The following is a 57,671-nucleotide window of genomic DNA, read 5'->3' on the forward strand; positions in this document are numbered from 1 at the left end:
TCCCTCCTTCTCCGCCAGAGATTTATCTGGCCCATTGGTCAAGCGGTTAAGACACCGCCCTTTCACGGCGGTAACACGGGTTCGAATCCCGTATGGGTCATACGAATAAAAAAGTTGTTAGCAGATGCTAGCAGCTTTTTTATTTTTGGATAAAATTATGCAATCTTGTGGATAACTTTGATTTGTTGTTTAGATAAGTTGGAAAGTAGAGTAGTTTCATCTTTTGATTTAATATTGCCATTTTGTTTTGTTCTATTTCACAACTAAAAGTAAGATAAGTTAATCATACTGTAGACAAATGCTCCTTAAAAAGGAAGTTTACAGTTTTTTTATTTATTTTTCTTTCTTTTAAATGGGGATGTTGATTTCCACTCTAGGGGTTCGCTTTCCACGGGGTGAGCCACTTCGTCGCATCGCTCCTGCAGGATCTCGGATTGTCTCGCTAATCCAGTAGGAGTCTCATCCCTTCCGCTCTAATCCAGCCTATTTTCCATCCATTTTTTAAGGTACGGTTTTCATGATAAAGTGCCCAATTTCTCTACATTCAGCAAAAATTATGAACGCCGTTTCAAGAACTCGAACTTATTTGAACAGATATTCTACCGTATCTTAAAAACAGCTGCGGATAAGAACTTGATTAGCGCGGAACATGTTTTTGTTGATTCTACTCATATGAAAGCAAGTAATGAGAAAACTTAAGAAGTCTTTCTCTGAGTTGATTAAAGAAAATAAAAGTAAAATTTTAAATGACAAGACACTGCTTGAAAAAATTGAACGACGCATTGATGAAAAATAAATCAATGTTAATAAGTTTAATAGCACAAGATATTCACTAGATAGAGATTATAAAACAGGGAAATAGAAGAGAATTCTTCTATTTTTTATCCCGTAAATAAGAAAATAGAACAGCTAATCTTATATTATAAGATTAGCTGTTTCATTTTTATATAAATGACATTTTACTGACTGAAAAGCGTTTATTTTGATATCAGAAGGTTTTTTCTGTTTGCAAATATCCATGGCATATGGGCATCTAGTATGAAATACGCATCCTGATGGAGGATTTAAAGGAGACGGCAACTCTCCTTTAATTATAATTTTTTCTTTTTTTTGCTTAGGATTAAGTGTTGGTACAGCAGATAAGAGGGACTGTGTGTAAGGATGGAGAGGATTAGAAAATATGTCATCCGTGTTCCCTTGTTCGACTAAATGTCCTAAATACATGACACCTACTCGATCTGCGATATGTCTTACTACACTAAGGTCATGGGCAATGAATAAATAGGAAATATTAAACTCCTTTTGTAATTGTTTTAACAAATTAATGATTTGAGCTTGTATAGAAACATCTAATGCAGAGACCGGTTCATCACAAATGATAAGTTTTGGATTAAGGACAAGGGCTCTTGCTATACCAATTCTTTGTCTTTGTCCTCCGGAAAACTCATGGGGAAAACGGTCATAATGATCTTCGGTAAAACCAACCTTTTTTAGTAGTTGCAGGGCAATTTGTTTTCTTTCTTGATTGGTACCAATTTTATGTATTTTTAATGCTTCTTCAATGGAGAATCCAACTTTTTTTCTAGGGTCTAAGGAGGTATTTGGATCTTGAAAAATCATTTGAAGATCTTTTCTAACTTTTTTAAGAGATCTTTTATGATGTTGAAAAATATCCTCACCATTGAAATATGCTTCTCCACTTGTAGGTTCGATCAGTCGAAGGAGGGATCTGCCCGCCGTACTTTTTCCGCAACCTGATTCACCGACAAGACCAAAAGTTTCACCTTCATATATAGTAAAGGAAATATCTTGAACTGCTTTAATATAACCTTTCGTTTTTCCAAGTGCGGTTCTTATAGGATAATATTTTTTTAGATTTTGTACTTCTAGAATAGGCTTTTGAGTGTTAGTTAATGTGCTATCATTGATTGGCATAAACTGTCTTCCTCTCGCTTATTTTTTCATAATGCCAGCATCTAACTTTGTGGTTTGATTTTGCTTGTTCCAAAATAGGCATAGAAACATGACACTTTTCTGTTGCGTATTTGCATCGAGGTGCAAATCGGCAGCCTTTTGGTATTTGATAAAGAGAGGGAACAGATCCAGCGATGGTTGAAAGTTCTTGAGAGCGATCTCCATCTAGTTGTGGAACAGATTCCATTAATCCAAATGTATAGGGATGCAAAGGTTTAGAGAATAACGTATTTACGTCTGTTTCTTCTATTACTTGGCCCAAGTACATAACCGCAACTTTTGTGCATATATTTGCAACCACTCCAAAATCATGAGTAATTAAAATAATGCCCATATTTAATTCTTTTTGAAATTTCATCATCAAATCTAAAATTTGGGATTGTATCGTTACATCTAAAGCGGTGGTAGGTTCATCTGCTATTAATAATTTTGGCTGACACGCTAAAGCTATTGCAATCATTACTCTCTGCCGCATACCACCAGATATTTCATGAGGATATTCTTTGGCTCTTTGAACAGGAGAGGGGATACCAGTTAGTTCTAAGAGTTCTATTGCCTTCTTATAAGCCTCTTTTTTAGAAATTTTTTGGTGAATAATAATAGATTCAGCTATTTGCTTTCCAATCGGGATTACTGGATTAAGTGATGACATAGGGTCTTGAAATATCATGGAAATTTCATTTCCTCGTAACTTCTCTATCTCTTTGCTTGAATAATCCAATAAGTTTGCTCCATTAAATAATATTTTCCCGTCATAAGTAGAAATATTTTCATCAAGTAATTGAAGAATTGCTTCTGCAGTTACACTTTTCCCACAGCCAGACTCTCCAACGATTCCTAATACTTCTCCAGTATTTAATTCAAGAGAAACCCCATCGATTGCAGATAATTCTCCATTAAATGTAGAGAAATTGACCTTTAGATCTTCAATTTTTAATAAAGGTTGTTTTTCTATCATATTTTTTCTTCCTTTTTTTAGATTTTTTTGATTTTGGATCTAACTGATCTCTTAGCCCATCACCAAATAGATTTAGTCCAAGAACAATCAATATAATAAATATTCCTGGGTATACGGTCATCCACCAAGCATTAAAAATGGCTAATTTTCCATCATAAAGCATGTTCCCCAAACTTGGAAGGGGAGCAGGAATACCCGCGCCTAGAAAGCTTAATGAAGCTTCTGTTAAAATAGTTACAGCAAAAACAAATGTAACTTGTACTATTAATGGCGATAGTACATTAGGGGCAATATGTAAAAAAAGAATTCGAAAAGAATTAGCTCCCTGTGCCCGCAATGCTTCAATAAACACCTTTTCTTTTACAACGAGAGCTGCTGATCGAGTGATGCGAGCAATAGAAGGAATAAATACTAATACTAAAGCAATAATTACATTAATTGTTTTAGGTCCTAGAGCAGACATGAGAGCCATTGCCAGCAGGATGGATGGAAAAGCAAATAGTCCATCACATATTCGCATTAATATTTGATCCGAAAATTTATTGTATGCAGATAATAGACCAATTGCTAATCCGATCAAAGAAGAGAACAGAGTGACAATAAATCCGATTAATAAAGACATTCTAACCCCATACATGGTACGGCTAAAAATATCTCTTCCGAAATTATCCGTGCCAAACCAATGAGTAATAGAAGGAGATGACAATCTATTCGCTGGGTCAATCTCCAGTATTTTAAATGGTGAAAACAGAGGTGCAAATAGTCCAATTAAAAAGGTGATGGTAAGTAATATACTTCCACTGATTAATAATTTATTCGATAAAAACTGATGGAAAAAAGCTCCTTTTCTTTTTTTCTTTTTTTGTATAGAAAATTTTGTTTCTGTATGTAACTCCATTTTGGTCACTCCTTTTAAGAACGATAAGAATTGCGTATGCGTGGATCTATGACTGCATAGAGTAAATCTACCACCAAGTTTATTAGCACATAGGTAACCGTAATGATTAAAATAGATCCTTGAATTACGGCATAATCCCGTCTATCAATAGACGATACAATAAGCTGACCTAATCCAGGGATATTAAATAATGATTCTGTTACTGCAGCTCCAGTAACTAATCCAGCAAATGACTCGCCAATTACAGTCAATATAGGCAAAAAGGCAACTCTTAACGCGTGCTTAAGCATGATGGATTTTTCATTTACGCCTTTTGCTTTTGCTGTTTTTACGAAATTTTCAGATAAAGTTTCTAGTAAAGAAGATCTTGTCATTCTTGTAATAAGAGCAGCTTGTATAGTCCCTAAAGTGAGGGAAGGTAAAATTAAAAATTTTAAATGTTCCCATAAACCATGGCTTAACGGTTGGTATCCGGAGACTGGAAGAACCTGAAGTTTCACAGCAAAAAGTAAAATGAGAAGCGATCCAAGTAAGAAGCTAGGAATAGAAATTCCTAATAAACTAGCGCCCATAATGGCTTCATCTTTAATAGAGCCTTTATACTTGGCCGCTGTTATACCGAAAAGCAAAGCAATAACGACACCAAATAATTGGGCTAGTATAGCTAGAGAGACGGTAGGTCCAAGATTTTCCAAAAACGCGGTTAAAACGGGTTTCCCTAAAAAGTAGGAATCTCCAAAATCTCCATGAAAAATACCGGATAACCAAATGAAAAATTGTGCAATTATAGGCTTATCTAATCCCAATTTTTGATTTAATTCTTGTATTTGTTCAGGACTGGCTCCTTCACCTAAAATAAACATGGCAGGATTTCCTGGTGTTAAGTGTAGAATGAGGAAAACAACGATAGCCACAATCAGCAAAACGGGTATTAATGATAAAAGTCTTCTAACAATATAACCGGCCATAAAATAATCCCTTCTATAGAGAATTTTTTAATTTCATGAAAATCAGAAACCCCAAAAAACAATAAAAGAAGATGTAGTATATGTCATACCTTTATGCTTTTGGGGTGTCCTGACAAATAATTTATTTAGTGAGGCTGATATTATAAAATACTGGACCTAAGTTGAAGCCGTAGCCTTGTACTTTATTGGAGACCGCATTAATGCTTTTTTTATGGCCAATCAATGTAAACGGTAGTGTGTCCCATACATATTTTTGGGCGGCATCAATGGCAGGCTGTGCTTCTTCAATGGATGTTGCTGATTTAATCGCATCTAAGTATGGTTGAGCCTCTTTAACTGGTGCACCCCAAGTAGTCCAGAAACCTTGGAAAATGGTAGATCGAGCTGCCCAGCTTGTTGCATAAAGATCCCACGTAGCAGGATCAGTTAATTTTTCGCCAAATGTAGCCCAATCGTAGACTTCTAATTTCACCTTTACTCCAATGTCTTCAAGTTCCTGTTGTACTACTACAGCAGTATTATATTGATCTTCATAATCACGAGAGGTTAGTATCTTGATTTCTTCTCCCTTATAACCAGCTTCTTTAAGATATTCTTTTGCTTTGTCTTTGTCATGTTGATTGTACTCTTCCTTGCCAGCTTCACTGTAATAATTAGGATACTTTTTATTAACAATAGAAGAAGTTAGTTCATAGTAATCCGAATTACCATAGGAACTAGATAAGATATCCTCCGAATTAATAACAGCATTTACTGCTTTTCTAGCGTGAATATCCTTAAAAAATCCAGCCTGTGTATTATAAAATAATCCTAAAAATCCTCCGGGTGATAATTCATTTTTATTGGTTTGTGTACTTTCTATTTGTGCAGCATTATCGCTCGAAATACCTAAAGCAATATCAAATTGTCCAGTTGTCAGTCCTGAGATACGTGTTGATTCATCTGTAAGAAAGCTTATTTTTATCTCATCAAGATGAGGGTCTTTTTTAATTTTTCTATCTTTGGAAGAATAGTCAGCAAATTTCTCTAGAATGATATATTGATTTTGTTTCCATTCTTTTACTTTAAAAGGACCTGTACCTATATATTCTGTAGCGCCTGCGTCAGGTGCTTTTTCAATTATTTCTTTTGGATAAATAGCTGCAGCTGGAATTGGGTCAGCTAAAAGAGCTAATGTGTTAATATTTGCTGTTTTTAAATGAAGCTCCACACTGTATTTTCCGGTTTTAACCATTTTTGCATCCGTAAAGTTGGTTTTACCAAGAGAGGATAGTTTTATCCAACGATTAATGGAAGCAACAACATCATCTGCTGTTAATTCTTTTCCATTATGGAATTTAACTCCTTGATGCAATTGGAAGGTATACACTTTTTGATCATTGCTTATCTTAATTGTTTTTGCTAAGTCTGGAACTGGATTTCCTTTCTCATCAAGAGTTACAAGTGTTTCAAAGATGTTGCGTGCTACATCTTTTGTTGATGAATTTCCAGTAATTTGTGGATCAAGTGTAGTAGGTTCACTTTGAAAAGCAATGTTCAATGTGCCGCCATCCTGTACTTTTTCGTCTGAGCTTTCACTAGATGTAGTTGCATTATTGCTGGAGCATCCAGTAAGAAGAACGAATATTAGTGCAAAGATTACCAAATTCAGCTTCCTTTTTTTCACGTTAAAACCCCCGTATGTATAGTTTGTTTAATTCCTACTATTTAAGTGTGAATAGTAAGGATAGGTTCATTCTAGCATCGATAACTTTTTTTGTTAAATTAGTAAAACTGATACAAATTATTGAAAATACTAAACTTAAATTCTATTGTGTTTGAAATGAATTAAGAGTAATCTTATCGTTAAACTAGGGTATGGGGGTAGCAAAAATGGCAACTATAAATATAGATATTTTAGAGCAAATTCAAATAATTGAACATTATAAGCAAACATTAGCAATTTTATCATGGGATGCTAAAACAAAGGGACCAAAAAATGCAAGAAGCCAAAATGCAAAAATTCAAGGTACGCTGACAAAGGAGTTATATAGTAAACAAACAGATAAGAAATTTGCTAGAAATATAGAAAGGTCTTTAGAAAAAGATTTATCAGAGTTGGAAAGGAAGCAGTTGGAGTTTCACTTAAAAGAGTATAAAAGATTGTCCATTATTCCTGTAGAGGATGTTCATCAATTTTCTGTTATTAAGGCTGCGGCACATGGGAATTGGTCAGAAGCAAAAAAACAAAATAATTTTAAATTAGTGGAAAATGATTTGCAAATATTAATAGATACAAAAAAACGATTTGCTTCATTGAGTAATAGGAATCTCTCTGAATATGATCAATTATTAGATGAATATGAACCTGGTGTACTAACAGGAACATTAGATAATATGTTTGATCAAGTAAAGCAAGCTATTTTTCCATTACTAAATAGTATAAGAAATGCTTCTATTCAACCCGACTCTTCTTTTTTATCTGCACCATTTCTAATTGACAATCAAATTAAATTAGGAAAAAAGTTGTTAAATTCAATAGGATATCAGTTTGAATCTGGAGAGGTAAGTGAAACGATGCATCCTTTTAGTACGGGGATTCATACCCATGATGCTCGATTAGCTGTAAGGTTTGAAGAAAACAATATAAAATTATCGTCATTAATGTTCTTGCATGAAGGAGGGCATTCATTATATAACCAACAGATTAGTAAAAGGTTAGACACTACTGGATTAGGTGTGTATACATCGATGGGACTTCATGAATCTCAGTCCATTTTCTGGGAAAAAGTCATTGGCAAACATGAAGGTTTTTGGAAAAATCACTTTCATCTTTTGCGTGAATTTGGACCAAGTATATATAAAGATATTTCTTTTGATCAATTTTATTTTGCCTTAAATGAAGTAAAACCATCTTTCATTAGATATGAATCGGATGATGTTACATATCCACTACATATCATTATTCGCTATGAACTAGAAAAAGAATTATTCTCAGGGAATCTCAAAGTAACAGATCTCCCAGACGCCTGGAATGAAAAATATGATAATTATTTAGGGATTAGACCTAGGACGGATAGCGAAGGTGTTCTTCAAGATGGGCATTGGTATGGGGGAGCATTTGGGTATTTTCCGTCTTATTTAATAGGATTCATTTACGCAGCTCAAATTAGGCAAGTACTTATGAGAGAGTTTCGTAATTTTGATGATCTAATTAATGATGGGAAGCTATCTATCTTTTTAGAATGGCAAAAAGAGCATATACACCGCTTTGGAAAATTAAAAACATCGAAAGAAATTCTAGGAGATCTCGCTATAGAAAAAATCAATGAGGAACCATTAATTCAATATTTGACGGAAAAGTATAAAAAATTATACAAATTATAAAAATGCAGGATTTATGAAGATTAATTAATTTGTTCTAGTAATCTTCATATAAATAAATGGGGAGAGGGAGAAGAAACGTCACATAATCTTCTAGTGAACGATGAGAAAATAATTGGTTTATATTGGAAATCTAATCTGTTAAGAACCAGGGTTTCAAATGAAGAAATAAAAACAATAAAAAAATGGTTAAGTAGTGCCGAAATTAAGATTTTAGATCTTCCGCTTAAAACAGGACTTGTTGCTGAATTAATGGGAAAGAAACAGGCACTATAATAGCCATAAGAGCAGATATAGATGCACTTCAAAAACGTTCACTCTAAAATATTAGGTGTAATGCATGCTTGTGGACATGATTTTCATGCTACGGTTATTTTAGGTGCTGCTTTATTCCTAAAAAAGAAACAAATATATATAGAAGAATTAAATCAAGCGATTGGAGAAAATCGATTAGCGCATGAAAAAAGTCGTTAAAGAAAAGAGAAAAGGTGCAGGAAACAAAGGAAGTTCGTGTCAGTACCGCGGATCCTGAATGTGCATTTATATCTAGAGACAATAAACAGGAAATGTGTTGTTATCTCTATCATCGAACAACTGATATGAAGGTTAACATTATTACACCTGTCTAAATAATTACAATAAAAGAGTGTAGAAAAAGTCACTACTTTCTCTGCACTCTAAGAGGAAAGATAAAGTTCTTTTCCTCGGTTGTATTATTTTTTTATCCTTATATTCGTCCTCGTTTTATATCTTCTTCTAGCTTATCTTCACTTGTCATTAGCTTCTGTCCTGGATTATTTAAATCTATGTCCGATGAAATGCCCATATATGGTCCTCGAAACATGTCGCCAGTAGCCAATATTTTTTTATCAGGAGCTTCAAAAAAAGGTTTAATGTCTGATGGTTGCTGCTCTAATAGGTATTCTTCTTCACTTTTGCTCAAATAATTTCCCGCCTTTCGAATGATATCTTTATTAGTTTTTCTAAAGGAGGAAAAAGTATGTTAAAAAATCAACAAAGTATTTTAATTGTTTAAACATAAAAAATTTATAATATCATAAAATTAAAAAAACAAAAAGGAAATCGGTGCTAACGGATAGAATATTAGAAATAGTAAGATACTTATTGCAAAACCCCAGAGTAATCCGTTTTCATTTTAATTAGTGGGATTAGTTTTATTTGTAGAAATACAGGGAATTTAACTCTTGTACAACAATGTAAGAAAGTAGTTATCGGAATAATTGAATTAGAAAGTAGGATGCAAGTGGAAACAGTATATCCAACACAATTTCAGCTACATTTATTTCATGAAGGGAACCTATTTGAAAGCTATAAATTGCTAGGATCTCACGTTCATCGAAAAAAAGAAGAGGTTTACACAATATTCTGTGTGTGGGCGCCAAATGCACAAAGTATTGGGCTAGTGGGAGATTTTAATAATTGGGAAGCAGATAAATATCCACTAGAACGTATTAACAATGAAGGAATATGGTTTATTAAAATTGATAAAGACTTAACTGGGGCATTGTATAAGTATCAGATTACATCTTCTGAAGGAAATACATTTTTGAAATCAGACCCATATGCATTTTATTCGGAAGTAAGGCCCAATACGGCATCAATTGTCTACTCTTTAGATGGGTACAAGTGGAATGATGCAAGATGGAGACAAAAAAAGGCAAAAAAGAATAGTTTGAATGAGCCTCTTGCAATCTATGAAGTGCATCTTGGCTCGTGGAAATTGCATGAAGATGAAAGTCTTTATACTTACCGTGAATTGGCGGATGAACTGATTCCTTATTGCTTAGAGCAAGGATTTACTCATCTTGAAATATTGCCATTAGTGGAACATCCGTTAGATATTTCATGGGGGTATCAAGGTACAGGCTACTATTCAGCCACTAGTCGCTTTGGTGAACCAAAAGATCTTATGTATTTTATTGATCAGTGCCATCAAAATGGACTGGGAGTAATTCTTGATTGGGTACCAGGACATTTTTGCAAAGATGCTCATGGCTTGTATCAATTTGATGGTTCTAGCCAATTCGATTATGCTAACGCAAAGGATAGAGAAAACTTGGTTTGGGGAACTGCCAATTTTGACTTAGGTAAAATGGAAGTTCATAGTTTCTTAATTTCCAATGCTCTTTTTTGGATGGAATATTTTCACGTAGATGGTTTTAGAGTGGATGCAGTATCTAATATTATCTATTGGCCAAATTCCAATGAAAATAGTATGAATCCATATGGAATAGAATTTTTGCAAAAACTAAATAAAATGGTTGCTCAATATGATCCAACTATATTGATGTTTGCAGAAGATTCTACTGATTGGCCACAAGTTACAGCACCTGTACATTATGGTGGAATTGGCTTTCACTATAAATGGAATATGGGCTGGATGAATGATTTTCTTAAATATATGGAAACAGAGTCCCAATATAGAAAAGATATGCATGATAAAGTGTCATTTTCTTTGCACTATGCATTCTCTGAAAACTTTGTATTGCCGCTTTCCCATGATGAGGTTGTTCATGGAAAAAAATCGCTCCTTAATAAAATGCCAGGGGACTATTGGCAGAAATTCGCCCAATTTAGACTTTTAATCGGTTTTATGATGGCACATCCTGGCAAAAAGCTGCTGTTTATGGGAGCGGAATTTGCCCAATTCTCAGAGTGGAAAGACAAAGAGCAGCTCGATTGGCTTCTTTATGATTATGACATGCATAAAAAAGCTAATGATTTTATTAAAGCGATATTAAAAATATATAAACGCTCAAAACCTCTTTATGAATTGGATCATGTTTATGAAGGGTTTGAATGGATAGATGTAAATAATAGAGACCAATCTATTTTCTCTTTTATCCGTAAAGGAAAAAAACCAGAAGATTTTCTTATTGTGATATGCAACTTTACGTATCACACTTACGAGGATTATTTAATTGGTGTACCAAATGATGGCAGTTATCGAGAAATATTAAATAGCGATGCTGAGGAATTTGGAGGAGCTAATTATATAAATAAAAAAGTAATAAAAGCCCAAGAAGGTTCATTCCATGGAAGACCATTTTCCGTTCAATTAACGATACCAGCTTTTAGTATCACTATTTTAAGGCCAGTACAACATCGGAAGGAGAGAAAAGGAAATGGGAAAGAAGAGATGCGTGGCAATGCTATTGGCAGGAGGCAAGGGGAGTAGATTATACTCTTTAACCAAAAGTTTAGCTAAACCAGCTATTCCTTTTGGAGGAAAATACCGAATTATTGATTTCACTCTTAGCAACTGCACTAACTCTGGAATTGAAACAGTTGGTGTATTAACTCAATATCAACCACTTGTTTTAAATTCATATATTGGGATAGGAAGCGCTTGGGATCTTGATCGTGTAAATGGCGGGGTAACAGTGCTGCCGCCATATAGTGAATCATCGGAAGTAAAATGGTATAAAGGAACTGCAAGTGCTATTTATCAAAATATAAACTATTTATCTCAATATGATCCTGAATATGTGTTAATCCTTTCAGGCGATCATATTTACAAGATGAATTATGAGTCAATGCTAGAGTATCATATTGATAAGAAAGCAGACGCATCTATTTCAGTAATTGAAGTTCCATGGAATGAAGCAAGTAGATTTGGCATTATGAATACGAATAAAAATATGGATATTGTTGAATTTGAGGAAAAGCCAACAGATCCGAAAAATAATTTAGCATCAATGGGCATCTATATTTTTAAATGGAAAGTGCTAAAAAAATTATTGGAAGAAGATAATGTGAATAAAACTTCGTCTCATGATTTTGGCAAAGACATTATTCCGCTATTAATTGAACAAAATAAAAAGGTAGTGGCCTATCCCTTTAAAGGATATTGGAAAGATGTCGGTACTGTGCAAAGTTTATGGGAAGCAAATATGGATTTATTGGATGACAAAAGTGAATTAAACATTTCGGATTATGACTGGAGAATTTATACGGTAAATCCTAATCAGCCGCCACAATACATTTCAGACCAAGCAATAGTAAAAGAGTCAATGATCAATGAAGGCTGTATTATTAGCGGAAATATTGAAAAATCAATAGTGTTCCAAGGTGTAAATGTTGGAACTGGGACTGTAATACGTAGTTCTGTGATTATGCCAGATGCTAAGATTGGTGAAAATGCTTATATTGAAAAGGCAATAGTCCCTTCTAACATCCGTATACCAGATGGAATGGTCATTAAACCAAATAATAAAACCGATGAAGTAGTTTTAGTCACAGAAGAGATGGTTAATGAATTAATTTCCTAACAAACTAGAAGGAGGATACCATGATGATGAAATCAATGCTTGGAGTTATTGACGCAACTACGTATAAGGATGATTTAGAAGAATTAATTGCACACCGTCCACTGGCGGGATTACCCATAGCAGGAAGATATCGCCTAATTGATTTTGTATTATCTAATATGGTCAATTCAGGAATAGGAAGTGTAGCGATTTTTCCTAAATATCAATATCGGTCATTAATGGACCATTTAGGTTCAGGGAAAAATTGGGATTTAGATCGAAAAAGAGACGGTTTATTCTTCTTTCCGGCTTCTATAACAGATGGAACAAGTGAGGGCATTGGTTCATTTAATCAGTTTGCAGCAAATATCGATTATTTTTTAAGAAGCAAACAAGAATATGCTTTAGTGGCAAATTGTTATACCGTATTCAATATGGATTTTAATCCTGTTTTGGAGCGACACCTTCAGTCTGGCTGTGATATTACGGAGATAAGAAGTGGCGGAGAATCATTAGAAATATATTTGGTGAAAAAATCATTATTGGTTGATTTGATTCAAACACGTGATATAACTGGCTATACATGTATGAAAGATATTAGATTAGATATCCATCATAATTATAAAATATGTGATTACGAATATACCGGCTATGCCGAAAAAATAGATTCTATTTCCACTTATTTTCGTGTAAGCAAGGAGATACTAAAAATGAATATCTGGAGTCAGCTATTCTTAAAGGATCGTCCTGTTTTGACAAAAGTAAAGGATGAACCACCTACTCATTACACAAATACAAGTGAAGTGAAAAATTCCATGATAGCAAATGGAAGTGTCATTGAAGGAAAAGTAGAAAATAGCATTATTGCGAGAGCAGTGAAAATTGGCAAAGGCTCTACAATAAAAAATTGCATTATTATGCAAAAATGTACAATTGGCGACAATTGTGAGTTAGATTCGGTGATTTTAGATAAAGATGTGATGGTGGAGAGTGGAACTAGAATGAACGGTAATCTTAATTCTCCATTTGTTGTTAAAAAAGGAACTGTGCAGGGAGCGCTGATGAATTCGTGAAAATATTATTTGCTGTATCGGAATGTGTACCTTTTATAAAATCTGGGGGACTAGCAGATGTTGCTGGTTCCCTTCCTAAAGAATTAAAAAAGCAAGGAACAGAAGTTTCTGTGATTATGCCTAAATATAAAGATATCCCAGAAATATTCCTAGGGAAATTAAAAAAGAAGCTTGATTTTACGGTTCAAATTGGTTGGAGAAAACAATATTGTGGCATTGAAGTATTAAAAATGGATGGAATTACTTTTTATTTTGTGGATAATGAGTACTATTTTAATCGTTCAGGTTTATATGGTTATATAGATGATGGAGAGCGGTTTTCCTTCTTTAATCGTGCCGTGTTGGAAAGTTTAGCGCATCTTAATGAATATCCAGATATTATTCATTGTCATGATTGGCATACAGCGATGATTCCATTATTGCTAAAAGCTGATTATCAGTGGAAACAAGAATATAGTTCTATTAAAACGGTGTTTACAATACATAATCTACAGTTTCAAGGCATTATGCCAAAAGGAGTAATTGGCGATTTATTGTCATTAGACTATGACTATTTAACCGTGCAAAATATGGAGTTTGACGACAATATAAATTTTATGAAATCTGCCATTATGTCTAGTGATAAGATTACAACGGTCAGCCCGACATATAAAAATGAAATTCAAACAGAATATTATGGAGAAAAGCTTAATAACTTATTAGTAAGTAGGAATGAAGATTTATATGGAATCATCAATGGCATAGATGAATTAACCTATAATCCAAAAACAGATGATGAAATTATACAGAAATATTCCTATACTACAATAGAAAAAAAGTATAAGAACAAACAAGTTATTCAAAAAAAATTCGCATTAAAGGAAGATAAATCTATTCCTATCATTTGCATGATTACTAGACTGACAAAGCAAAAGGGATTAGAGTTGGTAAGGCATGTATTTCATGACTTGATGAAAGAAGATGTCCAGTTTATTGTTCTTGGAACAGGTGATCCTGAATTCGAACAATTTTTCCGTGATATGGAGCATCAATATCCAGAAAAATGCAGAGCATATATTGGATTTGACGAAAAGTTAGCACATCAGTTATACGCTGGTACAGATTTATTTTTGATGCCATCTAAATTTGAGCCATGTGGATTAGGTCAATTAATCGCTTTGAAATATGGAAACATACCAGTTGTTAGAGAAACTGGAGGACTAAACGATACTGTTTTTTCCTATGATGACAGAACAGGGTTAGGAAATGGATTTAGCTTTACCAATTTTAATGCACATGACATGTTGTATACCATTCGCAGAGCTTTATATTTTTATTCAAAAGAGAAAGATATTTGGCAGCATATTGTTAAAAGCGCAATGATTATGGACAATAGTTGGGCCCAGTCTGCTTTTAAATATAATCAGTTGTACGCAGAGTTAATCTCAAGGAGTGAAACGCATGTTTACGAATAAAGAAGCTTTTAAAACATATTTTCTGCAAAAGCTTGAGATGACATATGGAAAAACATTTGAAGATAGCACGAGCAGTGATCATTTTCAAATATTAGGACATATGATTAGAGAATATGTTAGTACAAATTGGATTAATACGAATGAGGCATATCGCAGGAATCAAGGAAAGCAAGTTTATTATTTATCCATTGAGTTTTTATTGGGAAGACTGCTCTATCATAATCTAATTAATCTAGGGATAGAAAAAGTTGTAACAGAAGGATTAAATGAATTAGGCATAAATTTGCGGGATATAGAGGAGATTGAACATGATGCAGGACTAGGAAATGGCGGATTAGGAAGGCTTGCAGCTTGTTTCTTGGATTCTCTAGCTACATTAAATCTTCCGGGACATGGGTTTGGAATTCGCTATAAACATGGCTTATTTGAACAGCGAATTGTAGATGGCTACCAGATTGAACTTCCAGAGCAATGGCTGAAACATGGTCAAGTATGGGAAGTAAGAAAAGAAGATTTGGCTGTTGATATTCAATTTTGGGGCAATATAGATATGTATGAGAAAGATGGAAAGTTACAGTTTCGGCATTTAAATGCCGAAACTGTAACAGCCGTTCCTCATGATGTGCCTGTTATTGGATATGATACAACTACGGTTAATACACTAAGATTATGGAATGCTGAACCAGCTTCGCTTTTAGCAAAAGACGTGAATGATATTATGCGATATAAAAGAGAAACAGAAAAGATATCTGAATTTTTATATCCAGATGATGCAAATGACGAAGGCAAAATACTTCGGTTAAAACAACAATATTTTCTTGTATCTTCCAGTTTGCAATCAATTATAAAAAATTACAAACAACAGTATAAAGATATAAGGAATTTTCACCAACATATAAGCATTCATATAAACGATACCCACCCAGTTTTAGCTATCCCAGAATTAATGAGAATTTTATTAGATAACGAAGAACTTTCTTGGGAAGAGGCATGGGAAATTACCAAAAATACGATTTCCTATACCAACCACACTACCTTGTCAGAAGCATTAGAAAAGTGGCCAATTTATCTTTTTCAGCCATTATTACCTCGCATCTATATGATTATTCAGGAAATAAATGAACGATTTTGCAATGAACTGTGGGATAAACATCCAGGGGATTTCCATAAAATAGAGAATATGGCCATCATAGCTCATGGAATGGTTAAGATGGCACACTTAGCATTAGTTGGAAGTTATAGTGTCAACGGAGTAGCAGAAATTCATACAGAAATATTGAAAAAAAGAGAAATGAGTGATTTTTATCAGGTTTTCCCTGAAAAATTTAATAATAAAACAAATGGGATAACACATAGACGATGGTTAATTAAAGCAAATCCTAAATTAACTCAATTGGTAACCGATACAATCGGCAGTGAATGGATATATCAACCCGACCAATTGAATAAATTGCTTCTTTTTCAACAAGACAATGGGTTTTTACAGCAGCTTGCATCCATTAAACAAGAAAATAAAATCCATCTTGCTGAAATTATAAAAGAAAGTAATGGGATTACGGTTGATCCAACGTCTATTTTTGATGTCCAAGTAAAACGCTTGCATGCATATAAACGACAGCTTTTAAATGTTCTGCATATTATGCATTTATATAATAGATTAAAAGAAAATCCTACTCTTGATATCACACCAAGAACGTTTATTTTTGGAGCAAAAGCTTCACCAGGGTATTATTATGCGAAAAAAATTATTAAGTTAATAAATGCAGTTGCAGATAAAGTGAACAATGATAAAACGATTCAAGATAAGATAAAAGTTGTATTTCTTGAGAATTATCGTGTTTCCTTAGCAGAGCATATTTTTCCAGCAGCTGATGTCAGTGAACAAATCTCTACAGCCTCTAAAGAAGCATCTGGAACAGGTAATATGAAGTTTATGATGAACGGTGCGTTAACTGTAGGCACGTTGGATGGAGCTAATATTGAAATGAGAGATTTGGTTGGAGATGACAATATTTTTATCTTTGGGATGAATGCAGATGAAGTTTTAGATCTTTATCAACATGGTGGATATAGGTCTACAGAATATTATCATCATGATAAGCGTATAAAAGAAGTTGTAGATCAATTAAAAAATGGGTTTTTCCATGATACAAATAATGAGTTTGATCCTATATTTGATTCATTACTTATTGAAAACGATCAATATTTTGTATTAAAAGACTTCCACTCCTATGAGAATATTCATCAAGTGGTTGACCAAACTTATAAAAATCAACAGAAATGGCTGCAAATGTGTACCGTTAATATTGCAAAATCTGGACATTTTTCTAGTGATCGAACCATTAAAGAATATGCAGATGAAATTTGGAAAATAAAGTCTAATTTCTGAAATAACCCCAAAACCTAGTATGCGCCTTTACTAGGTTTTGGGAATTTAGCTGATAGTATAAGCTGTTTTTCCCTTATAATCATAAGTAATAGTGAGAGGATTTAAAGGGAAAGGAGCTTGTTTACGCTCCTTTATTTTTCATCATCAACATAACCATCTGTCTTATGGTATGGTACATCGCCAAATGGTGCTTCAATATCTTCATCATCAAGTGTTTGTTCGTACTGTTCATGCTGTTTGCTTGGATAAACAGTTTGGTTTTTTCCTTCGATATCTGTAGCTACAAAGGATTCATAGTCTTCAGTAAAACCTTCGTCATCTCCATCACGGTCATAAAGGCTTCCATAATCTTCAAAATCTCCTCTTAAGTCAGAAGGGGTTTCGGATGTACCATATCTAGCCACTTCTTGAAAGCTATCGTCGTAATCCCTTACTCCGTCTGTATCATAATGGCGATAAACATTGCCATGTGCTGGCTCTAATATTTCTTCTTCTACAGGTCGATCTTGTGCAACAGATTGTTCCGGACTGTACTTTTTAAGCGTTAAAGCAGTGGGAACAGCCTCTAAACGCTCATAAGGTATATCTTGTCCTGAAACGCGGCAAACCCCATATGTTCCTTCTTCTATTGCCTGAAGAGCATCGTTAATTTTATTTAATTCGGATTGATCATGCTCTTCTAATGCATAATCTTTTTCCCGTTCATAAAGTTCTGTCGCCATATCCGCAGGATGATTATCATAACTCGAAAGTTCTCCTACTGATTCTCTTTGGTTATCATCATCTACGTAACGAGATTGTCTATTGGAAATTTCAGCTTTTCTATCTTCTAATTCTTTTTTGAGCGTATTTATTTGTTCTTGTGTTAACAAAAGTATCACATCCTTATCTAAAACTTAAATAGTAATTGTAGTATAAGCGATTATGGAAAAAATAAACCAAGCATCACTTTTTACTTAACTTTCCCCATATAGTTATGGATAAAACATAGATAAATGATGTCTTTTCTCTCTAACTACATGTTTTTTCATTAGAGAGAAGGCAGTCGGAAAGCAGCATCTTTAAAGTAGAAGGGTTTTATCTGGAATTAATAGGAAGTAAAATCGCCGCTCAAGGAATTAATGGAAGAAATTAGAAATTTAAGTCAGTAAAAACTTGCTCATAAAAGTTGGATTGTTTCATCTGACAATCGGTGGGTAAGGTGGAAAATCCCACTGATTGAAGTTTCACTTGTCAATATGGAAGCATTGGCTTGACTAAACAAAATGCTTTTAATTGTTAATAAATAAACGTCCTAAAGCAACAATTTATAAGACTAATTATTAATATGCTAAATAATAGGGGATATTAATCTTGGAACATTGACATATTATTGACCACAGGTGTATCTTAAAATAAGTCAATTTATTGAACAGACAGGTATTTGAAGGGATAAGATTGAAAAGCGACTTGAATTTTTGACTCGTTTTTTAGGGGGATTTACATAGAATGAAATATAGTAAAGGATTATTAGTGGATGATAAAGTTAAGCAAGGAAAATATTCTTCTTTTTTAGTAAGTAAAGTGATTAAAATAGAACCAAAAGACTACCTTTCTTTTTTCACTAACTATTCATCTTATAAAGGAAAACGTTTTTTTTGGAAAGATCCATCATCAGAAAATATTCTAATAGGAATAGGAAGATGTAAAGAAATCTATATCAATAAACAAAAAGATCTTTATATGGCAGTGGAACAAAGCTGGAGAGACTTTTTGGAAAATAGCAAATTAATGAATGACTTTAATAGGATTGGAGTAGGACCCGTATTATTTGGGGGATTCTCTTTCGATCCAGAAAAACCAAAGACTGAGCTGTGGAAATCATTTGCAGATGCTCATTTTTTTGTGCCTGAATTTATGTTGAGCGAAATAAATGGTGAACAATTTTTAACTGTTAATATGGTAATGGACGAAATAGATGTAAATTATGAACAAGAGATAGAAGAGAAATTATCGCTGTTTTTCGATCGTAAAGAAAACATGAAACCGTATATGGAAGGAAATCCATTAATTAATTCAATAGAAGTGAATGGAGAAAAGTGGAAACATGTTGTTGGGAATGTAGTAGCAAACCTAAATGGTATGTTAAAGAAAGTAGTATTAGCAAGAGAATGTAGACTAGTATTTAAAGAAGAGATTCAAACAGAATTCGTACTTGATCAATTGCTTAGAGAACAAAATAATAGCTATATTTTTGCACTAGAGGAAGGAGACAATTGCTTTATTGGTGCTTCACCGGAGAGATTAGTGAAAAAGACCGGCAATAAAGTATTGTCTACTTGTTTAGCGGGATCTATTCCTCGGGGAGAAAATGAAGAGAGAGATCAAGAGCTTGGAGCAAGGCTGTTGGCAGATGAAAAGAATCGAACAGAACATCAATATGTAGTTAATATGATACAGTCTGCGATGGAAATGGTTTGTAAACAAGTTGAGATACCAACTGCACCAAGTCTAATGAAGATGAGAGATATTCAGCATTTATACACACCAGTTAAAGGCATCCTGAGAGAAACAGAATCATTAATGGAATTAATTAGACTATTACATCCAACTCCAGCATTAGGAGGGTTTCCTCAAAGGTTAGCGATGGAGAAAATTAGAAAAGAAGAGCAGTTGGACAGGGGGTTATATGGGGCTCCTTTAGGATGGATAGATTACCAGGGAAATGGAGAATTTGCTGTTAGCATTCGCTCAGGCCTTATTCAAAAGAACGAGGCATCTATATTTGCTGGCTGTGGAATTGTGGCAAATTCGGATGTGGAATTAGAATATAAAGAAACTGCAATGAAGTTTAGACCAATGCAGAGAGCTTTAGGAGGAAAAAAATGAATCACCAACAAAACTTAACTGCTTATTTGTATGCTCTGATTAACGAATTAGTGCAGAGTGGTATTGAAAACGTAGTCATTAGTCCTGGATCTCGTTCTACACCTATTGCTATGCTAATGGCAGAACAAGAACAGCTAAATCTATTTGTTCATGTTGATGAAAGATCTGCAGCCTTTTACGCATTGGGAATGGCAAAGGCATCAAAAAAACCAACTGTTTTAGTATGTACATCCGGCACAGCTGCTGCGAATTATTTTCCAGCCATCATTGAAGCCAAAATCTCGCGGATCCCTTTGATTGTATTAACGGCAGATCGCCCTCATGAATTGCGTGATGTAGGGGCTCCCCAAGCGATCAACCAAATTGAATTATATGGAAGACAAGTGAAGTGGTTTGTGGAAATGTCCCCGCCAGATGGCACAGAAGGCATGATTCGTTATGCTAAAACGGTTGGTGCAAGAGCGGTAGCCACAACTCTTTTGGAGCCTAAAGGTCCAGTGCATATAAATTTGCCTATTCGTGAACCTCTTATACCAGATTTAGAGAATATAGAGGCATATCGAAAGAATGAAAAAAACAATTCATCTATTCATATAGAACAGGGCTCATTAGCCATTCCAGAAGAATATTTCCAATCATTAGCAAAAAAAATGCAATCACTAACAAATGGCATTATTATTTGTGGGGAGTTATATAAGGAAAAGTTCCCTGAAAGTTTGTTTAAGTTAGCGAAGAAATTAAACTTTCCAATATTAGCAGATCCCCTTTCACAATTAAGAGTTAATATGGATGGAGAAGAATTTATTATTGATGCATATGATACTTTTTTGCGAAATGAAAAAGCTAAACAAAAACTAAAGCCAAATATCATTATACGTTTTGGCAGTATGCCTATTTCCAAAGCTCTTACTTTGTTTTTAAAAGAACATAAAGATGTGGAGCAGCTTGTTGTTGATGGAGGAGGAGGCTTTCGAGATCCAAATCAGCTGACTTCCGAAATGATTTATTGTGAAGAAGTATTATTTTGCGAAAGGCTAATCTCGTATCTTCCAAGTTGCTCAATAAATCACGAATTAGTTTCTTGGCAAAATATCAATTTTTTAACGAAAAAAGCATTAAGGAAAATAGAAGAAGTGGCTGATATGAGCGAAGGGAAGCTATTTTCTAAGTTAGGAAACTTATTGCCTGAAGATGCTGTTCTTTTTGTTGGAAATAGTATGCCAATTCGAGATTTGGATACTTTTTTTCACTTACAGCAGGGAAAAATTACGATTTTTGCCAATAGAGGGGCAAATGGAATAGATGGAACGGTATCCACGGCTTTAGGTGTTGGTGCAGTAACCAAATCTCGGCCATTATATTTAATTGTGGGGGATTTAACCTTTTTCCATGATTTAAATGGATTAATCGCCGCAAAACAATTTCAAATCCCAATTACTGTTTTGCTGATTAATAATAATGGTGGGGGAATTTTCTCCTTTTTGCCACAAGCGAACCATAAAAAATATTTCGAGCTATTATTTGGAACCCCTTTGGATTTAGACTTTAAACATATAGTGGCTATGTATAATGGACAATATCTATCGATAGAAAATTGGCATCAATTGGAACAAGAACTATCTAAGAAAAAAGAGGGTAATTCAATTAGGATTGTTGAAATAAAAACAAATCGAGATGAAAATTTAGCAGAACATCGGAATTTGTTAAATAATGTTTCCCAGGAAATAGATTTGTATTTTAAGGATGGAATTTGATGGATATTGTTGTGGATGATGTTGCCTATCATGTCGAAATATATGGTCAAGGAGACCCGCTTGTTGTATTGCATGGTTTTACAGGAGATAGCAGCACTTGGTATTCTTTTATTCCAGTTTGGAAAAAAACATATCAATTAATTCTGATTGATATTATTGGGCATGGCAAAACCGATTCTTCCATAGATGTCTGTAAATATAATATACTAACTGTAGCAAACCATATAAAAAAAATTTTAGTGCAACTTAAAGTGAATGCTGCTCATATATTAGGATACTCTATGGGAGGAAGACTTGCTCTTACTTTTGCAATCAGGTATCCAGATTTTGTCCGAAAATTAATTCTAGAAAGTGCTTCTCCTGGTTTGAAAACAGAACAAGAGCGAAAAGAAAGAAGAATACAGGATAAAAAACTAGGAAAATCTATTGTAGAAGAAGGAGTAGAAAAGTTTGTAGCTAAATGGGAGAATATCCCTTTGTTTAGAAGTCAACAAAATTTGCCCACTTCTATAAAAGATAATATAAGAAAGCAGCGTTTGCAGAATAATCCGTTAGGTCTAAAGCTTAGCTTATTGGGAATGGGAACAGGACAGCAGCCATCTTGGTGGGATAATTTACATATGCTAACAAAGGAAACGCTGCTAATTACAGGAGAGTTAGATACCAAATTTTGTCTTATAGCGGAACAAATGAAAGAATATAATCATCAAATTCAATGGCTAAAGATTAAAGAAGCAGGCCATGCAATTCATGTGGAGAAAAGTGAAATATTTGGTACAATAGTAAAGGAGTTTTTATCGAATCAAACAAATAGATTTGATAGATGATTTAAAGGAAAAAGGAGGAAATAAAGATGGCTGTAGAATGGGTAGCAGTACGCCAATATGATGAAATTTTATATGAAACATATAATGGTATTGCAAAAATTACGATAAATAGACCTCATGTACATAATGCTTTTACGCCGAAAACGGTAAGTGAATTAATCGATGCATTTGCAAGAGCAAGAGATGACAGCAATGTTGGGGTTATCGTATTAACAGGTGCAGGAGATAAAGCATTTTGTTCCGGTGGCGACCAAAAGGTGAGAGGTCATGGCGGATATGTTGGTGATGACCAAATTCCTCGTTTGAATGTTTTAGATTTACAACGTCTAATTCGTGTGATTCCAAAGCCGGTAATTGCGATGGTTAAAGGCTATGCAATTGGTGGAGGACATGTTTTGCATATTGTTTGTGATTTAACGATTGCTGCAGATAATGCTGTATTTGGACAGACAGGACCAAATGTAGGAAGCTTTGATGCCGGATATGGTTCTGGATATTTAGCACGTATTGTTGGTCATAAAAAAGCTCGCGAAATTTGGTTTTTATGCAGACAATATAATGCCGAAGAAGCATTGGATATGGGATTAGTCAATACAGTAGTTCCATTGGATCAAGTAGAAGAAGAAACGATTAAATGGTGTGAGGAAATCCTTGAAAAAAGTCCGACTGCATTACGTTTCCTAAAAGCTGCATTTAATGCAGATACAGATGGTTTAGCAGGGATTCAGCAGTTTGCAGGGGATGCAACATTGTTGTATTATACAACAGATGAAGCAAAAGAAGGCAGAGATTCATTTAAAGAAAAACGCAAACCGGATTTTGGGCAATTCCCTCGTTTTCCTTAATAAGCAAGATTATTAAAAAAACAAATGATAATAGGTGGCTTTAGTATGTTCAGATGCGAAAAAGAAGCAGGTTTTGCTGCTTCTAAAAAGTGTCGGCTAACTATGCCACCTTTATTTATTAAAAAGGTGAGAAAATTGAATCCAAATATACTTCCTAATTTTTTAAAAAATAGAGCAATGTTAACTCCGAATAGAGTAGCAATCGTTTTTAAGGATAAACGTTTAACTTTTAAAGAGTTATACGAAGAGGCTTATTACAGAGCAGGTGTGTTGACAGCGAGTGGTGTAACGGATAAAGCTTATGTTGGCTTTTTGGTGAAAAGTGATCTATATACGGTTATTTCTTTGCTGGCCTTACAGATTATTGGTGCAAAGGCTGTGTTATTAAATAATCGATTAACAGTAGATGAATTAGTCTATCAACTGAATGACGCTCGTGTTGGGTTTCTTGTAACAGAACCAGTATTTGATTTAGTTTGTAAACAGATAAGGGGGCAAATGCCAGCATTAAATATAATGGGCAAACAAGATGCAACTTCTTATACAGAGCCCATTGAAAAAAAGATAATCCATTTAGCGGATACTTGTACCATTATGTATACATCTGGAACAACTGGATTTCCAAAAGGCGTTATTCAAACATATGGAAACCATTGGTGGAGTACGATGGGCAGTGTCTTAAATCTTGGCTTGCATGAAAAAGATGCATGGTTATGTGCAGTACCACTATTCCATATTAGCGGATATTCAATATTAATTAGAAGCATCGTGTATGGGATAAAATTGGTGCTCCATGATCATTTTGAAGTAGATAAGATATTAAGAGCTATAGAAAAAGAAAAAATAAGCATCATGTCTGTTGTCACTACGATGCTGCACAAAATTGAATCTGCTGTAGAGAAAAGCTTACCCTCGACTTTTCGCTGTATGCTCCTTGGAGGGGGACCTGCTTCTTTAGATTTATTAAATAGATGCATGGACAAAGGAATCCCTGTGTATTATTCCTATGGCATGACAGAAACTTCGTCACAAATAGTAACCTTAGCTCCAGAATACAGTACAACAAAAATTGGATCTTGCGGCAAGGCATTATTTCCTGCCCAAATAAAAATCATTGATGATAAAGGAAATGAAACTTCTGCAAATATTCCTGGTGAAATTGCTGTATATGGACCAAATGTATCACAAGGATACTTAAATAAGGGCAAAAGCTCAATGGATGGCTGGTTTCATACAGGAGATATCGGGTATATAGACTCAGAAGGATTTCTTTTTGTACTAGATAGACGAACAGATCTCATTATTTCAGGAGGAGAGAATATTTACCCTGCTGAAGTAGAGGGAGTGCTTACTGCCATAAACGGAATAATAGATGCAGGGGTAGTAGGAGAAAAAAATGAAGAGTGGGGCGAGGTCCCAGTTGCTTTTGTGGTAAAAGAACATAATGTGTTGCTAACAGAGGAAACGATTTTGAATATCTGCAAGCAAAAACTGGCAAGATATAAAGTGCCTAAAAAAGTCTATTTTCTTTCTGAAATTCCAAGAAATGCATCCAAAAAAATATTGCGCAGGAAGCTGAGAAACTAGATATTTCCTAAATTAGATCAAATTGCTTAAATAGTGGAGGGTTGGATTATGGATTTATATAAAGGTTCCTTATATTGGCCGACTACATTAGCAAATCTGGAAGTTCCAGAGTATCCTATTTTAAATAAAGAAGTAATCTGTGATTGCTTAGTTATTGGAGGAGGAATGTCAGGGGCTCTTTGCTCTTACTTGTTGGCAGATGAATCTTTAGATATCATTCTGGTTGATAAAAGGAAGGTATCAACTGGCAGTTCTTCAGCAAATACAGGTTTGCTTCAGTATGCAAACGATAAAATGCTTCATGAATTTGCAGAAAGTATAGGAGAAGAAAAAGCAGTGCGTTTTTACAAATTATGCTATGAAGCAATGAAAAAGCTGCAGGCTGTTGCAGAATCACTTGACTCAGATGTGCAATTTCAATCAAGAAAAAGTCTATATTATGCAACAGATAAGAATGATGTGGAAAAATTGCAAAAAGAGTATAATCTGTTAAAAAAACATGGATTTGATGCAGAATATTTAATAGAAGAAGAGATAGAAAAAATATATGGCTTTAAAAAGCCGGCAGCTATCTTGACAACTGGTGATGCAGAAATTAATCCCCAAATGTTTGTGAGGGAATTGATTAAAGAAGCGCATCAAAAAAATGTCCAAGTATTTGAACATACAAAAGTAACAGAAGAAGGATTCCATAATGGATATTGGAAATTTACAAGTGATAATGGTGTAATATATGCGAAGAAGGTAATCTATTCTACTGGTTATGAAGGCATAAATTTCGCGAAAAAAGAAGGAGGCGAACTGAATCGTACATATGCAATAGCTACTTCTCCTCTTCCTGAATTCTCCATGTGGAAAGATCAATGCCTTATCTGGGAAACGAAACGACCTTATTTTTATATGAGGACAACTTTTGATGGCCGAATTGTTGCAGGGGGTTTAGATGAGGATCAAGTAGAGGCCCCATCAGACCCTGAAATATTGGCACGATATGGGGACAACTTGTTAAAGAGAATAAAAGATCATTTTCCAGGTTATCAAGTAGAAGCAGATTATGTGTACGGGGCTACATTTGGAGAATCAGATGATGGCATGCCTTATATTGGGGAGCATCCAGAAAAAAAGAATATTTTTTATTGTTTAGGCTATGGAGGAAATGGCACTGTATATAGCATGTTTGGGGCTGAAATTTTAAAAGACCTGATTATTTATGGAAATCATCCAGATTGGGATTTAGTTCGATTAGATAGATAAAGTGTGGGTCAAAAGCCCATTAAGCGTGATAAAAAGGACTGCTCCTTTAAGGAGACAGCCCTTTTATTAGCTAATCTTCTTGAAGAATAGTCCTTTTTTCCGTAATCTAAAGCGAATTTTCCTTCATTAGGATAAGCTTGGTTCAAATGTTTTGCAATCTGTCTCTTTGCTAGTATCCGCATGTTTGCCAATATGACTTACCACATAAATTTGATCTGCGCCACATTGATTTCCCTGTTCCCAAAAAGAACAATTTTTCACTTCACAAAGAACATCTTTTGCCATAAAAAACCATCTCCTCATTCATTTAATGCAGTCTATAAACTATTCATTCGTTAATAAAGAATTATTCTGACAAGAGTATTGTCTGAGAAAGAATAATTCTTTATTAGTATGGATAATAACTCCAAAAATAATACAGATAAAATGCAACTACAAGCATGGAAGGCTTTACCTAGATTGTTTTTTGTTTTTGCTGGCTTTAAAAGAAATAACAAGTCATTTTTTTGTTGGCTGTGACTGTAAGTATTTTTTATCATGCATAAATAACTTCCAGAAAAAATAAAAACCAGGAAATAAGATAATAAATCCAACTATATAAGTTGCAAATAAAGCATGGAAAGATTTTGGATCTGTAAAGGCAGAAGTAATGGTTACTTCTGGATAAACGATATAAGGAAGATGTGCTTTTCCATATACATAACTTGCTAATAAATATTGAATGGTGATGGAGATAATTGCCAGTCTTGGCATTCCTTTAACCCCTGGTTTTTTTCGAGAAGGCAGAAACAAGGCTATTCCTCCAAGCAGAAAAAAGAATAGAGAGGTTATAAGCAAAAAGAGATCATCCATCATTTTATTGTAAATCCAATTGGCATCTTGCTTTAGTGTAATCATAATAAAAACAGCTGTTAAAAGAGAGATGGGTCCAAGAAAAATAGCATCTCGTCTATACACACGATATGCTTCTTTTTCAGCAGATACATTCGAATAGTCTGCTAATAAAAGAGAAGATAAAAATAAGGTGCTGCTTAAAGCAAAGGTGAAAAATGCATATTCATTTCCACTTGTAAATAATCCAACTAAGTTGAGAGATTGTTTTCCTTCGTGAAAATCAACATATCCCCCATGTGTGATTGGCAGTACGCTTAATAATATCCCAGGTATCAGCATTCCTGTTATTCCAGAAATATAAGTTAATGGTTTGCGATATTCATGAGCGATATTAGAAAAAACTAAAAAAGCACTTCGGATAGACAAAAGCAAAAGAATAGCACTGCCAGGTATTAATAAAACAGTGCCAAGTGTATAGGCAGCGGTTGGAAACATGCTGTATACAGCAACAACAATGGCTACGATAAATGTATTCGTTACTTCCCATGTTGGCGATAAATAGCGATTGGCGATATTAGTGGCTTTGGTTTTCTCTTTATTAATATATACCATGGACCAAAATCCAGCGCCAAAGTCCATGGTGGCCATAATAGCATAGATGAATACAAATCCCCACAGAACCGTAATCGCTAATAATGAATCTGTCATACATAACACTCCTTAACTATTTGATCCAAAAAGAGGGATTTCCTTTTCTTTTGCCGCATTTAAGTCCTTTAATACAGTATTTTTTCGGAAATAATAAATCAATACAAAGGAAACGGAAATAGCTAGTATAGCGTATACAATTAGAAATAATACAAAAAGTAAACCTAAATTTCCTGAAGTGGTGACAGAATCTGCAGTAGATAAAGTTCTATAAATGGTCCAAGGCTGTCTGCCAGTACAAGCGAAAATCCATCCGCATTCAATGCTCACTAGCGCTAAAGGTCCAGAGAAAACAAAAATCCACATTAAAAATTTTGGGAAATGTTTCTTTTTTAAAAGAAAATGCCAAGCAAGCGTTCCAAAAGCTAATAAAATTAAGAAAGAGCCGATGCCAACCATTGCATTAAAAAGAGTATGTACATATAATGGCGGCCAGTATTCTTCGGGGAAATCATTAAGACCTGTGACAACTGTATCAAAGCTGTTTCCAGCTAAAAAGCTTAGTGCCCAGGGAATTTCAATGGCTCCTTTTAATTCTCTATTCTCTTTATCTGTAAAACCACCAATTGCAAGTGGGGCATGAGATTGTGTTTCAAATAGCCCTTCGGCTGCAGCTAATTTTTCTGGCTGGTATTCGTAAAGTTTTTGGGCTGATTCATGCCCATTTAGAGCGGTTAAAAAAGAAAAAATCCCCCCAACAATTAGACTAAGAATTAAAGCCTTTTGATGAAATTGAAAAACGCGAGTGCCAAATGGGTTTTTCATCATTTTGAATGCAGATACACTTGCTACTACAAAAGCTCCAGTTGTATAGGCGCTCATTGCTACATGCCCTGCGGATACAAAAAAAGTTGGATTGAAAAAAGCCTTCCAGGGATCAACATCCGTAATTTCATGGCCGTTCATGCGAAAACCTTGTGGCGTACCTTCAAATGCATGGACATTGGTAATTAACACAGCAGATGCAAGTGCGCCAATTGCTACCAATATTAAGCTAGAAATTCTTGCCCATGGAGGAATTCTTTCAGAGGCATAAACATAAATAGACATAAATAATGCTTCAACAAAAAAAGCATAAATCTCAATTTGAAAAGGCAGTGCCATTACTTTCCCGATGACTTCCATAAATCCAGGCCATAATAAGGAAAGCTGCAGACCGGCAATGGTCCCAGTTGGTATGCCGACTCCGAGCAAAATGCCAAATGTTTTCGTCCATCTTTTTGCCATAATCACATAATCTAAATCCTTTGTTTTTTGATACAATATTTCTGCTGTCAGCATCATAAGTGGAAGCCCAACACCAATGGTGGCAAAAATAATATGAAAGCCCATTGTCGTGCCAAACATGCTCCTTGCAATAACAAGATGATCCATTTTTATCGTCCCTTCGCTAGTAATATGCCTAAAAACTAGTATTATCAGGACATGAAATAAATATGTAGACTTTTCCTAAATTAGAAAAAAGAGCTGGTTATATTGTAAATGATGAATACAAGATAACACTTGCCATTATAAAATTAAGAAATTTTTTTTTTGTAAGCTATTTCAAAGTTGTGTATTATCAATTTTTTTTTTACTATAAAGAAGGGTTGTTTTTCATATAAGGGGATTAGAAAACAAGCACTAGTTAAGAAGGGATTGAGTTATTTATGAGTACATTGCAAGATGTTTTATCATTTAATGAAGAATTTGTAAGTGAAAAGAAGTATGAGCGTTATATTACAACAAAATTTCCAAATAAGAAAATGGTTATTTTAACATGTATGGATACTCGTTTGCTTGAGCTTTTGCCGCAAGCATTAAATTTAGCAAACGGTGATGTGAAGATTATAAAAAATGCAGGGGCTATTGTCGTTCACCCTCTAGGAAGTATTATGCGGAGCATCCTTGTTGCGGTATACGAATTAAAAGCCGATGAGGTAATGGTTATCGGCCATCATGATTGTGGTATGAGTGCATTAAATGCAGGGGATATGATGGCAAAAATGAAAGACAGAGGAATTACAGAAGCAACACTAAGTACTATTGAAAATACAGGTGTTGATTTAAAATCTTGGCTGACTGGATTCAGTTCTGTATCGGAAAGTGTAGAGCATAGTGTAGGTATGATTAAAAAGCATCCCCTATTACCTGCTGGAGTGCCTGTGCACGGACTAGTCATCGATCCGAAAACAGGAAAACTAGATTTAGTAGTAGATGGATACGAAACAGAAAAATAAGTTTAAGAATGATGATGTTTTTTACATGGCCACTCCTTTGGCACAGGATCAATGCCTCCTGGGTGAAAGGGGTGGCATTTTAGAATTCTTTTTATCGTTAAGTAGCCACCTTTAAAAGCACCATATCTTTTTATCGCTTCTAATCCATAGGAAGAACAAGTTGGATAGAACCGGCAGGAAGGCGGTGTAAGGGGAGAAATGATTTTTTGATAAAAACGAATGATAAAAATAAATAGTTTTTGCATGGTTTATTCCTTTCACTCTGCTTATAAAAGCTTTTGATATTAGTCTATGGATTAACTAGTATAGCATAAGATAATTTCTTTAAAAAAGGAAGTCTCTTTATACATATGCACCAGCTGAAAAAGAGCGTATATAATAACATTAAATTGATGTATTTACTCGGAATTTCAGTTATAATAAAGTACAATGAGTGATGTATTTCTAGTTGATTGCAGCCGCAGTCCTTTAGAAGATGGATTCACAGAAGTTGCTGAAGAATAGTTTGTTTGAAATTTTTTAGGTGGAGGATCTTATTTGAATGAACTTAAATAGGATCCTTAACATAGTTGACTATTCACTTCATGTAGGCCTACTTGTTAAACAGAAATAAATTATTGTAAGAAAAAGGAGTGTTATAAATGCCTTCAGTTGAAAGTTTTGATTTAGATCATAATGCGGTTAAAGCACCATATGTTAGACACTGTGGTGTTCATAAGGTAGGAAGTGATGGGGTTGTCAATAAGTTTGATATTCGTTTCTGCCAACCAAATAAGCAGGCAATGAAGCCAGATGTTATTCATACGCTAGAGCATCTATTAGCATTTAATATTCGCGAACATGCCGAAAAATATAATCATTTTGATATTATTGATATTTCTCCAATGGGTTGTCAAACAGGCTATTATTTAGTTGTAAGCGGTGAGCCAACTGTGGATGAAATTATTGATTTGTTAGAAGATACAATGAAAACGGCGATAGAGATTACAGAAATTCCAGCAGCAAATGAGAAGCAATGCGGGCAAGCGAAACTGCATGACCTTGAAGGAGCAAAAAAATTAATGAAATTTTGGCTAACGCAGTCAAAAGAGGATTTAAGAGAAGTATTTGCTTAATAACAAAAAATGGACATTAATTTGTCCATTTTTTGTTTGAAAACTTTTATAAAATTGGTGCTAATAAACGAGAAAAAGACTCTTTAAATCGAATGTATAAGGATCTTTTAGAATATTTCTCTAAAGTAAGCTGTGTAGACAACCTCATATCTTCTAAAAATCCATCTGTTAGGATATCTGCAATCTGTTTGCTGTAAATAAAGGCATTTACCTCAAAGTTTAAGCGGAAACTGCGCATATCAATATTGGCAGTCCCTACAGAAGTGATTTGCCGATCCACCATTAATGTTTTGGCATGAATAAAGCCATTTTCATAAATATATACCTTTGCCCCCGCCTTTAGCATTTCCCCAATATAGGAATAGGTTGCCCAATAAACAAACATATGGTCTGGTTTGTTAGGAATCATAATTTTCACATCAATTCCTGATAATGCGGCAATTCTTAATGTATCAAGCAAACTGGCATCTGGGATAAAATAAGGTGTCTGAATAAAAACAGATTCTTTGGCTGATGTAATCATTTTTATATAGCCGTTTTTTATTTGTTCCCATTCTGAGTCAGGTCCGCTTGATACAATCTGCAATCCTATATTTCCTATTATTTCCTCGATTTTGCCAGGGAAATAATCTGGAGAATAGCTTATTTCATGATGAGGTGCTGCTTGATTCCAATCTAGAATAAACCTGGTTTGTATTGCGTAAACAGCTGTCCCAATAATGCGCAAATGGGTGTCTCTCCAATAGCCAAACTTTGCATTTAATCCTAAGTATTCATCGCCTACATTAAATCCGCCAATATAGCCAATATAGCCATCAATAATAGCCAGTTTTCGATGATTGCGGTAGTTGAGGCGGAAATTAATCAAATGCAATTTGCTTGGGAAAAAAACAGCTACTTGTCCGCCAGCTGCTTTTAACTTTTTAAAAGCTTTTTTCCGTAACGTTCTAGAACCAAGTTCATCATAAAGAAGACGAACTTCCAGACCTTCTGCTGCTTTTTTCTCTAATGCATTTATTAGTTTGGATCCAATTCCATCATTTTTAAAAATATAGTATTGCAAGTGAATGGATTTTTTTGCTTGATTAATATCGGCAAGCAATTGGCTGAATTTTTCATTTCCATCTGTATAAATATCAACCTTATTGTTTTCTGTTAATACAGCATCATTATTAAATAAATTCATATAAATAAGGTCTTGATTTTTTTTTATCACTTCGTTGGTAGTGCGCAGTTGATTGGAGCTTATTTGAAGTAATTGGGAAGCGAGTATTTGTTCAATTCCTAATTTTTTTCTCTCTTCCCATTGGAACATTTTTCGCTTTCTTAAGTTTTGCCCAAAAAGTAAATAAAGAATAAAACCTAAGATAGGAATAAAGGTTAATACCATAATCCAAGCCCAGGTAGCACCTGCATCTCTTCTTTCTAAAAAGATGACAAGAAATGCAAAGATAATGTTAAGCAAAAAAATGGTGCTAAATAAAATAGAATAAATATGCATGCAAGTTAGTCCTCTAAAACAATCGTTTTTCCTTTCTTTATTATCATCCTCTTTATAAAACAAATGGATTGTGTTTGGAAGAAAATAGCCTATAAGGTGAAACTTCAATCAATAACCAATTCCCCCGCTCATTGCTTCCTGAAGCATTAGGTACACAGACATTGCTACAGGACAGGGATACTACAGTCTGAGTTCTTTCTATCGAGGTTTTACTCAGCAAGGTTCTACCCACCTAAATTTCTCATTTCCGCTTATCTTCTTCAGGCGGGTAAAAGCCCATTAATGAGAAATAAACACTAAGGGGCGGTTTTGCAATAAGAAAGGCTCATTTCTGTGTATCATTATAGGTGAAAATAAATCATTCGTGAACTATTTTGTATTGTTTCTAAAGTTCCCTTAAAAAGAAAATATTAAACGATTTCTTAATATGATAAAGTATGAGTAGAATAAAAAGATTGGAGAATCAGCATGTTTGAAGACATACATATTGGAATGATGTTTTTTTTGATTATTGCAGGATTTATTGCAGCATTTATTGATTCAGTTGTAGGAGGAGGCGGATTAATTTCGTTGCCAGCTCTATTGTTTACAGGTTTACCTCCACAAGTAGCGTTAGGAACGAATAAATTAGCGTCCACGATGGGATCCTTAACAAGTTCTATTTCTTTTCTTCGTCATGGGAAAATTAATAAAGCGCTAATGCTAAAGCTCCTCCCTTTATCTATTATTGGTTCGGCAATTGGTGTCTATGTTGTACAAAAAATTCCTTCAGAAAAGCTAAAGCCCCTTATTTTAGTAATCTTAATTATCGTAACCATTTATACATTAACAAAAAAGGAATGGGGATTAACCTCTACTTTTAAGGGAATGACCGTTAAAAAAGGAATATTTGCAGTTGCTATCACGCTGATTATAGGCTTTTATGATGGATTTTTAGGTGGTGGTACAGGCTCTTTTTTTCTATTTGCTTTTTTATTAATGGGTTTTGATTTTGTAGAATCTGCAGGCAATGCAAAAATATTAAATTTCGGAAGCAATTTAACCGCATTAGCTGTATTTTTATTTTATGATTCCGTTTATTTCCAATATGGAATACCTATGGGAATTGCTATGGTGCTAGGAGCTTACATTGGATCGAAAGTTGCAATAAAAAAAGGATCTTCTTATGTAAAATTATTATTTGTAGTTGTTTCTATCATTTTAATTGGAAAAAATATTTACGATCATTTTTTCTCCTAAAAGTAATCTGAAATCATCCATTATTCTTTTTACAATTCCTTAGTAAAAAAACGCAAATAAATCAGGCTGAAACAAAGGTTGACGACAGTCTGATTTATTTGATGAAAAAGATAAGCAAATCATTTTTTATTAATGCAAATTGCGTGGGGAAAAAACATGATTATCTTGTCTTCGATAATCGTCTTTAGCAAATTTACCTTTTAAGCTTTCAATTAAATATAACCCCATTAAGTCATATAGCTCCTGCTCATTTAATTCTTGAATAATATGTAGCAAATCTTCTTTAGACATTTCTTCTAAAAAAGCAAAGGCAAGCATATCAATATCTTCTTCATCGCCAGTTAATTTATTTTTATATAAGTTGTAAAGCTCGTCTACTAATTTCATTATAATTATTACCTCCACGTAGGTTTGCTTCCTAAAGTTTAGGTTTTTTGGTATGTAACCGTTTTAATTTATTGTAACATGTTATATTAGCAATAATAAATAAAAGGATGCAATGTTTTTTCGATTTCTGCTGTTATGATTTCATACGGCATCTGTTGGAGAAATCTGACGTGATACTATCTTATACATAAGAACTATTCCCCATCAGGTGTATTATACCCGTTTTTTTAAAATTGGCTACATCAATTTTTTTATTTATGAAATGAAGTGAAAGAGCTGCACAATGGAAAAGATATCAACATACTGAAAAAGGTGTTTAAAAGATGGAATTATTTTATGACTACTTAGGTTCAAAAGTGCATTTTTCATTTTCTAGCAATGAATTTAACCAAGAAGCAAAACATGTTATTGTGATTTGCTATAAAGAGGGACAATGGCTGTTAACGAAACATAAAAAAAGAGGATTGGAATTTCCAGGTGGAAAGTTGGAAGAAGGGGAGTGTATAGAAGCCGCCGCCAAAAGGGAAGTGTATGAAGAAACAGGTGCTTTAATCAAAGAATTACATTGGGTTGCTCAATATGAAGTTTTTGAGAAGAACAAGTCTTTTTGTAAAGCGGTATATTTTGCTCAGATAGACCAACTAATAAAAAAAGTAGATTATTTAGAAACAGATGGCCCCTTTTTTGTAACGGAATCGCAGATAGAGGAACGAAGGCAGGAAATGTTTAGCTATATTATGAAGGATTTGGTGATGGATTTATGTTTGAAACATGTAAAGGAACAACTTTTGTCACAGAATGTTTAGTTTATACGAAATAATGGGGAATAGATTGAAATCTATATTATTAATACGATAGTTATCAGCGGAAAAGAATGAGGTGTGAATTTTGACAAGTGGAGAGATTTTTGAAAAGACACGATTTCCATCCCCTAATCCTGCAATAGAATTATATATTGTTACTTATTATGCATCTGGGTTAAAAGTAAAAGGGCTTTTGGCAGAGCCGAAAGATGATTCTAAAACATATGATGGCTTTCTTTATTTAAGAGGCGGCATTAAAAATGTAGGGAAAGTTAGACCAGGGAGAATTGTACAATTCGCTTCAGAAGGGTTTATTGTATTTGCTCCATTTTATCGTGGCAATCAAGGAGGAGAAGGAAATGAAGACTTTGCTGGAGAGGATCAGCAAGATGCAATCTCTGCATTCTCTTTATTAAAAAAACACCCAAAAGTAAATCAAGTGCATGTATTTGGATTTTCAAGGGGTGGGGTCATGGCGTTGATGGTTGGAGTGAATTGTCCAGCTGCTTCCATTGTTACATGGGGAGGAGTAAGCAATATGTTTCTAACTTATCAAGAGCGGAAAGATTTGCGTAGAATGATGAAAAGAGTCATTGGAGGAACGCCAAATAAGTATCCAGAGGAATATCGGAAGAGAACTCCTCTTTTTTTTCTTGAAAAGATGAGCAGTCCAACTTTAATTATTCATGGAATGCAAGATAAGAACGTATCAATAGAGCATAGCTATCAATTAGAAAACAGGCTCAAAGAAGTAGGAAAAGAAGTTGAAACATGGTATTTTCCAGAATATACTCATTATTTCCCTCCGGAAATAAATCGACAAGTTGTTGTGAATTTAACACAATGGATGAAAAAACAAACAGGAAAACTGTTAAAATAAAAGAAATAACTTAATAGATGGAAAAAGCTCATTTATTGTAAAAGCAGTCAGAGGTTTATCCCTATTTAGCAATGTTTGCCCCCTACTGATTCAAGTTTCACTTTACCTTAATAGGTGTGCTACGCTCTATATAAATAGAATAAGAATAATTAGAGAATGTTTTGGATTATTATTATGATAATGCTGTTTAATAAAAGCTGCTTTTCTGTTATTAGCTGCTGGGAAAAAAGGATGAAAGGGAGTAATAATGAATGGGAATGCCATTAGAATTAAATACAATGATTGTGACAAAGGGAAAAGAACAAAGAGTTGAGGAAAATTTTTTCCGGCTGCAAAAAAATGAGTATCGTCTTTATCCAATGCATATTCCTCTTGAAGTGAAAAAAACAATAGCAGGGGAATTAATTGGTACTGCAACAATAGAAAAATTAGAATGGGAAGAAGGAAAAACGACGATTCTTTATCGATTGATTGCATTAAATTCAACAAATTAAAATATTCAAGCTAAAACCATTGACATCACTTAAATAATTAAGCTATCATGTTAATTTGAACGGATACTCTCTTATCCTGAGCTGGTGGAGGGACTGGCCCGATGAAACCCAGCAACCTACTATGTGAAGAAATTAGCCTGGAACTTTTCGATTGTTTATTTGAGAAGTAGCGGACATTCTCTTAGGAAAGGTGCTAACCTGAAGCAAGGACATATATGTTCTTGAACGATAAGAGTGAAAGGTTTTGGAATCAATTACTTTGACCTTTTCACTTAATGAAAAGGTTTTTTGTATTATTTTCTAATAAACTTTTCTTTATAAATGTATAATTTCTATATGTGTTTTTTTTAAGCTTTGTCGTTAATGGCAACTCAAAAGCTTTTCGGATAAAAACGCTATATTTACTTCATACTATCTAGGGAATGAGTACCGTATCAACCAGAGGTTTGCAGGGAAGGATTCTCCAAACTAATGACCTCGCTTTTATTTTTCAATAAATAAGGAGGAAATCAGATGTCAACAAAACGTCGCTTGTTCACTTCTGAATCGGTAACGGAAGGTCATCCAGATAAAATATGTGACCAAATTTCAGATGCTATTTTAGACGCTATTCTGGCAAAGGATGCAAATGCTCGTGTAGCTGCAGAAACATCTGTTACAACTGGGTTAGTATTGGTTGCAGGAGAAATTACAACATCTACATATGTGGATATCCCAAAAATTGTACGAGAAACAGTCAGAGAAATAGGGTATACTCGTGCAAAGTATGGTTTTGATGCAGAAACTAGTGCGGTATTAACATCAATTGATGAGCAGTCTGCAGATATTGCATTAGGGGTAGATCAGGCTCTAGAAGCACGTGAAGGGAAAATGACTGACGAAGAAATTGAAGCAATTGGTGCAGGAGACCAAGGTTTGATGTTCGGTTTTGCTTGCAATGAAACGAAAGATTTTATGCCATTGCCTATATCATTAGCGCATAAATTGTCTAGAAGATTAGCTGAAGTGCGAAAAGAGGAAATTCTTCCATACCTTCGTCCAGATGGAAAAACACAAGTAACAGTAGAATATGATGAGAATGATAAACCTGTTCGCATCGATACAATTGTTATTAGCACACAGCATCATCCGGAAGTTACATTAGAGCAAATTCAGCGCAATATAAAAGAATACGTTATTAATAAAGTTGTTCCAAAGGAATTAATAGATGAAAATACAAAATATTTTATTAATCCGACAGGACGTTTTGTTATCGGCGGACCACAGGGAGATGCTGGTTTAACAGGACGCAAAATCATTGTTGATACATACGGTGGTTATGCCCGTCACGGGGGAGGAGCTTTTTCAGGGAAGGACCCTACAAAAGTAGACCGTTCTGCTGCGTATGCTGCCCGTTATGTAGCAAAAAATATTGTTGCTGCAAAACTAGCGGATAAAGTGGAAGTTCAGCTTGCCTATGCGATCGGTGTAGCCCAGCCTGTATCTATTGCTATTGATACGTTTGGCACGGGAACTGTTTCCGAAGAGGTATTAGTGGAAGCTGTTCGCGAAAACTTTGATCTTCGCCCAGCAGGGATTATTAATATGTTAGATTTGCGCCGCCCAATTTATAAGCAAACGGCAGCATATGGCCATTTTGGGCGCAGTGATCTTGATTTGCCTTGGGAGCGCACAGATAAAGCAGAAACGATTAAAAATGCTGTAGCAGGCAAATAAAAATCGCAAAATGTTTTGAAAAGAATTGGTGATAAATAGAAAAAGAGCTATTCTGAAGAATCGAACTTTGATTTTTTAGATGCTCTTTTTTCTTTTGATCCATTTATCCTGATATGGTTTTTGGGGCAAGATTTATAAGTTGGATTTTTATTGAGAAAATAGAACTATTTTAGCAAGTTTGCGAAAAAAACTGGAAGAAAATAAAAAAATACAAAGCAATAAAAAAATCATGTAACGCCTTATTTTATTTTTCGTCTAATAGGTATGCTGATTAATTTATGATACAATAGTAAACTAAGACAGCATAATTACAAATATATATTGGCGCTGTCTGACATATGGAAATAACTAAAAAAGTTTTTCTATCTAGGCTGTTAGTGATTTTGTTGATAAGAATATGGTTGTTTTTTTTTGCATGAATGAACAAAAGATCAACAGAATGATTTAATTGACAGAGCAAAAAAACAGGAGAAATCCTTAATTTAAAGGCTATAAGAAAAGAATGGAGAAGGTGAGCAGTATGTGTGGTTTTGTAGGCTGCGTTCATGATAAGGCACAAAACTTTCAAGAAGCACAAAAAGAGCAATTTGAGAAAATGAATCGAATTATTACCCATCGGGGTCCTGATGATGAGGGGTATTATTTTGATGATCATATACAGTTTGGATTTAGAAGATTAAGCATTATTGATATTGAGAGCGGGCATCAGCCTTTAACATACGAGAATGAGCGTTATTGGATTATTTTTAATGGAGAAGTTTACAATTATTTAGAACTAAGAGCAGAGTTAGAAAAAGAAGGGTTAACCTTCCAAACAAATTCAGATACGGAAGTAATTATTGCATTATACAGCCATAAAAAGGAAAAAGCTGTAGAAAGTTTAAGAGGAATGTTCGGTTTTGTCATTTGGGATAAACAAGAACAAACTTTATATGGAGCTCGTGATCCATTTGGAATTAAACCATTCTTTTATCTAGAGGATGAGGAAAAAACTTTATTTGCTTCAGAAAAGAAAAGTATTTTAATGGCACTTGAAAATGATGTATTAAACTATGAATCTCTCCAACATTATTTAACTTATCAATTTGTGCCTGAACCGGAAACAATGTCAAAAGGCATTAAAAAACTAGAGCCTGGGCATTATTTTACTAAAAAACTTGGTTCCGCGATGGAAATCAAACGCTATTGGAGAGCATCATTTCAACCTGTCAATAAATCTGAAGATGAATTTGTTAAAGAAATTAAGGATGTTTTATTCGATAGTGTTAAAATGCATATGCGAAGCGATGTACCTGTTGGTTCGTTCCTTTCAGGAGGAATCGACTCTTCTGTTATTGCGAGTATCGCAAAAGAATTTCATCCAAACATCAAAACATTCTCTGTCGGTTTTGAGCACAATGGCTTCAGCGAAATAGATGTGGCAAAAGAAACAGCGGAAAAATTAGGATTAGAAAATATCAGCTATGTCATCTCTCCTGAAGAATATATGAAAGAGATACCAAAAATCATGTGGCATATGGATGATCCATTAGCAGATCCAGCTTGTGTGCCGTTGTATTTTGTTGCAAGAGAAGCACGGAAACATGTGACAGTTGTGCTTTCCGGTGAAGGGGCAGATGAGTTATTCGGCGGATATAATATTTATCGTGAGCCTCAATCATTAGAAGTATTTAACAAAATACCGAAAGCTGGACAATCATTATTGCGTTCGATTGCTAGAATGCTTCCTGATGGAGTCAAAGGAAAAAGCTTTATCGAGCGTGGTGTAACTCCGATGGAAGAACGCTATATTGGAAATGCCAAAATGTTTACTGAAGAAGAAAAGCGTTATTTATTGGCAAGCTACAATAATGGTCTGCATTATACAAATATCACAAAACCGCTTTATGAAGAAAGTAAAGGGTATGATCCAGTAGATAGAATGCAATTTATTGATATTCATACATGGATGAGAGGCGATATTTTATTAAAAGCAGATAAAATGACAATGGCACATTCTCTGGAATTACGTGTACCATTTTTGGACAAAGCTGTTTTTGATGTGGCTTCAAAAATTCCGACAAGTTTAAAAACAGCAAATGGCACGACTAAATATATTCTTCGCAAAGCAGCAGAATCATTTGTTCCAGAACATGTTCTAAACCGCAAGAAATTAGGATTCCCAGTTCCGATTCGCCATTGGCTGAAAGATGAGATGAATGAATGGGCGAAAAACATTATTAAAGAAAGCAATACAGATCATCTTTTTAATAAACATGTTATTTTGCAGCTATTAGAGGACCATTGTCAAGGAAAAGCGGATAACAGCCGTAAAATCTGGACTGTCCTTATGTTTATGGTATGGCACAGCATTTATATAGAAAAAAAATATTCCTTTGAAGAGGAATATTTAAGAGGGAGAAAAGTACAAGCTGTTAGGAATTAGTATACGTAATAGCTTGACTTCCCATTTGCACCCATGCGTCTATAAAAGTTTGTATGGGTGCCTTTTTATTTTTTTCATTAGTCAGTGGGTCATTAAAATAAACATAGTCTTTATCATAACCTGTTACTAAAACAGAATGTTCGGAATACGTGATTTTAATAGTGCCACTTGGTGTAACCCATGTTCTGAAATTATCATCTGACAACTTTTGAAATGTCGAAGTAGTAATTATCCAAACAGGGCGGTCATCAGAAAGCACTGTTTTTAAATCTTCAAAATCAGATCCAGTTAAATCTACCACCCTATCTGGCAGATAGTTATTTGCTAATTTTGCTATTGGTTTGTGATAAACTCCAAGGCCAGGTCCTTCTAAGGAATACATATCCCCGATAAAGCCATCATTTGGATTTCCATAATATATTTTGCCGTTTTTCTTTTCATAAGGAGTCGTATCTTTTGTGATTTCTTTGGCCAGTGTCATTTTATCTGCATCAATTCCTGCATACTGAAGCAGCATGGCAAGACTTGTTACTTCACAGCCTCGAGGAAGCTCAGGCAATTGGCTGATAACGGGAGCATCTAGCTTTACACTTGCTTTTACCGTTTCTATTTTCTTTTTCGCTAATGCCGAGATAGTTTTTGTCGCCTGTTCTGTAATTTCTTTGGCAAAGGCTATTTCCTCCTTGTTTTTAAAATGAAGAAGATAAACGCCTAGTGCTGTCATTGCAACAAGAGAAGAAAACAAAAAAGTTTTTATTAGCAAGGATACTTTTTTGCCAATCATTAAAAATATAAGGAATAATAAACCTATAATTGAATATAAGATGATTCCGTTTGTCTCCATAATTTCACCTAATTAGTAAGTATAGTTTTATATCGGTAAATTTTTAAAAAGTTTAAGAGTTAATAATAGTTTTCTATTTCCATATTCCATTTATTTAAACATACAGTCTCCCTTCTAAAAAAATTCTCTTAAGTGTACAAAAATTAAACCGTAAGCAGGATGATATCTTCTCATTAATTTTGCTATAATTTATAAGCTTGATGGAAACACTACTTAAGAATTTTCAATATAAAGGATAATCCTTTAAATTCCCTTAAAAAACTAAGGTGACTAAGGAGAATAGTGGCATGATAGTAAATGATTTGTAATGAAATATTTAGAAGCAACGATGCAAATTAGCGTATACGAGAATTAATTGATTATACATAAATATTTGATAAAGTAATAAACCTGCTACATAATAAAAGCATAGGTTGTGGATTAGGGGGGACTTTGATGTGGAAATGGGAAGCTGAAGGTGAAGCGAAGGCAGTCATTGTAATAGTTCATGGTGCTATGGAGCATCATCGAAGATATGGTTGGCTGATTGAAACGTTTCGTTTATCCGGTTTTCATGTATTAATGGGAGATCTTCCAGGTCAAGGAATGACAACAAGATCGAAAAGAGGACATGTTGATTCTTTTGACGAGTATACAATAGAAATTAAGGATTGGATTCAAGCAGCCTATCAATTTGAGTTGCCGGTTTTTTTGCTTGGACATAGTCTAGGGGGTTTAGCATCTATACGACTCTTGCAGCAAGAAAAATTAAAAATTGCTGGGTTGATTTTATCTTCTCCTTGTTTAGGTTTGATGAATTATCCTTCTAAATTTTTAGGGGCATTATCTGTTTTATTAAATAAAATTGCACCAAAATTACGAATGAATTCAGGATTAACAATAGATTTGGCTACAAGAAATGAAGCAATACGAGAAATGGATTGCAACGATACATTATATGTAACAAAGGTTTCTGTTAGATGGTATAGGGAGTTAATTGTTGCAATAAAACAAGCATTCACCGATGTGACAAAAACACAGGATATTCCATTATTGTTAATGCAAGGTGGTGGAGATCTAGTGGTAGATAAAAAAATGGTGAAAACTTGGTTTAATATGATACCATTATCGGAAAAGAGATATAAAGAATGGCCAGAATGCTATCATGAGATTTTTAATGAGCCTGAAAGAGAAGAAATTTTTGAATACGCAAAGGATTTTATTATAAGTCAGTTAAAATCTGTTGGCTATATTGTATAAGTGAGGTTTTAAATATGTCAGTACCAGTTATGCCACTATCATTAATGTCAAAAGTATATATAAAAGTTTTTCCTGCAGTGCATAAGGAATTGCAATATTGGACAGATAGAGCCAGGGCAATTCCAAATCCAGAATTGAGAAAACAAGCCCTAACAAGCATAGAGCAAAAGACTTTTCATTGCGAGGGCGGTTCGATAATGGCTTTGATTGCCCAAGAAAACTATCAAGATGCAATTAAATTTATTGTGGCATATCAAACAATCAGCGATTATTTAGATAATTTATGTGATCGAAGCACATCTCTTGATCCTAATGACTTTGCAGCATTGCATGAATCAATGAAACATGCTTTAACGGTTGATGCCGAGCCGTCTAATTATTATCGTTTCCGTGAAGATCAAAACGATGGCGGCTATTTGCATGATTTGGCAAAAACATGTCGCGAAATGCTTCAGAAGATGGATAATTATGTACATATTAAAGCGTATTTATTAGAACTTTGCCGCTATTATTGCGATCTGCAGATTCATAAGCATGTGATAGTGGAAGAAAGAATTCCTAGATTACAAAATTGGTTTGATGAGAATAAACATTTAATACCAGAAATGGAGTGGTATGAATTTTCTGCTTGTTCTGGTTCTACATTGGGGATTTTTTGTTTAGTTTCTTATGCGCTAAGAAAAGATTTTGATCCCTCTTATGCTTTAGCAATTCGAGATGGTTATTTTCCATATATTCAAGGTTTGCATATATTATTGGATTATTTTATTGATCAAGAGGAAGACCGTATAGGAGGAGACCTTAACTTTTGTTTTTATTATGAGGATGAAAAGCAACTTTTTAATCGTTTAAAGCATTTTGTTCAAGAAGCAGATAAGCATACAAACAAACTTCCTCATCAAAAATTTCATAAATTAATAAATCGGGGATTATTAGGTGTTTATTTATCAGATGAAAAAGTAAATAAACAGCAAAATATTCGCAAATTAGCTAAAAGTATGATAAAAACATCTGGACCAATTGGCTATTTCTTTTATCTAAATGGGCGAGTGTACCGCAAATTTCAAAAAATGGTGCCTGCAAGCATTATGAGAGCGATGATAAAGTAAGTTGACTGCTGTTTCCTCTTTTTGCTTATGTATGTAAAATTCCAATCAATAGGGATAAAGAAATCCCCTATTGATTGAAGTTTCACTTTATCTTTTTTCAATGGCAATAATAAATGGCGGATTATTCATTTGATTAATAAATCGATACTCGAGTACGTGAGCTGTTTGTTGATCAATTGATTTTACGTATTGTAATAATGCATCTCGTTCTTGTTGCCCTTCAGGATGTCCATGATAAATAACGAGAACAATTATGCCTTCGGGTGCTAATATTTCTAGCAGTTGCTCGATGGCTGCAATCGTTGTTGTTGAGGTGGTGACAATTGATTTATCACCGCCAGGCAAGTATCCTAAATTAAATATTGCGCCTGTAACTTTGCCGTGGCAACTAGTTGGAATAACAGGTTTAATTCGTTCATGTCCACATAAAAAAGTGTGCACAATATTTTTAAGATTGTTTTCTGCCAATTTTTTCTCTGTAGCAATAAGAGCATCTTGTTGGATGTCAAAACTAAAGACTTTTCCTGAATGGCCCACAAGCTTTGCCAAAAACAAGGTATCATGACCATTTCCCATTGTTGCATCGATAGCAATATCTCCATTTTGGACACAATTGCTGAGTAAACTTCTTGCAAAGGGAAGAATACGCTCTAATTTCATGCCATTACCTGCTTTTGTGTTTGATAATATTTTCCTTGCCAGCTATTTCTTCTTTTTAATTCCCTGTCGATGCTGTTTAATACTTCCCACTTATTTACACTCCACATAGGTCCAACCATTAATTCAATGGGGCCATCCCCTGTAATGCGATGAATAATCATTTCTGGCGGCAAAATCTCCAATTGATCACATACTAAGGATACATAATCATCCATTGATAAAAATTCAAGCAAACCTTTTTCATATTGTTTTACCATTGGCGTTCCTTTTAATAAATGCAGTAAATGTATTTTAATCCCTTGAACATCTAATTTGCTGACAGCGCGGGCAGATTCCATCATCATTTCATTTGTTTCTTGGGGAAGGCCATTGATGATATGAGAGCATACACGAATATTATGTTTTCTTAGTTTATTGACTCCTTCGACATAACATGCAAAATCATGGGCTCTATTAATCAATTCTCCTGTTTTTTCATGTACGGTTTGCAAACCTAGTTCTACCCATAAATAAGTACGCTCGTTTAGTTCTGCTAAATATTCTACTACATCATCTGGCAGACAGTCTGGTCGAGTAGCAATAGAAAGGCCGACAACATTTTCTTGTTTTAAAACTGTTTCGTATTTCTCCCGCAGTATATCAACAGGTGCATGTGTATTGGTGAAAGCTTGGAAATAAGCCATATACTTCCCATCTTTCCATTTTGTATGCATTTTATTTTTTATATCGTGAAATTGTTTTTCTAAACTATCTGCTTTATTGCCTGCAAAATCTCCAGAACCAGCAGCACTGCAAAACGTACATCCTCCGTGGGCGACAGTGCCGTCCCGATTTGGGCAATCAAATCCTCCATCTAAGGCAATTTTGAAAACTTTATGGCCAAATTCATTTCTTAAATGATAGTTCCATGTATGATATCTTTTATTATCTGTTGCATATGGGAATGGGTTATGCTGATTCAAAAGCATGAACCTCCTTGTTTTAATTTTTTCCATAAACAAAATTTTATCATGAGCTGCTTGCTTCTCCAAATACATTTTCTTCTCTGATTTAAAAGAGTTAAGAAAAGGAAGTAATAACTCCTTTGAATTTACAAATAATAATTTAGAAGCAACTATGCTTTAATGCATCATTTAAAGGAGGTTTGTTAAAAATGGCAACTCGACAATCAGTTAACGAATTAATAGAAAGATGCACAGATGTCCTTAACAATGCACAAGAACAATGCAAGGAATCAAGCCTTCAAGAGCATTATAATAATGAACAATATATAGAGGCACAGGTGGATTTAGAGCAAGTGTATAATGATCTGCACACAATGGATCATAGTGCCAATCAGCAGCAAAGAGAACAGCTTCATCGGATGAGACTGCAAATAGAGCAGATGCAAAATAAAATGACGCTTCAATCGCATTAAGGGGGAGAAGGATGAAAAAACGATCCAAACAAAACAATCCAGAACAAAAAAACCGCAACGGGATAAACAATCAAGATTTAGAACTTGGTACAGATTATGATCTTGTAAAATTATCGAAAAAGAAATATGAAAATTCAGGCGGGCAGCCACAGAAATCAAAAACGCGTGTAGAGTAATAGAAGTAAAGACAATTAATAAAAAGGAACGCATCATACGTTCCTTTTTATTAATTATTTATGTTAGAAATAGGTTTTTGCACCTGTTTCAATTGATAATCAAAAAATAAACTTGTGAAAATGCTTAAAGTTAATAAAAAGAGCAGGATAGGGATAAGGCTTGCCATCCCGAAATGGTCTACAATAAATCCGCCTAAAAGAGGGCCAACCATTCTTCCTGCAGTGGCAGTACTATTGATAACTCCTTGATAAAAACCTTCTTTTCCTTTTGTTGCAAGTTGGTCTGCAAGAGTTGGTACAGCCGGCCATACAAGCATTTCTCCAATTGTTAAAATAATCATAGCAGTTAAAAATCCTGCAAAAGCAGTTGTTTGCCCAACAAAGATAAAGGAAATGATAAAGATGATAACGCCAATCACCATTTGATGTTTTAGCTCAGGGAAAAACCTTTTAGTGAAAAAAGTAATCAATGGCTGCCCAAATACAATAAGTCCCCCATTAACTGCCCAAAGTAAGCTATATTTGGATAAAGGAATATTCAATTCCTGTGTATGTGTAGATATAGTAGCTTGCCATTGAACATAGCAAATCCAGCATAAAAAATAGCCAAAACATAAAACTATAAGTGCAGCAAGTTTTGTATTTTTTTTGGCCAAAGCCTCGTTTTCGTTAAGAACCGATGTTTGTTTATTCCTTGTATGTACCTGGATGTTTTTATACATAAAAAAGGCAATAAAAAAGAATAGAACATACATAAACATATTAACGGCAAAAATAAGCTGAAAAGAGAAGCTTGCAAGAATGCCGCCAATTGCTGAACCAATAGCAACTCCTGCGTTTTGTGCCACATAAATGCTGTTAAAAGATTTTCTTCCACCTTCTGGCCAAACATTGCCTGCCATTGCATACATGCTTGGATAAATAATCCCAGAACCAAAACCAGATATAATGAAAAATAAACAATAAGGCAACCAATTGCTCCATATTGTTAATCCTAGCAAAGATAAAGCAGTGATAATGATTCCCGTGAGAATAGAAAAATAGCCGCCTATTTTATCATATAAAATTCCGCCGACTAAATTTCCGGCTACACTTGCTGCAGAATTGAGCATTAAGATAAAGCCAGCAATTGTTAAGGTTTTGCCTAAGTGATCATGAATATATATAGTATTTAGCGGCCACAAGAGGGAAGATCCTGTGACATTTACTGCCATACCGATAATTAAAAGCCAAAGAGCCCGTGGCATAAAAATCCCCTTTACACTATTTTGTTTTTAAAACATGCAGGATAAGTGTAAGTGCTTTTCTCCCTTCCTGCAATATAATCAACTAAACGCGAAAGATTTAATGTTTTCAGAATACAGGCGGGGGATGTGAATATTTGTCTGTGTTTTTTTTTGTAACTAAATTTTTGTCTTTTTAAAGTAAATATGCTGATTTAATTGAAAAATAAGATTTTTTCGACTACATTATAAAAAGAGACTTCCGTGTGAGGTGTGGGATATCTTTTTTAGGAAGGAAAGAATGTATGACTGATATATGTTTGATACGACATGGAGAAACCGATTGGAACGTACTTGGAAAAATACAAGGGAAAACAGATATTCCTTTAAATGAAAATGGAATACAGCAAGCAAATATGTGCAGGGATTACTTAGAAGCATTTGATTGGGATGTAATGGTAACAAGTCCTTTAATTAGGGCAAAAAGAACGGCTGAGATTATAAATGAATCACTGCAGCTAAAAATAATCGAGATGCAAGAGTTTATGGAAAAAAGTTTTGGGGATGCAGAAGGGAAAACAAGAGAGGAAAGAGAGAAACTATATCCAAACTTAGAGTATCCAAATCAGGAATCTAGAAGTGATTTAATTGATAGAATCATGACCGGTTTGGAGAAAATAATTTCCGATTTTCCTAATCAAAAGGTTTTATTAGTTGCACATGGTGCTGTCATACATACCCTTTTGCATACATTGTTAGAGGATCGAAGTGAATTAAATAACACTTATTTAAAAAATGCTTGCATCAGCAATATTTTTTATCAAGAGAATAAATGGAATGTAAAAAATTATAATATAATCGATCATTTATCTATATAGAGATACATAATAGGGAGCTGGGAGAAATGGAAAATAAATACGGCGCATATATGGACAAAAAATTAACGGTAAATCCAACAAATGATGGAGAATTAAGAGGCATGAGCTTTGCAGTAAAGGATGTTTTTGACATAGAAGGCCATAGTTCTTCTGCAGGAAATCCGGACTGGCTCCAAACACATGGACCAGCAAAAAAAACTGCTGCGTCTCTACAAAGGCTGTTAAATAATGGAGCAGTTTTAAACGGGACCACGATTACAGATGAGTTAATGTACAGTTTAAATGGAGAAAATTTTCATTATGGCACGCCTGTTAACCCGGCAGATGAAAAAAGAATTCCAGGGGGATCATCATGCGGTTCAGCAGTTACAGTTGCAGCAGGATTAACTGATTTTTCGATTGGAACAGATACAGGTGGATCTGTGCGAATACCGTCCTCCTATTGCGGAATCTTTGGAATACGTCCGACACATGGACTTATTGCAATTGATGGGGTTATTCCACTTGCTAAAAGTTTTGATACGGTAGGTTGGATGGCAAGAAGTGCAGACACATTATTAAAAGTTGGCAAAGTGCTAATAAATAAAGAAGGAGAGGCTGCTCGATTTACTCAATTTGTTCTTGCAGAAGATGCGTGGAAATTAGCAGATGAAAAAGTGGTTCCTGTATTAAAGCGTATTTTAGAAACAAAAGTGCCATTACATTCTTCCACTATACTTGCTGAAGAAGGATTAGAAGAATGGAAAGAGGTATTCCGGGTTCTTCAAGGCAATGAAATATGGCAGACGCATAGAGATTGGATTAACGAAGAAAACCCAACATTTGGACCTGGCATTAAAGAACGATTTGAAATGGCCAGCAAAATTACAGAAGAAGAAGTAGAATTCGCAGCAAAAAAACGAGAAGAAATTATGAGGGAGACGAAGGAACTATTAAAAGAAGATACGATTCTTATTATTCCTACATCCCCCGATATTGCGCCATTATTAAATTTGCCGACAGCGGATTTAGAGGTAAAAAGAAGCCAAACTTTGCAATTATGCTGTATCGCAGGTTTATCTGGTTTGCCGCAGGTTAATGTCCCTGTTGCTAACATAGACGGAGCACCAATTGGATTATCTTTTATTGCTGGGAAAAATCAAGATCTTCGACTATTACAGTGGGTTGCTGATACTTTTGATGCTATTAAATAATGTTCACTATTAGAAATTATATTCATATAATATAGTTGCCAGTACAAAGAAGTAATGACTGTTTTCGAATGAATCGGACTTTTTGGGGCAAGAGCTGTCATTAGAAATCTCTTTTCTAAATAAGCAATCTATATAGATGAGGCAAATGAGTCTGATAAAGGGAGTTAAATGCTTTGAAAGCCTACTTGCATCCTAGAAAGAAATACAATACAATAAATAAAAGATATAGGGATCAGCATAGATAAGGAATAGTAAAGATGATTTTTTGAAATAGAGAGCTGACGTTTGGTGCAAGTCATGCCAAAAAACATTTTGAACTCGCCTTTGAGCTGCAAGTGTGAATGAATAGTAATGCTTGCCGTACTCCGCGTTAAGGGCTAATGAAGCGAGTGAATTATTCACTAATGTGGGTGGTACCGCGGGAGATATACATAGAACCTCTCGTCCCTATTTTGGGATGAGAGGTTTTTTATTTGCTTAAATAGCTAAAGTTTAGAATCAGTTTATTATAGGAGGAAATAAGATGAGTTTTAATCATCAAGAGATAGAGAAAAAATGGCAAAAACATTGGGAAGAAAATAAAACATTTAAAACAGGTGAAGAAAAAGGAAAAAAGAAATTTTATGCACTGGATATGTTTCCATATCCATCAGGTGCGGGTCTTCATGTTGGCCATCCTGAAGGATATACAGCAACAGATATTCTTTCTCGTATGAAAAGAATGCAAGACTTTAATGTTCTGCATCCAATGGGATGGGATGCGTTTGGTTTGCCTGCAGAGCAATATGCCCTAGATACTGGAAATGACCCTGCAGTTTTTACTCAAAAAAATATTAATACATTTAAACGTCAAATTAAATCATTAGGATTTTCTTATGATTGGGATCGAGAAATTAACACAACAGATCCAGAATATTATAAATGGACACAATGGATTTTCTTGCAATTGTTTGACAAAGGTTTGGCATATGTAGATGAAGTGGCGGTTAACTGGTGTCCTGCACTTGGCACGGTTCTTGCCAATGAAGAGATTATTGATGGCAAAAGTGAACGAGGAGGGCATCCTGTTGAAAGACGTCCAATGAAACAATGGATGTTAAAAATTACAGCATATGCAGATCGTTTGATTGAAGATTTACAAGAAGTTGACTGGCCAGAAAGCATTAAAGAAATGCAAAGAAACTGGATTGGGCGTTCAGAAGGTGCAGAAGTAACATTTGCTATAGACGAAAGAGACGAGACTTTTACTGTATTTACAACAAGACCAGATACATTATTTGGTGCAACATACGCAGTATTAGCGCCAGAGCATGCACTTGTTGACAAAATTACAACAGCAGAACAAAAACAGGCGGTTAGTGATTATTTAGATAAAGTTAAAAGCAAAAGTGATTTAGAAAGAACAGATCTTGCTAAAGAAAAAACAGGTGTATTTACAGGCGCCTATGCAATTAATCCGGCAAACGGAGAAAAAATGCCAATTTGGATTGCGGATTATGTTCTTGTAAGTTATGGAACAGGAAGCATTATGGCTGTTCCTGGACATGATGAAAGAGACTATGAGTTTGCCAAAACATTTGATTTGCCAATTAAAGAAGTAGTTGCAGGTGGAGACTTAGAAAAAGAAGCATACACAAGCGATGGCGCCCATGTTAATTCAGAATTTTTAGATGGTCTAAAAAAAGCTGAAGCTATTGTGAAAATGATTGCATGGCTTGAAGAAAAAGGAATTGGAACGAAAAAGGTTACGTACAGACTTCGTGATTGGTTATTTAGCCGCCAACGTTATTGGGGTGAGCCAATTCCAATTATTCATTGGGAAGATGGTACAATAGAAGGTATTCCAGTGGAAGAATTACCATTAGCATTGCCAAAAACAACGGAAATCAGACCATCTGGCACAGGGGAATCTCCTCTTGCAAATATTGCAGACTGGGTAAATGTAGTTGATCCTAAAACTGGCAAAAAGGGAAGAAGAGAAACAAATACGATGCCGCAATGGGCTGGAAGCTGTTGGTATTATTTGCGCTATATTGATCCGAAAAATAGCGAACAGTTAGCAGATCCAGAAAAAATTAAAGAATGGCTTCCAGTTGATATTTATATTGGTGGAGCAGAACATGCTGTATTGCATTTGCTTTATGCTCGCTTCTGGCACAAAGTTCTTTATGATTTAGGAATTGTGCCAACAAAAGAGCCGTTCCAAAAATTATTTAACCAAGGAATGATTCTAGGGGAAAATAATGAAAAAATGAGTAAATCAAAAGGAAATGTAGTAAACCCTGATGAAATTGTAGAAACACATGGCGCAGATACATTACGACTTTATGAAATGTTTATGGGACCTCTTGACGCTTCTATTGCTTGGTCAACAAAAGGCCTTGATGGGGCAAGACGTTTCCTTGACCGCATTTGGCGTTTAATTGTAGAGGATAGTGGTGACCTTTCTGCGAAGATTGTTCCAGCAGAAGAAGCAAATGGGTTAGATAAACTATATCATCAAACTGTGAAAAAAGTGACAGATGATATTGAAGGACTACGCTTTAACACAGCTATTTCACAATTAATGGTATTTATTAATGAATGCTATAAAGCAGACACACTTCCAAAAACGTATGTGGAAGGATTTGTGAAGCTATTGTCTCCGATTTGTCCACATATCGCAGAAGAGCTATGGACAAAATTAACAGCTGGAGATGCAAGTATCGCATATGAAGCTTGGCCTGCATATGATGAAGCAAAACTTGTGGATGATGAAGTAGAAATTGTTGTACAGATCAATGGAAAAGTGAAAACAAAATTAATGGTGCCAGCGGATGCAAATAAAGATGCATTAGAGCAAATTGCTATGGAAGATAGCCAAGTAAAAGAGCAAATTGATGGAAAAACAGTCCGCAAAGTAATAGCAGTACCAGGTAAATTAGTAAATATCGTTGCAAATTAATAGAAAAAAGGTTCAACATTGTACACACTTTGTTGAACCTTTTTTATTAAAAACATACCATTTGCATCTTTATTTTGTTTATCTTATAGTACAAGGAGCAATCTCTATTTTTACAGTGAAAATCAAATGAATGAATAGATGGAGGAATAAAAATGGAAGAAATTAAAGAAATAACGACAGCAGAATTAGAAGAAAAGTTAAATAAAGGAGAAAATATTGAATTAGTAGATGTTCGTGAAAATGAAGAAGTAGTACAAGGCATGATTCCAGGTGCAAAACATATTCGTATGAATGATATTCCAGAAAACTTAAATTATTTTTCAAAAGACAAAGAGTATATCTTTATTTGCCGTTCTGGGATGAGAAGCGAAAATGTATGCCATTATTTGCAGGACCAAGGCTTTAAAGTAGTCAATATGGTTGGCGGCATGCTTGATTGGAATGGACAAACAGTTTAAGGCTTTTTATAAGAGGGGAGATTAGATAGGATTTATCGGTTTTTGCAGAAAAATAGCTATATACGCAAAAAACGTAGCAAACTTCTTGAAAAACACAACAATAAGTGCACAAACTGCAGCAAACCTCTTTGAAATTGATTAAGTGGTATCTTTTTTGTCTATCCTATTAAGGGAAATTTATTCTTTTTTAGGGGAGAAGGATAGGATGATAAAAGTAAAACTATTTGATCAGGAGCATGAAAAAGATTTAGAGCTGGAAATGAATAAATTTTTAGCGAAAATCGAAGAAAAAAAATTGATTGATATTAAATATAATGTTGCTGCAATAACAGAAGAGGAAGATGAACAAATCTATTGTTTTTCTTCCATGATTATTTATAAAAGCTGAACGCAAATTGCGTTCAGCTTTTTTGGGACGCAGACAATGCGGCATTTACACCAGCCAGTCTGCCTGTAACAAATGCAGACGTTATATTGTATCCACCTGTATAGCCATGAATATCTAATATTTCTCCACAGAAAAACAAACCATTCATTAATTTTGATTCCATCGTTTTCGGGGATATTTCTTTAATGGATACTCCTCCGCCTGTAACAAATGCTTTTTCAATGGCAAGTGTACCATTGACATGAACAGAAAATCCTTTGCATAAGTGTACAAATGATTTTAATTTTTCCTGGGAAATGGTTGCACCTTGACTAGCAGGATCTATTTGTGCCTTCTCTAATAAAAATAATAAATATCTTTCTACAAGCAAACCTTTTAAAGTATTTTTGATCGCCTTTTTGGAATCGACTTTCACCATTTCTTTAATATCTGCCAATAATTTGTCTTCTTTTATGTTTGGAAAAGAGTCGATCGCAACAGTTACCTCTGATAGATTCCATTTTTTCATGGCTTTGACAACAAATTGGCTGCAGCGTAATACTGCTGGTCCGCTAATGCCAAAATGAGTGAAAAGCATGTCCATTTGATGAGTAATGATTGGTTTTCCTTTTGGATTTAATACACTTACAGCAACATCTCTGAGTGATACTCCTTGTAAAACTTTTTCTTTAATAAATGATTCCTTTGACGTAACAGGCACTTCAGTTGGAAATAGCTCAGTGATGGTATGTCCCGCTTTTTTCGCCCAAGCATATCCATCCCCGGTAGAGCCGGTATGAGGGACAGATTTTCCACCAACTGCGATAATTAAAGAGTTGGCTATTTCTGTAGCTCCATTTGCAAGAATAACTGTTTTACTAAGATCTTCATTATATTGAATGGTTTTTACAGGGCTATTTGTCAGTCTTTTAACACCTAAACGATTCAACTCTTGCAAAAGGGCATCAACAACGGATTGTGCTTTATTAGAAATAGGGAACATTCTGCCATGGTCTTCTTCTTTTAAAGCAATGCCTAGTTTTTCAAAAAAAGCAATAATATCTTCATTATTAAAAATGGAAAAAGCACTATAGAGAAATCTTCCATTTCCAGGAATATGTTTGATGATTTCTTCAACAGGCAGGCGGTTTGTGACATTGCATCTTCCGCCTCCTGATATGGCTAGTTTTCTGCCAAGTTTATCTCCTTTGTCTATCAGCAACACTTTTGCGTTGTTTTCTGCTGCTCCAATTGCCGCCATTAAGCCAGATGGCCCTCCGCCAACAACAATTACATCATAATTCATTTGGCACTCAACTCTCTTTTTCATCAATTTCTTTGATACAAAGTAGCGTTTCTAATCAAGAAAGGGTACACTACTAATAGTGTGTTTTAAAGTATTCATAAAATCTTCTTGAAATAGTGTTTGTATCTGGATATTTTCATGTTAAAATACTTTGTTATGTTCAGCATTCACCTTTATTTTAGGAAAAAATCAACTCCGCAAGAGACGGAGAGAAAGCTTCATTTTATCCGGCATTAACGGGCTTTTGACCCCACCTAAGGAATGATTGGAGGACAGGGGGAATTTTAGGCGGGTAGAAACTTGCCTGTAAAAGCCTGATTGGTTTAACTAACAATCAGCGGGGAGGAAAAACCCTACTAATTGAAGTTTCACTTTATAGAGATCCATTTAAGGAAGGGATTTTATGTCATCATCAAAACTTTTGCGAGGAACATTTATTCTAACATTAGGAACGATTATATCAAAAGCATTAGGATTATTCTATGTAATCCCATTTAATATGATTGTTGGAACACAAGGTACGGTACTTTACCAGTATTCTTATGTAGTTTATTCTATTGTAATTAGTATTGCAACAGCAGGTATTCCCCTTGCTATCAGTAAATTCATCTCCAAATATAATGCGATGGGAGAATATGCACTAGGAAGGCGGTTATTTAAATCAGGTCTGCTTGTTATGACATGCACTGGATTTATTGCTTTTCTTGCGGTTTATTTAACAGCTCCCTATCTGGCGGAAATTATTATAACAGATGACGATTTGCATTCCACTGTTGCAGAGGTGACAACTGTTGTTCGTGCTGTCAGCTTTGCATTAATTATTGTGCCTCTTATGAGTTTAATTAGAGGGTTCTTTCAAGGTCATGAGTCGATGGGGCCTTCCGCTATTTCTCAGGTAGTAGAGCAAATTGTGCGTATTGTCTTTTTGCTTGGTGGTGCTGCGATTGTTATTTATGTGTTAAAAGGTTCTATTTTAACAGCTGTCAGCATTGCGACATTTGCGGCATTTATTGGCGCTATTGGGGGATTTGCTGTCCTTTTATGGTATTTCCGAAAAAGAAAAGCAAATTTGGACAATCTTTTGTTAGATGATAAAGGGCAGCTGACTGATATTTCACTGCCAACGATGTATAAAGAAATTTTAATATCGGCAGCACCTTTTGTGTTTGTTGGTATAGCCAATCCTCTTTTTCAGCTTGTTGATACGGTGACATTTAATTTAGCGATGGTAAAGATTGGGTTAGGTGCTGTATCAGAAACAGCTTTAACCATTTTTAACTACCAAACACATAAGATTGTGATTATCCCAGTTTCATTGGCTACTGCCTTTTCTCTTGCTCTTGTTCCGCTAATTACACGAGCGTTTGTAAGCAATGATCAGACTAGCGTTAATCATAACTTAGATCAAACATTTCAAATTTTGCTTTTTATAACACTTCCTGCAAGTGTTGGTTTATCCGTATTAGCAGAGCCCATATATCGTCTGTTTTATGGAACAGAAGAGCTGATGTTAGGAACAGAAGTGTTAAGAATGTATTCTCCTGTAGCTATTCTGTTTTCCCTTTATTCGGTTACAGCTGCGATCTTGCAAGGAATTAATGAACAGCGCTTTACTATATTAAGTTTATTAGTAGGGATACTAGTAAAGTTAACGCTAAATATTCCTCTTATTGAAAGATGGGAAGCAGAAGGAGCGATTATGGCGACTGCTTTAGGATATGCAGTATCCATTATTATTAATTTAATAGTAATCAAAATATATGCTAATTATTCATTTAAACTGGTCTTTAGAAGAGGAGTGCTTATTGCCGGATTTACGGTTGTGATGATGATTGGAACAGAAATTGTATATAAATTGCTAACACTATTTTTATCAACAAATTCTGTTGTTTCTTCCTTTTTATTACTAATTGTAACAGCGTTAATAGGAGCCATTCTTTATGTCTTTTTAGCATATAGAACAAAACTAATTTATATTTTATTTGGCGATAGAGCGGAGCGTATTAAACGAAAGCTGCACCTGCCTTTTTGATCTTAATTATTTAGGGTGTGTGAAAACATGAGAATTGATAAAATGTTAGCTAATCTTGGCTATGGAAGTAGAAAAGAAGTAAAAATGTTATTAAAAAGCAAGGCTGTGAAAGTAAATAATGAGATTATTAAAGATGCTAAAGAGCAAGTGGACCCAAACCGTGATGTTGTAACACTATATGGAGATGTTGTGGAATACAAAGAATTTATCTATTTAATGATGAATAAACCTCCAGGTGTGATTTCTGCAACGGAAGATACTAGAGAGGAAACAGTCATTGACTTATTGCAAATAGAAGATGCAGTATTTAATCCTTTTCCTGTCGGCAGGTTAGATAAAGATACAGAAGGGCTGCTAATTATAACAAATGATGGAAAACTTTCTCATCGTCTTTTATCTCCGAAAAAGCATGTGCCAAAAACTTACTTTGCTGTTATTAATGGAAAAGTGACAGAAGAGGATATAGAAGCATTTCAAAATGGGGTTGTATTAGATGATGGATATGAAACAAAACCAGGAGAATTAAAGATTTTAAAAGCTGGGGAAACATCTGATATTGAATTAACCATTTCTGAAGGAAAGTTTCATCAAGTAAAAAGAATGTTTGAAAGTGTAGGGAAAAAAGTGCTGTATTTAAAACGCATTTCAATGGGACCGCTAATGCTTGATGAAACATTGGAACTTGGAGAATATCGGGAATTAACAGAAGAAGAAATATTGCTTTTGCAAAATTATGAAGTAAAAGAAGGATAAGCTTTAATGAATTCGATAGCTTGCTTTAAAGAAGCCTTTCCCAAAAAATATTATTGGAGGCTTCTTTTTTTTGCAATGAAGTTAAAGGAACGAAAAATCAATAGAGTTGTTATAAAAAGTTTTGTAACTAGTTAGTAATACTCTTGCGAAATATTTATTTAATAATTGTAACGCTTTTGTAACCTTTTTTCCTTATTTTCCTTTATACTAAGAAGAGAATAGTATAAAGAAAGTGTGGAAGCAAGATGGAAGAAAAGCAAGAGAAAAA

51 protein-coding genes, 1 tRNA gene, 2 pseudogenes, 1 riboswitch and 1 other annotated feature (1 of these 56 running past the window's edge) are annotated in these 57,671 nt (G+C 34.6%); of the genes and pseudogenes, 36 read left to right on the plus strand and 18 right to left on the minus strand.

Going from position 1 to position 57,671, the window contains the following annotated elements:
- Positions 1–28 precede the first annotated feature (28 nt).
- From CWS01_RS18115 to CWS01_RS18125, 3 genes and pseudogenes are all read left to right on the plus strand, one after another.
- Positions 29–100, plus strand: a tRNA-Glu gene (locus CWS01_RS18115).
- Positions 101–498: 398 nt separating this feature from the next.
- Positions 499–693 (plus strand): annotated as a pseudogene (locus CWS01_RS18120) (transposase); the annotation flags it as partial.
- Complete coding sequence (locus CWS01_RS18125; RefSeq protein WP_101178612.1) at positions 686–796, plus strand: FbpB family small basic protein; 111 nt, start codon at positions 686–688, stop codon at positions 794–796. The pseudogene CWS01_RS18120 and the gene CWS01_RS18125, both read left to right, overlap by 8 nt.
- Positions 797–915: 119 nt before the next feature.
- Here CWS01_RS18125 and CWS01_RS18130 read toward each other — a convergent pair whose 3' ends face one another.
- From CWS01_RS18130 to CWS01_RS18150, 5 genes are all read right to left on the minus strand, one after another.
- Positions 916–1,935 (minus strand): ABC transporter ATP-binding protein, encoded by a 1,020-nt coding sequence (locus tag CWS01_RS18130; RefSeq protein WP_101178613.1) that lies wholly within the window; start codon positions 1,933–1,935, stop codon positions 916–918.
- Positions 1,922–2,932: an ABC transporter ATP-binding protein gene (locus tag CWS01_RS18135; RefSeq protein WP_101178614.1), complete on the minus strand. Its 1,011-nt coding sequence runs from the start codon at positions 2,930–2,932 to the stop codon at positions 1,922–1,924. Before CWS01_RS18135 ends, CWS01_RS18130 begins: the two co-directional genes overlap by 14 nt.
- Entirely contained in the window at positions 2,901–3,830 is a 930-nt protein-coding gene (locus CWS01_RS18140) for an ABC transporter permease (protein WP_101178615.1), read from the minus strand. Before CWS01_RS18140 ends, CWS01_RS18135 begins: the two co-directional genes overlap by 32 nt.
- Before the next feature lie 14 nt (positions 3,831–3,844).
- Positions 3,845–4,798, minus strand: a complete 954-nt coding sequence (locus CWS01_RS18145) for an ABC transporter permease (RefSeq protein WP_101178616.1) — start codon at positions 4,796–4,798, stop codon at positions 3,845–3,847.
- 121 nt (positions 4,799–4,919) lie between these two features.
- Positions 4,920–6,464, minus strand: coding sequence for an ABC transporter substrate-binding protein (locus CWS01_RS18150; RefSeq protein ID WP_101178617.1), 1,545 nt, complete (start codon positions 6,462–6,464; stop codon positions 4,920–4,922).
- 206 nt (positions 6,465–6,670) lie between these two features.
- On the opposite strand from CWS01_RS18150, the gene CWS01_RS18155 reads away from it, so the two are divergent.
- Both CWS01_RS18155 and CWS01_RS23535 read left to right on the plus strand, forming a co-directional pair.
- Positions 6,671–8,164: a gluzincin family metallopeptidase gene (locus CWS01_RS18155; protein ID WP_101178618.1), complete on the plus strand. Its 1,494-nt coding sequence runs from the start codon at positions 6,671–6,673 to the stop codon at positions 8,162–8,164.
- 408 nt (positions 8,165–8,572) lie between these two features.
- Positions 8,573–8,781 (plus strand): annotated as a pseudogene (locus tag CWS01_RS23535) (IS5/IS1182 family transposase); the annotation flags it as partial.
- Between the two features lie 107 nt (positions 8,782–8,888).
- Here CWS01_RS23535 and CWS01_RS18165 read toward each other — a convergent pair.
- The gene (locus CWS01_RS18165) at positions 8,889–9,104 is read right to left on the minus strand and encodes a hypothetical protein (protein WP_101178620.1); all 216 of its coding nucleotides are present in this window, start codon (positions 9,102–9,104) and stop codon (positions 8,889–8,891) included.
- A 315-nt stretch (positions 9,105–9,419) separates the two neighbouring features.
- On the opposite strand from CWS01_RS18165, the gene glgB reads away from it, so the two are divergent.
- From glgB to CWS01_RS18190, 5 genes are read left to right on the plus strand one after another with little or no spacing between them, the layout of a single operon-like run.
- Positions 9,420–11,360, plus strand: coding sequence for a 1,4-alpha-glucan branching protein GlgB (gene glgB, locus CWS01_RS18170; RefSeq protein WP_101178621.1), 1,941 nt, complete (start codon positions 9,420–9,422; stop codon positions 11,358–11,360).
- The gene (locus CWS01_RS18175; RefSeq protein WP_101178622.1) at positions 11,308–12,453 is read left to right on the plus strand and encodes a glucose-1-phosphate adenylyltransferase; all 1,146 of its coding nucleotides are present in this window, start codon (positions 11,308–11,310) and stop codon (positions 12,451–12,453) included. The genes glgB and CWS01_RS18175 overlap by 53 nt, the downstream gene beginning before the upstream one ends.
- Before the next feature lie 23 nt (positions 12,454–12,476).
- Positions 12,477–13,505: a GlgC family sugar phosphate nucleotidyltransferase gene (locus tag CWS01_RS18180; RefSeq protein WP_101178623.1), complete on the plus strand. Its 1,029-nt coding sequence runs from the start codon at positions 12,477–12,479 to the stop codon at positions 13,503–13,505.
- A complete protein-coding gene (gene glgA, locus CWS01_RS18185; protein WP_101178624.1) occupies positions 13,502–14,959 on the plus strand; it encodes a glycogen synthase GlgA in 1,458 nt (485 codons plus the stop codon). The genes CWS01_RS18180 and glgA overlap by 4 nt, the downstream gene beginning before the upstream one ends.
- A complete protein-coding gene (locus CWS01_RS18190) occupies positions 14,946–17,348 on the plus strand; it encodes a glycogen/starch/alpha-glucan phosphorylase (RefSeq protein WP_101178625.1) in 2,403 nt (800 codons plus the stop codon). The genes glgA and CWS01_RS18190 overlap by 14 nt, the downstream gene beginning before the upstream one ends.
- A gap of 131 nt (positions 17,349–17,479) precedes the next feature.
- Here the strand turns inward: CWS01_RS18190 and CWS01_RS18195 are convergent, their stop codons facing one another.
- A complete protein-coding gene (locus CWS01_RS18195) occupies positions 17,480–18,229 on the minus strand; it encodes a TraR/DksA C4-type zinc finger protein (RefSeq protein ID WP_328588932.1) in 750 nt (249 codons plus the stop codon).
- Between the two features lie 607 nt (positions 18,230–18,836).
- Here CWS01_RS18195 and CWS01_RS18200 point away from each other — a divergent pair.
- The 6 genes from CWS01_RS18200 to CWS01_RS18225 are packed head-to-tail and all read left to right on the plus strand — an operon-like array spanning position 18,837 to position 26,483.
- A complete protein-coding gene (locus tag CWS01_RS18200) occupies positions 18,837–20,216 on the plus strand; it encodes an isochorismate synthase (protein WP_101178627.1) in 1,380 nt (459 codons plus the stop codon).
- Complete coding sequence (gene menD / locus CWS01_RS18205) at positions 20,213–21,970, plus strand: 2-succinyl-5-enolpyruvyl-6-hydroxy-3-cyclohexene-1-carboxylic-acid synthase (RefSeq protein ID WP_101178628.1); 1,758 nt, start codon at positions 20,213–20,215, stop codon at positions 21,968–21,970. Before CWS01_RS18200 ends, menD begins: the two co-directional genes overlap by 4 nt.
- Complete coding sequence (menH, locus tag CWS01_RS18210) at positions 21,970–22,797, plus strand: 2-succinyl-6-hydroxy-2,4-cyclohexadiene-1-carboxylate synthase (RefSeq protein ID WP_101178629.1); 828 nt, start codon at positions 21,970–21,972, stop codon at positions 22,795–22,797. The genes menD and menH overlap by 1 nt, the downstream gene beginning before the upstream one ends.
- A 26-nt stretch (positions 22,798–22,823) precedes the next feature.
- Positions 22,824–23,642 (plus strand): 1,4-dihydroxy-2-naphthoyl-CoA synthase, encoded by an 819-nt coding sequence (gene menB, locus CWS01_RS18215; protein ID WP_101178630.1) that lies wholly within the window; start codon positions 22,824–22,826, stop codon positions 23,640–23,642.
- A 45-nt stretch (positions 23,643–23,687) separates the two neighbouring features.
- The gene (locus tag CWS01_RS18220) at positions 23,688–25,229 is read left to right on the plus strand and encodes an o-succinylbenzoate--CoA ligase (RefSeq protein WP_328588933.1); all 1,542 of its coding nucleotides are present in this window, start codon (positions 23,688–23,690) and stop codon (positions 25,227–25,229) included.
- A gap of 48 nt (positions 25,230–25,277) precedes the next feature.
- Positions 25,278–26,483, plus strand: a complete 1,206-nt coding sequence (locus CWS01_RS18225) for an NAD(P)/FAD-dependent oxidoreductase (RefSeq protein ID WP_101178631.1) — start codon at positions 25,278–25,280, stop codon at positions 26,481–26,483.
- Positions 26,484–26,609: 126 nt separating this feature from the next.
- Here CWS01_RS18225 and CWS01_RS18230 read toward each other — a convergent pair whose 3' ends face one another.
- The 3 genes from CWS01_RS18230 to CWS01_RS18240 form a co-directional block, all read right to left on the minus strand.
- Positions 26,610–26,768 carry a DUF1540 domain-containing protein gene (locus CWS01_RS18230; RefSeq protein ID WP_101178632.1) on the minus strand — a complete coding sequence of 53 codons (159 nt, stop codon included), beginning with the start codon at positions 26,766–26,768 and terminating at the stop codon, positions 26,610–26,612.
- Positions 26,769–26,981: 213 nt separating this feature from the next.
- On the minus strand, positions 26,982–28,025 hold the full coding sequence (locus CWS01_RS18235) for a cytochrome d ubiquinol oxidase subunit II (RefSeq protein WP_101178633.1): 1,044 nt from the start codon (positions 28,023–28,025) through the stop codon (positions 26,982–26,984).
- Between the two features lie 12 nt (positions 28,026–28,037).
- Positions 28,038–29,399, minus strand: a complete 1,362-nt coding sequence (locus CWS01_RS18240) for a cytochrome ubiquinol oxidase subunit I (RefSeq protein ID WP_101178634.1) — start codon at positions 29,397–29,399, stop codon at positions 28,038–28,040.
- A 275-nt stretch (positions 29,400–29,674) separates the two neighbouring features.
- Between CWS01_RS18240 and CWS01_RS18245 the strand changes: the two genes are divergently transcribed.
- Positions 29,675–30,244 carry a beta-class carbonic anhydrase gene (locus CWS01_RS18245; protein ID WP_101178635.1) on the plus strand — a complete coding sequence of 190 codons (570 nt, stop codon included), beginning with the start codon at positions 29,675–29,677 and terminating at the stop codon, positions 30,242–30,244.
- A 2-nt stretch (positions 30,245–30,246) separates the two neighbouring features.
- On the opposite strand, the gene yidD is transcribed toward CWS01_RS18245, so the two are convergent.
- Positions 30,247–30,489, minus strand: coding sequence for a membrane protein insertion efficiency factor YidD (gene yidD / locus CWS01_RS18250; RefSeq protein WP_101178636.1), 243 nt, complete (start codon positions 30,487–30,489; stop codon positions 30,247–30,249).
- 396 nt (positions 30,490–30,885) lie between these two features.
- On the opposite strand from yidD, the gene CWS01_RS18255 reads away from it, so the two are divergent.
- Positions 30,886–31,359 carry an S-ribosylhomocysteine lyase gene (locus CWS01_RS18255; RefSeq protein ID WP_101178637.1) on the plus strand — a complete coding sequence of 158 codons (474 nt, stop codon included), beginning with the start codon at positions 30,886–30,888 and terminating at the stop codon, positions 31,357–31,359.
- Between the two features lie 46 nt (positions 31,360–31,405).
- Here CWS01_RS18255 and cls read toward each other — a convergent pair whose 3' ends face one another.
- Entirely contained in the window at positions 31,406–32,860 is a 1,455-nt protein-coding gene (gene cls / locus CWS01_RS18260; protein WP_101178662.1) for a cardiolipin synthase, read from the minus strand.
- A gap of 468 nt (positions 32,861–33,328) precedes the next feature.
- Here cls and CWS01_RS18265 point away from each other — a divergent pair, with 468 nt between their 5' ends.
- Positions 33,329–34,099, plus strand: coding sequence for a sulfite exporter TauE/SafE family protein (locus tag CWS01_RS18265; RefSeq protein ID WP_101178638.1), 771 nt, complete (start codon positions 33,329–33,331; stop codon positions 34,097–34,099).
- Between the two features lie 129 nt (positions 34,100–34,228).
- Here CWS01_RS18265 and CWS01_RS18270 read toward each other — a convergent pair whose 3' ends face one another.
- Positions 34,229–34,486 (minus strand): DUF6154 family protein, encoded by a 258-nt coding sequence (locus CWS01_RS18270; RefSeq protein WP_101178639.1) that lies wholly within the window; start codon positions 34,484–34,486, stop codon positions 34,229–34,231.
- A 323-nt stretch (positions 34,487–34,809) separates the two neighbouring features.
- Between CWS01_RS18270 and ytkD the strand changes: the two genes are divergently transcribed.
- From ytkD to asnB, 5 genes are all read left to right on the plus strand, one after another.
- The gene (gene ytkD, locus CWS01_RS18275; RefSeq protein ID WP_101178640.1) at positions 34,810–35,292 is read left to right on the plus strand and encodes an RNA deprotection pyrophosphohydrolase; all 483 of its coding nucleotides are present in this window, start codon (positions 34,810–34,812) and stop codon (positions 35,290–35,292) included.
- An 82-nt stretch (positions 35,293–35,374) separates the two neighbouring features.
- Positions 35,375–36,169, plus strand: coding sequence for an alpha/beta hydrolase family protein (locus CWS01_RS18280; RefSeq protein WP_101178641.1), 795 nt, complete (start codon positions 35,375–35,377; stop codon positions 36,167–36,169).
- Between the two features lie 251 nt (positions 36,170–36,420).
- Positions 36,421–36,663, plus strand: a complete 243-nt coding sequence (locus CWS01_RS18285) for a DUF2584 domain-containing protein (RefSeq protein ID WP_101178642.1) — start codon at positions 36,421–36,423, stop codon at positions 36,661–36,663.
- A 68-nt stretch (positions 36,664–36,731) separates the two neighbouring features.
- Positions 36,732–36,898, plus strand: a riboswitch (SAM riboswitch).
- 278 nt (positions 36,899–37,176) lie between these two features.
- Positions 37,177–38,379, plus strand: a complete 1,203-nt coding sequence (metK, locus tag CWS01_RS18290) for a methionine adenosyltransferase (RefSeq protein WP_101178643.1) — start codon at positions 37,177–37,179, stop codon at positions 38,377–38,379.
- 520 nt (positions 38,380–38,899) lie between these two features.
- The gene (asnB, locus tag CWS01_RS18295) at positions 38,900–40,804 is read left to right on the plus strand and encodes an asparagine synthase (glutamine-hydrolyzing) (RefSeq protein WP_101178644.1); all 1,905 of its coding nucleotides are present in this window, start codon (positions 38,900–38,902) and stop codon (positions 40,802–40,804) included.
- Here the strand turns inward: asnB and CWS01_RS18300 are convergent.
- Positions 40,794–41,648, minus strand: a complete 855-nt coding sequence (locus CWS01_RS18300; protein WP_101178645.1) for a C39 family peptidase — start codon at positions 41,646–41,648, stop codon at positions 40,794–40,796. The two genes, asnB and CWS01_RS18300, sit on opposite strands and share 11 nt — an antisense overlap.
- A gap of 435 nt (positions 41,649–42,083) precedes the next feature.
- Here CWS01_RS18300 and CWS01_RS18305 point away from each other — a divergent pair, with 435 nt between their 5' ends.
- Positions 42,084–42,887, plus strand: coding sequence for an alpha/beta hydrolase (locus tag CWS01_RS18305; RefSeq protein WP_101178646.1), 804 nt, complete (start codon positions 42,084–42,086; stop codon positions 42,885–42,887).
- Positions 42,888–42,901: 14 nt separating this feature from the next.
- The gene (locus tag CWS01_RS18310) at positions 42,902–43,996 is read left to right on the plus strand and encodes a tetraprenyl-beta-curcumene synthase family protein (protein ID WP_101178647.1); all 1,095 of its coding nucleotides are present in this window, start codon (positions 42,902–42,904) and stop codon (positions 43,994–43,996) included.
- A gap of 87 nt (positions 43,997–44,083) precedes the next feature.
- Here CWS01_RS18310 and CWS01_RS18315 read toward each other — a convergent pair whose 3' ends face one another.
- On the minus strand, positions 44,084–44,656 hold the full coding sequence (locus tag CWS01_RS18315; protein ID WP_101178648.1) for a class I SAM-dependent methyltransferase: 573 nt from the start codon (positions 44,654–44,656) through the stop codon (positions 44,084–44,086).
- Positions 44,653–45,618, minus strand: coding sequence for a TIGR01212 family radical SAM protein (locus CWS01_RS18320; protein WP_101178663.1), 966 nt, complete (start codon positions 45,616–45,618; stop codon positions 44,653–44,655). The genes CWS01_RS18315 and CWS01_RS18320 overlap by 4 nt, the downstream gene beginning before the upstream one ends.
- A 191-nt stretch (positions 45,619–45,809) precedes the next feature.
- Between CWS01_RS18320 and CWS01_RS18325 the strand changes: the two genes are divergently transcribed.
- Together CWS01_RS18325 and CWS01_RS18330 are read left to right on the plus strand one after the other, a co-directional pair.
- Positions 45,810–46,073, plus strand: a complete 264-nt coding sequence (locus CWS01_RS18325; protein ID WP_101178649.1) for a YtzC family protein — start codon at positions 45,810–45,812, stop codon at positions 46,071–46,073.
- Positions 46,074–46,084: 11 nt separating this feature from the next.
- Positions 46,085–46,249, plus strand: coding sequence for a glycogen biosynthesis protein GlgD (locus CWS01_RS18330; protein ID WP_101178650.1), 165 nt, complete (start codon positions 46,085–46,087; stop codon positions 46,247–46,249).
- A 50-nt stretch (positions 46,250–46,299) separates the two neighbouring features.
- Here CWS01_RS18330 and CWS01_RS18335 read toward each other — a convergent pair whose 3' ends face one another.
- Entirely contained in the window at positions 46,300–47,496 is a 1,197-nt protein-coding gene (locus CWS01_RS18335) for an MDR family MFS transporter (RefSeq protein ID WP_101178651.1), read from the minus strand.
- Positions 47,497–47,777: 281 nt separating this feature from the next.
- On the opposite strand from CWS01_RS18335, the gene CWS01_RS18340 reads away from it, so the two are divergent.
- The 5 genes from CWS01_RS18340 to CWS01_RS18360 all read left to right on the plus strand — a co-directional run bounded on the left by CWS01_RS18340 (position 47,778) and on the right by CWS01_RS18360 (position 53,333).
- The gene (locus tag CWS01_RS18340) at positions 47,778–48,350 is read left to right on the plus strand and encodes a histidine phosphatase family protein (RefSeq protein ID WP_101178652.1); all 573 of its coding nucleotides are present in this window, start codon (positions 47,778–47,780) and stop codon (positions 48,348–48,350) included.
- A 26-nt stretch (positions 48,351–48,376) separates the two neighbouring features.
- Positions 48,377–49,543, plus strand: a complete 1,167-nt coding sequence (locus tag CWS01_RS18345) for an amidase (RefSeq protein WP_101178653.1) — start codon at positions 48,377–48,379, stop codon at positions 49,541–49,543.
- A gap of 229 nt (positions 49,544–49,772) precedes the next feature.
- Positions 49,773–49,995 (plus strand) — a binding site (T-box leader).
- 71 nt (positions 49,996–50,066) lie between these two features.
- Complete coding sequence (gene leuS / locus CWS01_RS18350) at positions 50,067–52,487, plus strand: leucine--tRNA ligase (RefSeq protein WP_101178654.1); 2,421 nt, start codon at positions 50,067–50,069, stop codon at positions 52,485–52,487.
- A 152-nt stretch (positions 52,488–52,639) separates the two neighbouring features.
- Complete coding sequence (locus CWS01_RS18355; RefSeq protein ID WP_101178655.1) at positions 52,640–52,945, plus strand: rhodanese-like domain-containing protein; 306 nt, start codon at positions 52,640–52,642, stop codon at positions 52,943–52,945.
- A gap of 205 nt (positions 52,946–53,150) precedes the next feature.
- The gene (locus CWS01_RS18360) at positions 53,151–53,333 is read left to right on the plus strand and encodes a sporulation protein Cse60 (RefSeq protein WP_101178656.1); all 183 of its coding nucleotides are present in this window, start codon (positions 53,151–53,153) and stop codon (positions 53,331–53,333) included.
- Between the two features lie 13 nt (positions 53,334–53,346).
- On the opposite strand, the gene CWS01_RS18365 is transcribed toward CWS01_RS18360, so the two are convergent.
- Positions 53,347–54,618: a BaiN/RdsA family NAD(P)/FAD-dependent oxidoreductase gene (locus CWS01_RS18365; RefSeq protein WP_101178657.1), complete on the minus strand. Its 1,272-nt coding sequence runs from the start codon at positions 54,616–54,618 to the stop codon at positions 53,347–53,349.
- A 403-nt stretch (positions 54,619–55,021) separates the two neighbouring features.
- Here CWS01_RS18365 and CWS01_RS18370 point away from each other — a divergent pair, with 403 nt between their 5' ends.
- The 3 genes from CWS01_RS18370 to CWS01_RS18380 all read left to right on the plus strand — a co-directional run.
- Positions 55,022–56,650 (plus strand): putative polysaccharide biosynthesis protein, encoded by a 1,629-nt coding sequence (locus tag CWS01_RS18370; protein WP_101178658.1) that lies wholly within the window; start codon positions 55,022–55,024, stop codon positions 56,648–56,650.
- A 27-nt stretch (positions 56,651–56,677) separates the two neighbouring features.
- Positions 56,678–57,403 carry a pseudouridine synthase gene (locus CWS01_RS18375; RefSeq protein ID WP_101178659.1) on the plus strand — a complete coding sequence of 242 codons (726 nt, stop codon included), beginning with the start codon at positions 56,678–56,680 and terminating at the stop codon, positions 57,401–57,403.
- A 245-nt stretch (positions 57,404–57,648) separates the two neighbouring features.
- Positions 57,649–57,671: the 5' end (the start) of a polysaccharide deacetylase family protein gene (locus CWS01_RS18380; RefSeq protein WP_101178660.1), read on the plus strand. Its footprint extends 817 nt past the window's final position; 23 of the gene's 840 nt are visible here — the first part of the coding sequence; the start codon lies at positions 57,649–57,651; the stop codon falls past the right edge of the window.

The sequence above is a fragment of the Niallia nealsonii genome (assembly GCF_002835805.1).
Lineage (GTDB): Bacteria > Bacillota > Bacilli > Bacillales > Cytobacillaceae > Niallia > Niallia nealsonii.

Bases quoted from the DNA above. Each gene is read 5' to 3' on its own strand.
- CWS01_RS18270 (WP_101178639.1), bottom strand. From the start codon at position 34,486: ATGAAATTAGTAGACGAGCTTTACAACTTATATAAAAATAAATTAACT.
- CWS01_RS18300 (WP_101178645.1), bottom strand. From the start codon at position 41,648: ATGGAGACAAACGGAATCATCTTATATTCAATTATAGGTTTATTATTC.
- CWS01_RS18175 (WP_101178622.1), top strand. From the start codon at position 11,308: ATGGGAAAGAAGAGATGCGTGGCAATGCTATTGGCAGGAGGCAAGGGG.
- CWS01_RS18365 (WP_101178657.1), bottom strand. From the start codon at position 54,618: ATGAATTATGATGTAATTGTTGTTGGCGGAGGGCCATCTGGCTTAATG.
- CWS01_RS18335 (WP_101178651.1), bottom strand. From the start codon at position 47,496: ATGCCACGGGCTCTTTGGCTTTTAATTATCGGTATGGCAGTAAATGTC.
- CWS01_RS18180 (WP_101178623.1), top strand. From the start codon at position 12,477: ATGATGAAATCAATGCTTGGAGTTATTGACGCAACTACGTATAAGGAT.
- CWS01_RS18375 (WP_101178659.1), top strand. From the start codon at position 56,678: ATGAGAATTGATAAAATGTTAGCTAATCTTGGCTATGGAAGTAGAAAA.
- CWS01_RS18230 (WP_101178632.1), bottom strand. From the start codon at position 26,768: ATGGCAAAAGATGTTCTTTGTGAAGTGAAAAATTGTTCTTTTTGGGAA.
- CWS01_RS18325 (WP_101178649.1), top strand. From the start codon at position 45,810: ATGGCAACTCGACAATCAGTTAACGAATTAATAGAAAGATGCACAGAT.
- CWS01_RS18155 (WP_101178618.1), top strand. From the start codon at position 6,671: ATGGCAACTATAAATATAGATATTTTAGAGCAAATTCAAATAATTGAA.
- CWS01_RS18125 (WP_101178612.1), top strand. From the start codon at position 686: ATGAGAAAACTTAAGAAGTCTTTCTCTGAGTTGATTAAAGAAAATAAA.
- CWS01_RS18315 (WP_101178648.1), bottom strand. From the start codon at position 44,656: ATGAAATTAGAGCGTATTCTTCCCTTTGCAAGAAGTTTACTCAGCAAT.
- CWS01_RS18285 (WP_101178642.1), top strand. From the start codon at position 36,421: ATGGGAATGCCATTAGAATTAAATACAATGATTGTGACAAAGGGAAAA.
- CWS01_RS18235 (WP_101178633.1), bottom strand. From the start codon at position 28,025: ATGACAGATTCATTATTAGCGATTACGGTTCTGTGGGGATTTGTATTC.
- CWS01_RS18355 (WP_101178655.1), top strand. From the start codon at position 52,640: ATGGAAGAAATTAAAGAAATAACGACAGCAGAATTAGAAGAAAAGTTA.
- CWS01_RS18255 (WP_101178637.1), top strand. From the start codon at position 30,886: ATGCCTTCAGTTGAAAGTTTTGATTTAGATCATAATGCGGTTAAAGCA.
- CWS01_RS18345 (WP_101178653.1), top strand. From the start codon at position 48,377: ATGGAAAATAAATACGGCGCATATATGGACAAAAAATTAACGGTAAAT.
- asnB (WP_101178644.1), top strand. From the start codon at position 38,900: ATGTGTGGTTTTGTAGGCTGCGTTCATGATAAGGCACAAAACTTTCAA.
- CWS01_RS18340 (WP_101178652.1), top strand. From the start codon at position 47,778: ATGACTGATATATGTTTGATACGACATGGAGAAACCGATTGGAACGTA.
- CWS01_RS18245 (WP_101178635.1), top strand. From the start codon at position 29,675: ATGAGTACATTGCAAGATGTTTTATCATTTAATGAAGAATTTGTAAGT.
- CWS01_RS18130 (WP_101178613.1), bottom strand. From the start codon at position 1,935: ATGCCAATCAATGATAGCACATTAACTAACACTCAAAAGCCTATTCTA.
- CWS01_RS18370 (WP_101178658.1), top strand. From the start codon at position 55,022: ATGTCATCATCAAAACTTTTGCGAGGAACATTTATTCTAACATTAGGA.
- CWS01_RS18360 (WP_101178656.1), top strand. From the start codon at position 53,151: ATGATAAAAGTAAAACTATTTGATCAGGAGCATGAAAAAGATTTAGAG.
- CWS01_RS18225 (WP_101178631.1), top strand. From the start codon at position 25,278: ATGGATTTATATAAAGGTTCCTTATATTGGCCGACTACATTAGCAAAT.
- CWS01_RS18330 (WP_101178650.1), top strand. From the start codon at position 46,085: ATGAAAAAACGATCCAAACAAAACAATCCAGAACAAAAAAACCGCAAC.
- leuS (WP_101178654.1), top strand. From the start codon at position 50,067: ATGAGTTTTAATCATCAAGAGATAGAGAAAAAATGGCAAAAACATTGG.
- menD (WP_101178628.1), top strand. From the start codon at position 20,213: ATGAATCACCAACAAAACTTAACTGCTTATTTGTATGCTCTGATTAAC.
- CWS01_RS18190 (WP_101178625.1), top strand. From the start codon at position 14,946: ATGTTTACGAATAAAGAAGCTTTTAAAACATATTTTCTGCAAAAGCTT.
- CWS01_RS18240 (WP_101178634.1), bottom strand. From the start codon at position 29,399: ATGGATCATCTTGTTATTGCAAGGAGCATGTTTGGCACGACAATGGGC.
- CWS01_RS18145 (WP_101178616.1), bottom strand. From the start codon at position 4,798: ATGGCCGGTTATATTGTTAGAAGACTTTTATCATTAATACCCGTTTTG.
- CWS01_RS18265 (WP_101178638.1), top strand. From the start codon at position 33,329: ATGTTTGAAGACATACATATTGGAATGATGTTTTTTTTGATTATTGCA.
- menH (WP_101178629.1), top strand. From the start codon at position 21,970: ATGGATATTGTTGTGGATGATGTTGCCTATCATGTCGAAATATATGGT.
- glgB (WP_101178621.1), top strand. From the start codon at position 9,420: ATGCAAGTGGAAACAGTATATCCAACACAATTTCAGCTACATTTATTT.
- cls (WP_101178662.1), bottom strand. From the start codon at position 32,860: ATGCATATTTATTCTATTTTATTTAGCACCATTTTTTTGCTTAACATT.
- CWS01_RS18135 (WP_101178614.1), bottom strand. From the start codon at position 2,932: ATGATAGAAAAACAACCTTTATTAAAAATTGAAGATCTAAAGGTCAAT.
- CWS01_RS18200 (WP_101178627.1), top strand. From the start codon at position 18,837: ATGAAATATAGTAAAGGATTATTAGTGGATGATAAAGTTAAGCAAGGA.
- CWS01_RS18140 (WP_101178615.1), bottom strand. From the start codon at position 3,830: ATGGAGTTACATACAGAAACAAAATTTTCTATACAAAAAAAGAAAAAA.
- CWS01_RS18305 (WP_101178646.1), top strand. From the start codon at position 42,084: ATGTGGAAATGGGAAGCTGAAGGTGAAGCGAAGGCAGTCATTGTAATA.
- menB (WP_101178630.1), top strand. From the start codon at position 22,824: ATGGCTGTAGAATGGGTAGCAGTACGCCAATATGATGAAATTTTATAT.
- ytkD (WP_101178640.1), top strand. From the start codon at position 34,810: ATGGAATTATTTTATGACTACTTAGGTTCAAAAGTGCATTTTTCATTT.
- yidD (WP_101178636.1), bottom strand. From the start codon at position 30,489: ATGCAAAAACTATTTATTTTTATCATTCGTTTTTATCAAAAAATCATT.
- CWS01_RS18310 (WP_101178647.1), top strand. From the start codon at position 42,902: ATGTCAGTACCAGTTATGCCACTATCATTAATGTCAAAAGTATATATA.
- metK (WP_101178643.1), top strand. From the start codon at position 37,177: ATGTCAACAAAACGTCGCTTGTTCACTTCTGAATCGGTAACGGAAGGT.
- CWS01_RS18220 (WP_328588933.1), top strand. From the start codon at position 23,688: ATGTTCAGATGCGAAAAAGAAGCAGGTTTTGCTGCTTCTAAAAAGTGT.